The 57671-nt window shown below is 57.8% G+C and carries 48 protein-coding genes, 1 rRNA gene and 1 riboswitch; of the genes, 16 read left to right on the top strand and 33 right to left on the bottom strand.

What is annotated here, in order from left to right:
* The first annotated feature begins 70 nt into the window (after nt 1-70).
* The gene (locus F3J39_RS12990) at nt 71-1696 is read left to right on the top strand and encodes a Na/Pi cotransporter family protein (protein ID WP_166714295.1); all 1626 of its coding nucleotides are present in this window, start codon (nt 71-73) and stop codon (nt 1694-1696) included.
* A 231-nt stretch (nt 1697-1927) separates the two neighbouring features.
* Here the strand turns inward: F3J39_RS12990 and gntU are convergent, their stop codons facing one another.
* The 4 genes from gntU to ggt all read right to left on the bottom strand — a co-directional run bounded on the left by gntU (nt 1928) and on the right by ggt (nt 6856).
* Nucleotides 1928-3268, bottom strand: coding sequence for a gluconate transporter (gntU, locus tag F3J39_RS12985; protein WP_166714294.1), 1341 nt, complete (start codon nt 3266-3268; stop codon nt 1928-1930).
* Nucleotides 3268-3807, bottom strand: coding sequence for a gluconokinase (gene gntK / locus F3J39_RS12980; protein WP_039381948.1), 540 nt, complete (start codon nt 3805-3807; stop codon nt 3268-3270). Before gntK ends, gntU begins: the two co-directional genes overlap by 1 nt.
* A gap of 141 nt (nt 3808-3948) precedes the next feature.
* Nucleotides 3949-4944: a gluconate operon transcriptional repressor GntR gene (gene gntR, locus F3J39_RS12975; RefSeq protein ID WP_166714293.1), complete on the bottom strand. Its 996-nt coding sequence runs from the start codon at nt 4942-4944 to the stop codon at nt 3949-3951.
* A gap of 160 nt (nt 4945-5104) precedes the next feature.
* Nucleotides 5105-6856 carry a gamma-glutamyltransferase gene (gene ggt / locus F3J39_RS12970; protein ID WP_104085620.1) on the bottom strand — a complete coding sequence of 584 codons (1752 nt, stop codon included), beginning with the start codon at nt 6854-6856 and terminating at the stop codon, nt 5105-5107.
* 201 nt (nt 6857-7057) lie between these two features.
* Between ggt and F3J39_RS12965 the strand changes: the two genes are divergently transcribed.
* Nucleotides 7058-7354 carry a DUF2756 domain-containing protein gene (locus tag F3J39_RS12965; RefSeq protein ID WP_039381941.1) on the top strand — a complete coding sequence of 99 codons (297 nt, stop codon included), beginning with the start codon at nt 7058-7060 and terminating at the stop codon, nt 7352-7354.
* Here the strand turns inward: F3J39_RS12965 and ugpQ are convergent.
* The 10 genes from ugpQ to F3J39_RS12915 all read right to left on the bottom strand — a co-directional run bounded on the left by ugpQ (nt 7351) and on the right by F3J39_RS12915 (nt 17446).
* Nucleotides 7351-8094 (bottom strand): glycerophosphodiester phosphodiesterase, encoded by a 744-nt coding sequence (gene ugpQ / locus F3J39_RS12960; RefSeq protein WP_166714292.1) that lies wholly within the window; start codon nt 8092-8094, stop codon nt 7351-7353. The genes F3J39_RS12965 and ugpQ overlap by 4 nt on opposite strands.
* The gene (locus tag F3J39_RS12955) at nt 8091-9164 is read right to left on the bottom strand and encodes a sn-glycerol-3-phosphate import ATP-binding protein UgpC (protein ID WP_039381936.1); all 1074 of its coding nucleotides are present in this window, start codon (nt 9162-9164) and stop codon (nt 8091-8093) included. The genes ugpQ and F3J39_RS12955 overlap by 4 nt, the downstream gene beginning before the upstream one ends.
* On the bottom strand, nt 9165-10007 hold the full coding sequence (gene ugpE / locus F3J39_RS12950) for a sn-glycerol-3-phosphate ABC transporter permease UgpE (protein ID WP_039381934.1): 843 nt from the start codon (nt 10005-10007) through the stop codon (nt 9165-9167).
* On the bottom strand, nt 10004-10894 hold the full coding sequence (ugpA, locus tag F3J39_RS12945) for a sn-glycerol-3-phosphate ABC transporter permease UgpA (protein ID WP_039381930.1): 891 nt from the start codon (nt 10892-10894) through the stop codon (nt 10004-10006). The genes ugpE and ugpA overlap by 4 nt, the downstream gene beginning before the upstream one ends.
* 55 nt (nt 10895-10949) lie before the next feature.
* Nucleotides 10950-12266, bottom strand: a complete 1317-nt coding sequence (ugpB, locus tag F3J39_RS12940) for a sn-glycerol-3-phosphate ABC transporter substrate-binding protein UgpB (protein ID WP_071668456.1) — start codon at nt 12264-12266, stop codon at nt 10950-10952.
* 223 nt (nt 12267-12489) lie between these two features.
* On the bottom strand, nt 12490-13203 hold the full coding sequence (livF, locus tag F3J39_RS12935) for a high-affinity branched-chain amino acid ABC transporter ATP-binding protein LivF (RefSeq protein WP_071668457.1): 714 nt from the start codon (nt 13201-13203) through the stop codon (nt 12490-12492).
* A 1-nt stretch (nt 13204) separates the two neighbouring features.
* A complete protein-coding gene (gene livG / locus F3J39_RS12930; protein ID WP_039381923.1) occupies nt 13205-13972 on the bottom strand; it encodes a high-affinity branched-chain amino acid ABC transporter ATP-binding protein LivG in 768 nt (255 codons plus the stop codon).
* On the bottom strand, nt 13969-15240 hold the full coding sequence (locus tag F3J39_RS12925) for a high-affinity branched-chain amino acid ABC transporter permease LivM (protein WP_094111289.1): 1272 nt from the start codon (nt 15238-15240) through the stop codon (nt 13969-13971). The genes livG and F3J39_RS12925 overlap by 4 nt, the downstream gene beginning before the upstream one ends.
* The gene (gene livH, locus F3J39_RS12920) at nt 15237-16163 is read right to left on the bottom strand and encodes a high-affinity branched-chain amino acid ABC transporter permease LivH (RefSeq protein ID WP_039381919.1); all 927 of its coding nucleotides are present in this window, start codon (nt 16161-16163) and stop codon (nt 15237-15239) included. Before livH ends, F3J39_RS12925 begins: the two co-directional genes overlap by 4 nt.
* A gap of 155 nt (nt 16164-16318) precedes the next feature.
* Nucleotides 16319-17446, bottom strand: a complete 1128-nt coding sequence (locus F3J39_RS12915) for a branched-chain amino acid ABC transporter substrate-binding protein (protein ID WP_104085622.1) — start codon at nt 17444-17446, stop codon at nt 16319-16321.
* A 401-nt stretch (nt 17447-17847) separates the two neighbouring features.
* On the opposite strand from F3J39_RS12915, the gene panM reads away from it, so the two are divergent.
* Nucleotides 17848-18243, top strand: a complete 396-nt coding sequence (gene panM / locus F3J39_RS12910) for an aspartate 1-decarboxylase autocleavage activator PanM (RefSeq protein ID WP_039381914.1) — start codon at nt 17848-17850, stop codon at nt 18241-18243.
* Between the two features lie 71 nt (nt 18244-18314).
* Here the strand turns inward: panM and rpoH are convergent, their stop codons facing one another.
* The 4 genes from rpoH to ftsY form a co-directional block, all read right to left on the bottom strand.
* Nucleotides 18315-19172 carry an RNA polymerase sigma factor RpoH gene (gene rpoH / locus F3J39_RS12905; RefSeq protein WP_039381911.1) on the bottom strand — a complete coding sequence of 286 codons (858 nt, stop codon included), beginning with the start codon at nt 19170-19172 and terminating at the stop codon, nt 18315-18317.
* Nucleotides 19173-19412: 240 nt separating this feature from the next.
* Nucleotides 19413-20408 (bottom strand): permease-like cell division protein FtsX, encoded by a 996-nt coding sequence (gene ftsX / locus F3J39_RS12900; protein WP_104085623.1) that lies wholly within the window; start codon nt 20406-20408, stop codon nt 19413-19415.
* On the bottom strand, nt 20398-21066 hold the full coding sequence (ftsE, locus tag F3J39_RS12895) for a cell division ATP-binding protein FtsE (protein WP_065650521.1): 669 nt from the start codon (nt 21064-21066) through the stop codon (nt 20398-20400). The genes ftsX and ftsE overlap by 11 nt, the downstream gene beginning before the upstream one ends.
* A gap of 5 nt (nt 21067-21071) precedes the next feature.
* Complete coding sequence (gene ftsY, locus F3J39_RS12890) at nt 21072-22724, bottom strand: signal recognition particle-docking protein FtsY (RefSeq protein ID WP_166714291.1); 1653 nt, start codon at nt 22722-22724, stop codon at nt 21072-21074.
* A gap of 228 nt (nt 22725-22952) precedes the next feature.
* Here ftsY and rsmD point away from each other — a divergent pair, with 228 nt between their 5' ends.
* Complete coding sequence (gene rsmD, locus F3J39_RS12885) at nt 22953-23552, top strand: 16S rRNA (guanine(966)-N(2))-methyltransferase (protein WP_108570117.1); 600 nt, start codon at nt 22953-22955, stop codon at nt 23550-23552.
* Nucleotides 23542-23811, top strand: coding sequence for a DUF1145 family protein (locus F3J39_RS12880; protein WP_039331733.1), 270 nt, complete (start codon nt 23542-23544; stop codon nt 23809-23811). Before rsmD ends, F3J39_RS12880 begins: the two co-directional genes overlap by 11 nt.
* A gap of 39 nt (nt 23812-23850) precedes the next feature.
* Here the strand turns inward: F3J39_RS12880 and F3J39_RS12875 are convergent, their stop codons facing one another.
* Nucleotides 23851-24207: a DUF2500 domain-containing protein gene (locus F3J39_RS12875; protein WP_039381903.1), complete on the bottom strand. Its 357-nt coding sequence runs from the start codon at nt 24205-24207 to the stop codon at nt 23851-23853.
* A 159-nt stretch (nt 24208-24366) separates the two neighbouring features.
* Between F3J39_RS12875 and F3J39_RS12870 the strand changes: the two genes are divergently transcribed.
* Together F3J39_RS12870 and F3J39_RS12865 are read left to right on the top strand one after the other, a co-directional pair.
* Nucleotides 24367-24996 carry a lysoplasmalogenase gene (locus F3J39_RS12870; protein WP_039381901.1) on the top strand — a complete coding sequence of 210 codons (630 nt, stop codon included), beginning with the start codon at nt 24367-24369 and terminating at the stop codon, nt 24994-24996.
* A gap of 92 nt (nt 24997-25088) precedes the next feature.
* Complete coding sequence (locus F3J39_RS12865) at nt 25089-27371, top strand: zinc/cadmium/mercury/lead-transporting ATPase (protein WP_166714290.1); 2283 nt, start codon at nt 25089-25091, stop codon at nt 27369-27371.
* On the opposite strand, the gene tusA is transcribed toward F3J39_RS12865, so the two are convergent.
* Complete coding sequence (gene tusA / locus F3J39_RS12860; protein ID WP_039381895.1) at nt 27349-27600, bottom strand: sulfurtransferase TusA; 252 nt, start codon at nt 27598-27600, stop codon at nt 27349-27351. The two genes, F3J39_RS12865 and tusA, sit on opposite strands and share 23 nt — an antisense overlap.
* 249 nt (nt 27601-27849) lie before the next feature.
* Here tusA and F3J39_RS12855 point away from each other — a divergent pair, with 249 nt between their 5' ends.
* Entirely contained in the window at nt 27850-28515 is a 666-nt protein-coding gene (locus tag F3J39_RS12855; RefSeq protein ID WP_039381893.1) for a 7-cyano-7-deazaguanine/7-aminomethyl-7-deazaguanine transporter, read from the top strand.
* A 113-nt stretch (nt 28516-28628) separates the two neighbouring features.
* Nucleotides 28629-29183 carry a DcrB family lipoprotein gene (locus tag F3J39_RS12850; RefSeq protein WP_039381890.1) on the top strand — a complete coding sequence of 185 codons (555 nt, stop codon included), beginning with the start codon at nt 28629-28631 and terminating at the stop codon, nt 29181-29183.
* Nucleotides 29184-29253: 70 nt separating this feature from the next.
* On the opposite strand, the gene glgP is transcribed toward F3J39_RS12850, so the two are convergent.
* The 6 genes from glgP to asd all read right to left on the bottom strand — a co-directional run bounded on the left by glgP (nt 29254) and on the right by asd (nt 40156).
* Nucleotides 29254-31701 (bottom strand): glycogen phosphorylase, encoded by a 2448-nt coding sequence (gene glgP / locus F3J39_RS12845; protein ID WP_039381888.1) that lies wholly within the window; start codon nt 31699-31701, stop codon nt 29254-29256.
* Between the two features lie 22 nt (nt 31702-31723).
* Nucleotides 31724-33157 carry a glycogen synthase GlgA gene (glgA, locus tag F3J39_RS12840; protein WP_039381887.1) on the bottom strand — a complete coding sequence of 478 codons (1434 nt, stop codon included), beginning with the start codon at nt 33155-33157 and terminating at the stop codon, nt 31724-31726.
* Nucleotides 33158-33222: 65 nt separating this feature from the next.
* Nucleotides 33223-34515: a glucose-1-phosphate adenylyltransferase gene (gene glgC, locus F3J39_RS12835; protein WP_094112167.1), complete on the bottom strand. Its 1293-nt coding sequence runs from the start codon at nt 34513-34515 to the stop codon at nt 33223-33225.
* Nucleotides 34516-34525: 10 nt separating this feature from the next.
* Nucleotides 34526-36505 carry a glycogen debranching protein GlgX gene (gene glgX, locus F3J39_RS12830; RefSeq protein WP_039381885.1) on the bottom strand — a complete coding sequence of 660 codons (1980 nt, stop codon included), beginning with the start codon at nt 36503-36505 and terminating at the stop codon, nt 34526-34528.
* Complete coding sequence (glgB, locus tag F3J39_RS12825; protein ID WP_104085629.1) at nt 36505-38691, bottom strand: 1,4-alpha-glucan branching enzyme; 2187 nt, start codon at nt 38689-38691, stop codon at nt 36505-36507. The genes glgX and glgB overlap by 1 nt, the downstream gene beginning before the upstream one ends.
* Before the next feature lie 355 nt (nt 38692-39046).
* Nucleotides 39047-40156, bottom strand: coding sequence for an aspartate-semialdehyde dehydrogenase (gene asd / locus F3J39_RS12820; protein WP_108570113.1), 1110 nt, complete (start codon nt 40154-40156; stop codon nt 39047-39049).
* Between the two features lie 220 nt (nt 40157-40376).
* On the opposite strand from asd, the gene F3J39_RS12815 reads away from it, so the two are divergent.
* Nucleotides 40377-40970 carry a YhgN family NAAT transporter gene (locus F3J39_RS12815; protein ID WP_094112171.1) on the top strand — a complete coding sequence of 198 codons (594 nt, stop codon included), beginning with the start codon at nt 40377-40379 and terminating at the stop codon, nt 40968-40970.
* Between the two features lie 46 nt (nt 40971-41016).
* Here F3J39_RS12815 and panS read toward each other — a convergent pair whose 3' ends face one another.
* Together panS and lysC are read right to left on the bottom strand one after the other, a co-directional pair.
* The gene (gene panS / locus F3J39_RS12810; protein ID WP_039381880.1) at nt 41017-41937 is read right to left on the bottom strand and encodes a ketopantoate/pantoate/pantothenate transporter PanS; all 921 of its coding nucleotides are present in this window, start codon (nt 41935-41937) and stop codon (nt 41017-41019) included.
* A 296-nt stretch (nt 41938-42233) separates the two neighbouring features.
* The gene (gene lysC / locus F3J39_RS12805) at nt 42234-43589 is read right to left on the bottom strand and encodes a lysine-sensitive aspartokinase 3 (RefSeq protein ID WP_094112172.1); all 1356 of its coding nucleotides are present in this window, start codon (nt 43587-43589) and stop codon (nt 42234-42236) included.
* Nucleotides 43590-43701: 112 nt separating this feature from the next.
* Nucleotides 43702-43896, bottom strand: a riboswitch (Lysine riboswitch).
* Between the two features lie 454 nt (nt 43897-44350).
* Here lysC and pgi point away from each other — a divergent pair.
* From pgi to iclR, 6 genes are all read left to right on the top strand, one after another.
* Nucleotides 44351-45997 (top strand): glucose-6-phosphate isomerase, encoded by a 1647-nt coding sequence (gene pgi, locus F3J39_RS12800; RefSeq protein ID WP_065650404.1) that lies wholly within the window; start codon nt 44351-44353, stop codon nt 45995-45997.
* Nucleotides 45998-46504: 507 nt separating this feature from the next.
* Complete coding sequence (gene yjbE / locus F3J39_RS12795) at nt 46505-46750, top strand: exopolysaccharide production protein YjbE (protein ID WP_166714289.1); 246 nt, start codon at nt 46505-46507, stop codon at nt 46748-46750.
* Between the two features lie 75 nt (nt 46751-46825).
* Nucleotides 46826-47473, top strand: coding sequence for a YjbF family lipoprotein (locus tag F3J39_RS12790; RefSeq protein WP_166714288.1), 648 nt, complete (start codon nt 46826-46828; stop codon nt 47471-47473).
* Nucleotides 47470-48207: a capsule biosynthesis GfcC family protein gene (locus F3J39_RS12785; protein WP_039381872.1), complete on the top strand. Its 738-nt coding sequence runs from the start codon at nt 47470-47472 to the stop codon at nt 48205-48207. The genes F3J39_RS12790 and F3J39_RS12785 overlap by 4 nt, the downstream gene beginning before the upstream one ends.
* Nucleotides 48207-50297: a YjbH domain-containing protein gene (locus F3J39_RS12780; RefSeq protein ID WP_104085632.1), complete on the top strand. Its 2091-nt coding sequence runs from the start codon at nt 48207-48209 to the stop codon at nt 50295-50297. Before F3J39_RS12785 ends, F3J39_RS12780 begins: the two co-directional genes overlap by 1 nt.
* Before the next feature lie 192 nt (nt 50298-50489).
* On the top strand, nt 50490-51323 hold the full coding sequence (gene iclR, locus F3J39_RS12775) for a glyoxylate bypass operon transcriptional repressor IclR (protein ID WP_039381868.1): 834 nt from the start codon (nt 50490-50492) through the stop codon (nt 51321-51323).
* On the opposite strand, the gene aceK is transcribed toward iclR, so the two are convergent.
* From aceK to rrf, 5 genes are all read right to left on the bottom strand, one after another.
* The gene (gene aceK, locus F3J39_RS12770) at nt 51320-53056 is read right to left on the bottom strand and encodes a bifunctional isocitrate dehydrogenase kinase/phosphatase (RefSeq protein WP_166714287.1); all 1737 of its coding nucleotides are present in this window, start codon (nt 53054-53056) and stop codon (nt 51320-51322) included. The two genes, iclR and aceK, sit on opposite strands and share 4 nt — an antisense overlap.
* 67 nt (nt 53057-53123) lie before the next feature.
* The gene (gene aceA, locus F3J39_RS12765; RefSeq protein ID WP_104085634.1) at nt 53124-54425 is read right to left on the bottom strand and encodes an isocitrate lyase; all 1302 of its coding nucleotides are present in this window, start codon (nt 54423-54425) and stop codon (nt 53124-53126) included.
* A 16-nt stretch (nt 54426-54441) separates the two neighbouring features.
* Nucleotides 54442-56040: a malate synthase A gene (aceB, locus tag F3J39_RS12760; protein WP_104085635.1), complete on the bottom strand. Its 1599-nt coding sequence runs from the start codon at nt 56038-56040 to the stop codon at nt 54442-54444.
* A 260-nt stretch (nt 56041-56300) separates the two neighbouring features.
* On the bottom strand, nt 56301-57230 hold the full coding sequence (metA, locus tag F3J39_RS12755; protein WP_071668471.1) for a homoserine O-succinyltransferase: 930 nt from the start codon (nt 57228-57230) through the stop codon (nt 56301-56303).
* A 319-nt stretch (nt 57231-57549) separates the two neighbouring features.
* A 5S ribosomal RNA gene (rrf, locus tag F3J39_RS12750) occupies nt 57550-57665 on the bottom strand.
* Nucleotides 57666-57671: the final 6 nt, after the last annotated feature.

Below are 57671 nucleotides of genomic sequence, written 5' to 3'. Positions count from 1 at the left end.
TTCCCCCGCTGCCGTGTTTGCCAGGCAGGCAGCTGGCTGCTTTTTGCCTGGCATACAGGAGCCTGCGACCGTGCTAACTCTGCTTAATCTGCTTTCTGCTGTCGCACTGCTGGTCTGGGGCACCCACATTGTGCGTACCGGCATCATGCGCGTGTACGGCGCCGATCTGCGCCGGGTACTGAGCCGCAGCGTGGAAAAAAAACCGATGGCTTTTCTGGCCGGCATTGGCGTTACCGCTCTGGTACAGAGCAGCAACGCCACTACGCTGCTGGTCACCTCGTTTGTGGCGCAAAACCTGGTCAGCCTGACACCTGCCCTGGTGGTGGTACTGGGGGCTGACGTCGGCACGGCCATTATGGCGCGCGTGCTGACCTTCGATCTCTCCTGGCTCTCCCCGCTGTTTATCTTTTTTGGCGTGGTCTTTTTTCTCAGCCGCAAACAGACGCGCGTCGGACAGATGGGCCGTGCTGCCATTGGTCTCGGGCTGATCCTGCTGGCGCTGCAGCTGATTGTCACCGCAGCACGTCCGATAACGCAGGCTTCGGGCGTGCAGGTGCTCTTCTCCACCCTGACCGGCGATACGCTGCTGGACGCCCTGATTGGCGCCGTTTTTGCCATCATCAGCTACTCGAGCCTGGCGGCGGTGCTGATCACCGCGACCCTGACGGCCGCCGGGGTGATCTCATTTAAGGTGGCGCTCTGTCTGGTCATTGGTGCCAACCTCGGCAGCGGCCTGCTGGCGATGATCAACGCCAGCGGTTCTAATGCGGCTGGCAAGCGGGTGGCGCTCGGCAGCCTGCTGTTCAAGCTTATCGGCAGCATTGCGGTACTGCCGTTTGTTGATTTTATTGCTGAGCTGCTGGATCGGCTGCCGGTGAATGATGAAGAGCTGGTGATCTTTTTCCACGTTTTCTACAACCTGGCACGCTGCCTGATCATGGTGCCGTTTGCGGCACCGATGGCGCGACTCTGCCAGCGTATGATTTCTGACGATGCAGAGCATCAGGCGCATCTCAAGCCCAGACATCTGGATAAAAGCGCGCTGGATACGCCTGCGCTGGCGCTGGTCAATGCCGCGCGTGAGACCCTGCGCATGGGCGACGTGCTGGAGCAGATGCTGGAGTCGTTCAGCCGCGTAGTCCGGGGCGAACTGCGTGAATCGCACCGGGTGCGGCAGCTGGATGATGATGTTGACGTGCTCTATACCGCGATCAAACTCTATCTGGCCCGCATGCCGCGCGAAGATCTGGCAGAGGAGGATGCGCGGCGCTGGGCTGAAATTATTGAGATGGCGCTGAATCTTGAACAGGCGGGTGACATCATTGAGCGCATGAGCGGTGACGTTGCGGATAAATCGTTGCAGGCGCGGCGGGCCTTTTCGGCAGAAGGGCTGGAAGAGCTGAATACACTGCAGGAGCAGGTGCTGAATAACCTGCGCCTGAGCCTCTCGGTATTTCTGTCGCATGATATCGCCAGCGCGAAACGTCTGCGGCGGGCCAAACATCGCTTCCGTATTCTGATCCGCCGTTTCTCTCACTCGCACGTGGAGCGGCTGCATCTGAATAATGTGCAGAGCATTGAGACCAGTTCGCTGCATCTGGGGCTGCTGGGAGATATGAAGCGCCTTAATTCGCTGTTCTGCGCGGTGGCTTACACCGTTCTCGACCAGCCAGATGATGAGCGGGAAGTAGATTAAGGTAAGCACGCAGAGGCGCATTTATACGCCCCTGGTTTAGGGTGTGCACGGTATCAACCGCCACTAACGGCGTTATTTAATCCCGTAGGGGGCGCATTTATGCGCCCCTGGTTTAGGGTGTGCACGGTATCAATCGCCATAAATGATTCGGTGCGGGCATCGGCCAGGGCGTCATTAATGACGCCCCTACGAGGGCGATGTAGGGGGCGCATTTATGCGCCCCTGGGTTATTTACGATAACAAACTAAACGCAATCATGCCGACGATGGCGCCGGTGGTGCCGAGGATGGTCTCCATCAGCGTCCAGGTCTTTAGCGTCTCGCCCTCGGTGGCACCGGTAAAGCGGCCAAACAGCCAGAAGCCAGCATCGTTGACGTGGCTGATAATAATTGAGCCACCGCCGATACAGATTGAGAGTGCCGCGAGCTGCGCGCCGCTGTAGTGCAGCGGTTCGATCACCGGCATCACCAGCCCTACGGTGGTCAGACAGGCCACGGTTGCAGAGCCCTGAATAACCCGGATAGCGCCCGCCAGAATAAAGCAGGCCAGCGCGATCGGCATACCGGCGCCGGTCAGCGCGTGACCCAGCACCGGCCCCACGCCAGAGTCAACCAGCACTTGCTTAAAGACGCCGCCGGCACCGATAACCAGCAGAATAATGCCGGCGGGCTGCAGCGCGCTGCCGCACACCTGCATCACCTTCTCTTTATCCATGCCTTGCCGGTACGCCAGGCCATAGATCGCCACCAGCAGCGCCAGCAGAATCGCGGTAAACGGATGGCCAATAAATTCCAGCCATTCGTAAAGCCGGGTATCCGGCGTGGTAAAGCGCGCACCGATGGTTTTCAGCCCGACCAGCAGCAGCGGAAACAGGATCAGAGAGAGGCTGAAACCAAATGAGGGCAGCCTGCCCTCGTCCATATCCGGCTGATGATCTTCCGGCGGCGCGCTGAAGCTGACGTGGCGGGCGATCAGGCTGCCAAACAGCGGCCCGGCGATCAGCATCCCCGGAATGGCTGCGCAGAGTCCCAGCAGGATCATCCAGCCAAAATCAGCGTGCATTTGTGCCGCCAGCAGCATCGGCGCAGGTCCCGGCAGCAGAAACGCCGCCGCCGCCGCTACGCCGGCAAACAGCGGGATCACCAGCTTCACCAGGTTGTCATGCGTGCGGCGTGCCACCGCAAAGGCGATGCTGATCAGCAGCACCACCGCGACTTCAAAAAACAGCGGCAGCGCGCAGATCAGCCCGGCGATCCCCATCGCATAGTGCGCCCGGCTCTCGCCAAAGGTTTTCAGCATCCGGATAGCGATCTGATCCACCGCACCGGTTTCATGCAGAATTTTGCCGAACATTGCGCCAAGCGCTACGACGATAGCAAGAAAGCCCAGCGTGCCGCCCATGCCTTTCTGCATCGTATCGGCGATCTGATCGAGTGGCATACCGGAGAAAAGTCCGGCGCCAATAGAAACTAACATCAGGGCGACAAAGGCGTGCATCCGCGCTTTCATTACCAGAAACAGCAGCAGCAGGACAGAGCCTGCTGCGGTTAACACCAGCGTTGCGGTACTCATTACTCGCCCTTGTTGATTGCATCCCTGATGGTCGCAACCGTAGCTGCAACAACGTCATCCAGCGAGTGATTGATATCCACCATCAGGACATCTGCCTCATCTGTGCCAGGTTCCTGCAGCGTGGCAAACTGCGTTACCAGCATCTGCGGCTTGAAGAAGTGACCCTTACGGGCTTTGAGGCGGGTTTCAATGGTTTCGAAATCGCCTTTCAGATAGATAAATTTCAGGTTGTGATTGCCCTGGCGCAAAATGTCACGATAGGACTTTTTCAGCGCCGAGCAGACGATAATCGACACCGCCTGAGTGCGCTGCATGGCAAAAGCCGCGTCGTTCAGCGCCTGCAGCCACGGCTGGCGATCGTTGTCATCCAGCGGATGGCCTTCCGCCATTTTCATGATGTTGCTGCGCGGATGAAGGAAATCTCCATCCAGAAAAGCGGTATTCAGTTCGTGTGATACCCGATTAGCAACGACAGACTTTCCGCTGCCGGATACACCCATCAGGATAAAAACGTGATGTGATGAAGATGGCGTGATCATAGTTTTGCGCTCCGGCAGCTTATTCTGCCAATGTTACCGATAACAAATCTGTCATTCATTGTCGGAGTGCGTCCCGATGCTGACAACCCTCGTCAGCCGGAAAAGCGTAAAAGTGTGAAGTGGCTCATACAATCGCCAAAATCAGATGCTGTCACCTTCAGCAATCTCAAAGCCGATATCGAGCGGGCCGCTAAATGAACGTTCGCCACCAATGCGCGCCAGCAGCATGGCAGCCGCCTCGCTCCCCATCCGTTCGCGCGGTGTCAGCACGGTTGCCAGCCGCGGCGTCACGACCTGCGTAATATCGTGACCATGAAAGCCCGCGATCGCCATCTGCTCCGGCACGCGCAGCCCCTGACGCTGGCATTCAAACATGGCGCCTACGGCCAGGTCATCGTTAGTACAGAACAGACTGTCGGTTGCCGGATAGCGCTTTTGCGCCTCGCACAGCAGCTGCGCGCCGGCGCTGAAGGAAGAGGCGTCTTCCATCATCACGCTGTGCGGCGTCAGCCCCGCCTCGCGCATTGCCTGTTCATATCCCTGCTGCTTCTGCAGCGTACGTTCATCGAGCCGCGCCCCCAGGTAGACCGTATGGCGATGCCCTTTCTTCAGGATAGCCTGCGTCATCTGTCGCGCCGCTTCGACATTATCAAATCCCACCGCCATATCCAGACACGGCGTGACGCTGTCCATGATCTCAATGACCGGGATCCCGGCTACCTCCAGCATGCGCAGCGTACCGGTGGTATGGGTGCGTTCGGTTAAGATCACGCCGTCAATATTCCAGCCCAGCAGCGAGCGCAGCTGCCGCTCCTCTTTTTCCGGATTGTAGCCAAAGTGCGCGACCAGCGTCTGATATCCCGCCTCATCGGTCACGGTTTCAATTCCGCGCAGCACGTCAGCAAAGACCTGGTTGGTCAGGGAGGGCAGCAGCACGCCAATGGCGCGGCTGGTGGCGTTTGAGAGCATATCGGGTGCACGATTAGGGATATAGCCCAGCTCATCCAGCGCGACGGCAATTTTGTCACGCAGCGCGGCGGAGACCCGCTCCGGGTCGCGCAGATAGCGACTGACGGTCATTTTGGTGATGCCGACGCGATCGGCGACGTCCTGTAATACCGGTCTTTTCTTCTTCATCGTATGCACCTGAGGCCAGAGATAGGCTGAGTTTATCACTATTTTTACCGCTTCCGTGTCTGGTGCCCGCCCGCATGCCGGATGGGTCGATCGGCGATAAAAAAAGCCAGCACGCAGGCTGGCTAAACAATACCGGAAGCAGTATCGGACTTACCGGCGATTAATAACCGGCGCTGAGATCGTCAACCGAACGCGGATCGGAGGCGCCGTAGCGCATGCCATCAGGACCGATCATGATGCTCTGCGTGCTGCCCATTGCCGGCAGCACCTTCACGTGCTGGCCTTTCGCTTCCAGCAGGCGCAGCGTATCGGGACTGAAGCCTTTCTCCACGCGCAGCTGATCGGGCAGCCACTGATGATGAAAACGCGGCGCGTTAGTCGCTTCCGCCACGTTCATCCCGAAATCGATGCTGTTAACCACCATCTGCAGCACGGTCGTGATGATCCGGCTGCCGCCCGGGCTGCCGGTGACCAGCCAGGTTTTCCCCTCTTTGGCCACAATCGTCGGTGACATGGAGGAGAGCGGACGCTTCGCCGGCTGAATCGCATTCGCCTCGCCGCCGACCAGACCGTAAACGTTTGGCGTACCCGGCTTCGCGGAGAAATCATCCATTTCGTTGTTCATCAGGATGCCGCTGTTGCCTGCCACGATCCCGCTGCCAAAGTAGGTGTTCAGGGTATAGGTTACCGCCACAGCGTTGCCCGCTTTATCCACCACCGAGAAGTGGGTGGTCTGATTGCTCTCGTACGGTGCCAGCTTACCCGGTTTGATCTCTGACGACGGCCGCGCTTTGCTGACATCGATCTGCTGCGCCAGGGTCCTGGCATAGGCTTTGCTGGTCAGCGCCTGCTGCGGCACTTTAACGAAATCGGGATCGCCAAGATACTCTGAGCGATCGGCGTAAGCGTACTTCTCCGCTTCTGCCATGACCTGCATGGCGTCTGCGCTGCCAAAGCCCCACTTCGCCAGATCGAAGTTCTCCAGGATATTCAGGATCTGCACAATGTGGATCCCGCCCGATGAGGGTGGCGGCATAGAGAACACTTCATAGCCGCGGTAGGTGCCGCTGACCGGTTTACGCTCTACGGCACGGTAAGCGGCGAGATCCGCTTTGCCAATCAGCCCGCCGTGCTGTGCCATCTCGCTGGCGATCTCATCAGCAATGCGGCCGGTATAAAACGCATCGGCTCCCTGCTGCGCAATCAGCTGCAGGCTGCGCGCCAGGTTCTTCTGCACCAGCCGATCGCCTTTCTGGTAAGGTCTGCCATCCGCTTTGTAAAAAATTGCCCGGCTGGTGGCGTGATTGATCAGGTTCTCTTTGCCATAGGTGGCGAGATCGTCCGCCAGCGCATCGTTGACGATAATGCCGTCACGCGCCAGCTTTATAGCCGGGGCCAGCAGCGTGCGCAGCGGCAGCGTGCCATACTTCTTTGCCGCCAGCGCAAATCCCGCAACCGTACCCGGCGTACCAGACGCCAGGTGAGAAGTAAGTGATAACTTACTATCCGCATTACCCTGCTTATCAAGGAACATATCGCGCGAGGCGCGCGCCGGCGCCATTTCACGAAAGTCGATAGCAGCAGTCCGCCCGGACGCCGTGCGCAGCAGCATAAAGCCGCCACCGCCGAGATTACCCGCCTGCGGATGAGTAACGGCCAGCGCAAAGCCCACGGCGATCGCCGCATCCACCGCATTGCCGCCCTGCCTGAGAATATCCACGCCCACCTGCGTTGCCATCGCATCCACCGAAGCGACCATGCCGTGCTGCGCCTTTACCGGATGAAAGGTGTCGCTGTCAACGCCATAGGAGATCGGCGGCGCGCTTGCGGGCGCCGCAGCAGCCCCCTGCACCACGGTAAAACTCATTAACATCGCCCAGCTCAACTGGCGCAACCTGCCTGCTGTCCTCATCCTGCCACCATCCTTTTCAGTTGTTTACATTTGTTATTTATCGATGCAAGTGTTTGCTAAAGCAGTAAAAACATAACACTTAACGCAAATTGCACGCACGCCCGATTTCAGGCTTTGTGATATCGCATAAACTTATGATTAAGAGGCAGACGACCTGCGGGCCGCCTGTTTACACAGCAGGTCAGACGATCGGAGGGAATAATGAAAACATGGCTTATTGCGCTGGCAGCCCTGCTGCCGCTGAGCGGTATGGCAAATACGCTGAATAACAATAATGTGAATCAGCCCGGCTATAACCCAAGCCAGCAGCGTATGCAGACCCAGATGCAGACCCAGCAGCAGCAGCAGCAGCGCCTGCTGCACCAGGATCAGCAGCGGCAGACGCAAAATATGCAGCGGCAGCTGCAGGAAAAACGCGACAGCACCCGACAGCAGGTACTGCAGTCGCAGCCGGGTCAGAATACGCAGCAGAACGGCACCATGCCGAATAACAACTAACTGAAATCGGGACCAATGATGTCAATGCGATCGGTGCAGATGGCATCCACACCCCAGCTCAGCAGCTCGCGGGCACGCGCGGGCTGGTTAACCGTATAGGCCAGGATATGCAACCCGGCTGCCTTCAGCAGCGCGGTGCGCTCCGCGTCGAGCAGCCGGTAATTCAGGTGAATCGACACGCACTTCAGCTGGCTGGTCAGCGTCTGCCATGCGTCATCCCACTCATCCAGCAGCAGACCGCGCGGCAGCTCTGGCGCAGCCTGCTGTGCTGCTGCCAGCGCTTCAGGTGAGAATGAGGAGAGCAGCGGAGGTGTCTGTCCCTGCCAGAGCTGACGGGCGGCGAGCGCCACGGCAGCGCCCGTCTCCGCGTCGGTGCCGGTGGTGGGTTTAATTTCGATGTTCGCCATCATTCGGTGCTGACGACAGCGCGCCGCCACGTCCGTCAGCAGCGCCAGCGGCTCGCCCGTAAACGCCCCGCTGAACCAGTCGCCGGCATCGAGCTGTGCCAGCTGCGCCCACGTCTGTTCGCCCGCCACGCCCCAGCCGCTGCTGGTGCGATCGAGCGTGTCATCGTGCAGCAGAAAGATCTGTTTATCCTGCGAGAGTTTGGCATCAAACTCAATCATGGTATGGCCATAACGCGCGCCGGTATCAATTGCCGCCAGCGTGTTTTCCGGCGCGAGTTTACCGCCGCCGCGATGGGCCACAATTTTCGGGTAGGGCCAGTTGTTGTTACTCATTCCAGACGTTTTCCATGAACAGCATCGAAGAAGTGTAACGCATCCGGCGGCAGATGCAGCCACAGCGTGCTGCCCGCCTGCGGACGTTCGCTGTGCGGCAGCCGTACCACCAGCCGCGCCTGACCAAGATGGCCGTGTGCCAGGTTATCCGCGCCGAGGATCTCCAGCGTATCGACCACCAGCGGCACGCCGCCTGCTTCACGCGAAGAGAGATGAATATGCTCAGGACGGATGCCGAGCGTCAGCGGCCTGTTAGCCCACTGCGGCCGTCTCTCGCCCAGCGGCAGGCTGTTCAGCGCATCCAGCGTAAAGTGCAGGCCATCGCGGCTGATCTCTCCTGGCAGCAGGTTCATCGCCGGGGAGCCGATAAAGGCGGCAACAAACTGGCTGGCCGGACGCTCATAAACCTCTACCGGCGTGCCAACCTGCTCCACAATCCCTTTGTTCATCACCATCACCCGCTCCGCCAGCGTCATCGCCTCAACCTGATCGTGCGTGACGTAAAGGCTGGTGGTTTTCAGACGGCGGTGCAGCTGCTGCAGTTCAAGACGCATCTGCACGCGCAGGCGCGCATCAAGGTTGGAGAGGGGTTCATCGAACAGGAAGACAGCCGGTTCACGCACGATAGCGCGTCCCATCGCCACACGCTGCCGCTGCCCGCCCGAGAGTTCACGCGGTCGCCGGTTCAGCAGGTGGTCAAGCTCCAGACTACGCGCGGTCTCCAGCACGCGCTGGGCGATCTGCGCTTTGCCCATGCCGCGGATTTTCAGGCCATAGCCCATGTTTTCGCCTACCGTCATATGCGGGTAGAGCGCGTAGTTCTGAAACACCATCGCGATGCCGCGATCTTTCGGCTCCATCTCCGTGACCCGCTGCTCAGCAATAAAAATGTCGCCGGAGCTGACGCGCTCGAGTCCGGCCACCATGCGCAGCAGCGTCGACTTGCCGCAGCCGGAGGGCCCCACCATCACCATAAACTCGCCCTCGTTGATGGTGATGGTTAGCGGCTGGATCACCGCATTTTTGCCGTCATACGATTTCGTCACGCTCTGTAAGGTTACGCCTGCCATCTATTTCTCATTCTCCACCAGGCCACGCACAAACGCGCGCTGCATTACAAGAACCACCACAACCGGTGGGATCAGGGTTAATAACATCGCCGCCATCACTTCATTCCACTGCGTCGGGCCGCCGCTGGTGTTGATCATGCTTTTTACCCCCGCCACGGCGGTGCTCAGACTGGCATCATTGATAATCAGCAGCGGCCAGAGATACTGATTCCAGCCGTAGATAAAGGTGATCACAAACAGCGCGGCAAGATTGGTTTTTGACAGCGGCAGAACAATGTCCCAAAAGAAGCGCATCGGCCCGGCACCGTCAATGCGCGCGGCTTCAATCAGCTCGTCCGGCAGCGACAGGAAGAACTGGCGGAACAGAAAGGTGGCCGTTGCCGACGCCATCAGCGGCAGCGTCAGCCCGCTGTAGCTGTCGAGCAGATTAAGGGTGGCGATCACCTCAACCGTCGGGAAGATACGCACTTCAACCGGCAGCATCAGCGTAATGAAAATCAGCCAGAAAAAGAGCGTGCGCAGCGGAAAGCGAAACCAGACCAGCGCAAAAGCTGAGAGCATAGAGACGCTGATTTTGCCGATCGTAATCGCCAGCGCCATGATAAAGCTGTTCAGCAACATCATGCCAAACGCGGCGCTGCCGTTAACGCCCTGCGTCCAGATACGCGAAACGTTCTCCCACAGATGCGTGCCGGGCACCAGCGTCATCGGGACCTGATAAACCGCGGTGTTATCCAGCGTGGCGGCGACAAAGGCGACATAGAGCGGAAACAGAATGGTCAGCACGCCCAGAATCAGCAGCGTGTGGCTGAAAATATCCAGCCCGCGTCGGTTCTCAATCATTGATATTGCACCTTACGCTCAACAAAGCGGAACTGCAGAATAGTGAGACCAATCACCAGCAGCATCAGCACGACTGACTGCGCGGCAGATGAGGAGAGATCGAGACCGGTAAATCCTTCCCGATAAATTTTGTAGATAAGCGTGGTGGTGGACTGTACCGGCCCGCCACCGGTGGCGGCATCAATGACCGGGAAGGTATCAAAGAAGGCGTAGACCAGGTTGACCACCAGCAGAAAGAAGCTCACCGGCGTAATCAGCGGCAGAGAAAGATGAAAAAAGCGCCGTACCGGCCCGGCCCCGTCGATAGCGGCCGCCTCAGTCAGCGACTTCGGAATCGACTGCAGCGCCGCGAAGAAAAACAGAAAGTTGTAGCTCATCTGCTGCCAGATAGAGGCGAGCACGATCAGAAACATCGCCTGACCGCTGTTCTGCGCATAGTTCCAGTTATAGCCCATCTGATTAAGCAGATGGCTGAGCAGCCCAAGCCCTGGATTAAAGAGGAACATCCACAGCACTGCGGCGACCACCGGTGCCACCGCGTACGGCAGCAGCAGCAGGGTCTGATAGAGCTTCTGCAGACGCACAACATAGTCAACCAGCGCGGCCAGCAGGAGCGAGAACAGCATCCCCAGCACCGTGACCAGCAGGCTGAACACTATCGTGGTCCAGAAGGAGTCGAGATAGTAGGGATCGCTGAACAGACGGCTGAAGTTCTCCAGCCCGACAAAGGTGCTGGAGATGCCAAACGGATCGATGCTCTGCAGCGAATACCAGAGGGCCTCTCCGGCAGGCCAGAGAAAGAAGATGGCGGTGATAATCAGCTGCGGTGCCATCAGCAAATAGGGCAGCAGCCGGGCACGAAAGACCGGACGAGACGATGAGGGCATAGCGAACTCACGCTGAAAGCGGGAGCGACCCAGCGTCGCTCCCGGTGGATCGGATTTATTTCACCTGCTGTTCAAAGCGGCGCAGCAGTGCATTACCGCGCTTAACCGCGTTATCCAGCGCTGCCTGCGGCGTCTGCTTGCCGGTCCAGACGCCTTCCAGCTCTTCATCTACCACCGTGCGGATTTGCGGCATATTGCCGAGACGCATCCCTTTGGTGTATGGCAGCGGATCTTTGTTGAGCATCTGCCGGGTAGCGATATCCGCGCCCGGGTTCTTCTCATAGAAACCCTGCTTTCTGGTCAGCTCGTAGGCGGCGGTAGTGATCGGCAGGTAGCCGGTTTTCTGATGCCATTCGGCGGCAATCTCCGGCTGCGCGAGGAACTTCATAAACTCCGCCGCCCCTTTATAGGTGGCCGCATCTTTGCCTTTCATCACCCACAGGCTGGCGCCACCGATGATGGCGTTCTGCGGTGCTTCAGGCACGGTCTCGTCATACGGCATCATGCCTACGCCGAAGTTAAATTTGGCGTAGTGCTTGATATCCGCCAGCGAGCCGGAAGAGGCGGTCGTGATCCCGCAGTCGCCGTTATAAAACTTGGCGGTCGGCTCATCCTTGCGTCCAAAGTAGGTAAAATCACCTTTTTTGTTCATCTCTTCGAGCATCTGGATATGCCGCACCTGCACCGGCTTGTTGAACTCCAGCACCGCATCCGTGCCGTCGAAGCCATTGTTTTTACTGGCTACCGGCAGCGCATGCCACGCGCTGAAGTTTTCAATCTGGATCCAGCCCTGCCAGCCGCTGGCATAGCCGCAGCTCATGCCGGCTTTACGCAGCGCAGCGGCGTCTTTTGCCAGCTCCTGCCAGGTTTTCGGCGGCTGCTCCGGATCCAGCCCCGCTTTTTTAAAGGCATCTTTGTTGTAGTAGAGCACCGGCGTTGAGCTGTTAAACGGCTGAGAGATCAGCTGACCGCTGCTGTCGCTGTAGTAACCCGCCACGGCTGGCACAAACTGCTTCGCATCCATCTGCACGCCAGCCTGGCTGAACACGTCGTGCACCGGCACAATCGCTTTCGAGGCCATCATGGTTGCCGTACCGACTTCATAGACCTGCAGCAGCGCAGGCGCTTTACCGGTGCGTACCGCTGCGATCCCCGCCGCCAGGCTCTGCTCGTAGTTACCTTTGTAAGTGGGCACAATTTTGTAATCGGGATGCGCCTGGTTAAAACGCTGTGCCAGAGAGTCAACTTCTTTGCCTAACTCCCCTTCCATTGAGTGCCAGAAAGGGATTTCGGTCGCAGCCAGCGCGTTACCGCTGAGCGCCAGACCAAGCAACACACTCATCAGACGGGGACGAAGCGTTAAAGCGGTCATAAAGTTTTCCTGTGCTGTTAGGTACGCGCAATATCACGCATTTTTTGTTCGCGGAGTAACATGACACGGGAAGATGATAGAAAAATAACCGAAATATGACAGAGATATGACACACAGAAACGCGCCAGCCGGGCGGTAAAACGTGAACGTTGTGCACATTTTTCAGCAAAAAAGCGGCAGGCAGGAAAAAGGCGGCCCGGCAGGATACCGGGCCGCAGGCCGATCAGGCACCGAGATAGGCGCTGCGCACCGCTTCGTTAGAGAGCAGCGCCTCACCGCTGTCCTCCAGCACCACGTGACCGTTCTCCAGCACGTAACCGCGATCGGCAAGCTTCAGCGCCTGATTGGCGTTTTGCTCAACCAGAAAGATGGTCATCCCCTCTTTACGCAGCTGCTCAATAGTGTCAAAAATCTGCTGGATGATGATAGGCGCCAGCCCGAGCGAGGGTTCATCCAGCAGCAGCAGACGCGGCTGGCTCATCAGCGCACGACCAATCGCCAGCATCTGCTGTTCACCGCCGGACATGGTACCGGCACGCTGCACTTTGCGTTCTGCCAGCCGGGGAAAGAGCTGGTAAACCCGCTCAATACGCGTCTGATACTCATGCCGGCTGGCAAAGAAACCGCCCATCGCCAGATTCTCCTCCACCGTCATGCGGGAAAACACCCGACGCCCTTCCGGCACGATCGCGATCGCCTCCCGCATGATTTTTGCCGTCTGCCAGTCGGTAATGGTTTTTCCGTCAAACACAATGGTGCCGCTGGTGGCGCGTGGCTCGCCGCACAGCGTACCCAGCAGCGTGGTTTTACCGGCGCCGTTGGCACCAATCAGCGTGACGATCTCCCCCTGACTGATATGCAGATTAATATTGTGCAGCGCCTGGATCGGACCGTAGTGGGCGCTTACACCCTGCAGCGTTAACATCGGGTTTGCCATCTTACGCCTCACCTAAATAAGCCCGGATCACGTCCGGGTTGTTGCGGATCTGTTCCGGTGTACCGTTCGCCAGCGGCGTTCCCTGATTGACCACGTAGATGCGGTCGGAAATGCCCATCACCAGCTTCATATCGTGTTCAATCAGCAGTACTGATACCTTGTGCTCGCTGCGCAGCTCGGCGATCAGCGCATCCAGCTCATGCGTTTCACGCGGGTTAAGGCCCGCGGCCGGTTCGTCCAGCATCAGGATCTCCGGGCGCGTGACCATGCAGCGGGCAATTTCCAGCCGGCGCTGCTGGCCGTAAGCCAGATTACCCGCCTGGCGGTTTGCCAGCTCCAGCAGGCCGATACGCTCCAGCCAGATGGCTGCGCGATCGAGCGCCTCGCTCTCACCGCGGCGAAACGCCGGGGTTTTTAACAGGCCGGAAAAGACGCCGCTTTTCAGATGCTGATGCTGCGCCACCAGCAGATTTTCAATCACTGTCATCTCACGGAACAGCCGCACGTGCTGAAACGTGCGCACAATGCCCATGCGCGCGATTTTCTGTCCCGGCAGGCCCTGCAGCGGCCGATCGCGCAATTTAATGGTGCCGCCGGTCGGCTTATAGAAGCCGGTCAGGCAGTTAAACACGGTGGTTTTACCGGCACCGTTGGGTCCGATAAGTGAAACAATCTCCTGCGGATGCAGCGCCAGTGCCACATTGTTGACGGCCAGCAGGCCGCCAAAACGCATCATCAGGCCTTCAACGGCTAATAAAGGCTGACTCATGCCTGCTCTCCCTGTTTGCTCTTTTTCAGTTTCAGATGCGGACGCTTCATCGGTAGCAACCCCTGCGGACGCCAGATCATCATCAGCACCATCAGGCCGCCCAGCACCAGCATGCTGTACTCATTAAGATCGCGCATCAGTTCACGCGATACCACCAGCAGGATCGCCGCGAGGATCACCGCCAGCTGAGACCCCATCCCGCCCAGTACCACGATAGCCAGCACAAAAGCGGATTCAACAAACGTAAACGACTCCGGGCTGACAAAGCCCTGGCGCGCTGCAAACAGCGTCCCGGCAAAACCGGCAAATACGGCGCTGATGGTAAAGGCGGTCAGCTTGATGCGCGTCGGGCTCAGCCCCAGCGAGCGGCAGGCGATCTCATCTTCGCGCAGCGCTTCCCATGCGCGCCCCAGCGGCATACGCAGCAGGCGATTGATCACAAATAGCGTCAGTACCACCAGCAGCAGCGCGACCAGATAGAGGAAAATCACGCGGTGATTGGGGTTGTAGGCAAGCCCGGTCAGCTCGTGGAACGTCGTCCAGCCCCCTTCGCTGACGCGGCGGCCAAACTCAATGCCAAACAGGCCGGGTTTGGGGATTTGCGCGATACCGTTCGGCCCGCCGGTAATCGACGTACTGTTCAGCAGCAGAATACGCACGATTTCACCGAAACCGAGCGTGACAATCGCCAGATAGTCGCCGCGCAGGCGCAGCACCGGAAATCCCAGCATCAGGCCAAAGGCGCCCGCCACGATGCCCGCCAGCGGCAGGCTCTCCCAGAAGCCAAAACCGTAGTAGTGGTTCAGCAGCGCAAAGGTATAGGCGCCAATGGCATAAAAACCGCCGTAGCCCAGCACCAGCAGTCCGGAGAGGCCAACCACCACGTTAAGCCCCAGTCCCAGCATGACGTAGATCAGCGTCAGCGTAGCAATGTCGATGCTGCCGCGTGAGGCAAACAGCGGCCACGCAACGGCAGCGACGATCAGCAGCGCCATCAGCAGTTTCTGCTTCGCGGTAGATCCATCAAACGCCGGCAGCACAAAAGCTTTACCGCTGCGGCGAAACCGGCCTGAAAACAGCGGACGCAGCAGCTGAAAGATAAAGACCACCGCGCAGCCGGCGAAGATCCAGTTCCAGCGAACCTCGCCCGCGCTGACCACAATCAGCCGGGTGCCATCCAGGTCGAGACGCATGCCCATAAAGAAGCTGGCCAGTACCAGCAGCATTGCCGCGGAAAGCACGGCGTTAAGCAGCCCGAGACGCTTCATACTTTCTCTACCTCCGGGCGGCCCAGGATACCGGTTGGCATCACCAGCAATACCACGATCAGCAGCGCAAAGGAGACCACATCTTTATATTCCGTCGAGAGGTAAGCTGACGTCAGCGCTTCCGCAATGCCGAGTACCAGTCCGCCAATCATGGCGCCCGGAATACTGCCGATACCGCCCAGCACCGCTGCAGTAAATGCTTTCATGCCGGCCATAAAGCCGATAAACGGGTTGATTGAGCCGTAGAACTGCCCCAGCAGCACGCCAGCAACCGCTGCCATAGCCGCACCAATCACAAAGGTCAGCGAAATGACGCGGTCGGTATTGATGCCCAGCAGGCTCGCCATTTTCAGATCTTCTGCGCAGGCGCGGCAGGCGCGGCCCATACGCGAATAGCGGATAAACAGCGTCAGCGCCAGCATTGCCAGAAACGTCACTACCCAGATCACCAGCTGCATGGTGGTGAGCGTGGCGGCGAAGCCGTTGCTTTCACCCAATGTCCACTGGCCGGTGATCAGACTGGGCAGCGCCAGATCGCGCGAGCCCTGGGTCAGGCTGACGTAGTTTTGCAGGAAAATAGACATCCCGATGGCGGAGATAAGCGCAATCAGCCGCTTGGAAGCGCGCACCGGCTTATAGGCAACGCGTTCAATACTCCAGCCGTAAGCGCTGGAGATGATCACTGCCATGATAAAACCGGCGGCGATCATCAGCCACGAGGTATCAATGCCCATCATCATCAGGGCGGCAATGACAATAAAAGAGACATAGCTGCCGATCATGTAAACCTCGCCGTGGGCGAAGTTGATCATGCCGATAATGCCATACACCATGGTGTAGCCAATCGCGATCAGCGCATAGGTGCTCCCGAGGGTGACCCCGTTGAACATCTGCTGAATAAAATAGAGAAACTGCTCGGACATAATGAGGACCTGCAAGTGGATCAGAGATTCCCTCTCTGGGGTAAGAAAGGGTCAGGGCAGCAAACCGCTCGCGGCGCGTCTGCCAGCTCCCTGCCCCCGCCCGCGCACGGGAGGGGGAGATAGTTACGCTATGCGGTAGAACCGGTTAACAGCGCTTATTTCACTGCGGTTGATGAGCCATCTTTGTGCCATTTAAACACGCCGAACTCGAACCCTTTCAGATCGCCTTTCTGATCCCAGCTCAGGTTGCCCATCACGGTTGGCACCGGTGCGCCCTCTTTCAGGTTTTTTGCAATCGCATCGGGCTCATCGCTTTTGCTGCGCTCAATGCCCGCCACCAGCGACTGGATTGCGGCATAGGTGGTCCAGACAAACGGGCCGGTCGGATCTTTGCGGTTTGAAGCGCTGTTGCCCTTAATGGCATCAACGATCGCTTTGTTCTCCGGCAGCTGGTCATAACGCTTTGGCAGCGTGACGTACAGCCCTTCTGACGCATCGCCAGCAATATTGGAGAGTGAGGCGTTACCCACGCCCTCTGGTCCCATAAAGCCCGCTTTCAGGCCGGCAGTTTTTGCCTGGCGCAGGATCTGCCCCAGCTCCGGGTAGTAGCCGCCGTAGTAAACAAAATCGACGTTCTCTTTCTTCAGGCGGGCAATCAGCGTGGAGAAATCTTTATCGCCGGCGGTGATGCCCTCAAACAGCACCACGTTGCCACCTTTGGCCTTCAGGGTTTTCTGCACGGACTCCGCCAGACCCTGGCCGTACTGCTGCTTGTCATGCACAACGGCAATACGCTTCGGCTTGATCTGCTCCAGAATATAGGTCGCTGCCGTCGGCCCCTGATCGGAGTCGAGACCGGTAGTGCGCATAACGTCAGCATAGCCACGCGCCGTCAGTTCAGGGGCGGTGGCGGCCGGCGTGATCATCAGAATGCCTTCATCGTTATAGATGTCAGATGCAGGCTGCGTAGAAGAGGAGCAGAGATGGCCGATAACATATTTAATGCCGTCGTTAACCACTTTGTTCGCCACCGCAACCGCCTGTTTCGGGTCGCACGCGTCGTCATACTCCACGCCAACCAGCTTGTCGCCGTTTACGCCGCCTTTGGCATTAATATCTTTGATCGCCTGCGCTGCACCCGTGAACTGCATATCACCATATTGCGCGACCGGGCCGGTTGCTGCACCCACGATAGCGATTTTAATATCGGCAGCCAGCGCGGCATGGCTCAGTGCCAGTGCAACGCAGCCCGCCAGTAACGCGCGTCCTTTACTCATCTTCATGCGTACTTCCCCATCTGTTATGTCGTGTCTGTTGTGATTGGTTTTATTTCAGCCAGTGAAAGAGGAAACTGATTCAGATAGAAGGAGTTAGCGCTCTTATCTGGCTTTTTTTGTTAAAACAGCTTTATTTTCAGGTTATTAAACAGGAATTTTCTGCTGTAAATCAACTGACATATTCAGTAATGAGCGGCCTGAACAGCATAATACTCTGGAGGTTATGGCCGTAATTTGTGCACCAGGGTAGCGTGTTATGCTGGCTTATTCGGCAATCGTTGCGGGCTTACTCCACAATCCTGGCAAAGTGTCTGCCATTTGACCTGTTTTTATCGCAAAAAAGTGACAGCGCTCTGACTGTATAAATTCGCTACACTATGCCCTTTCTGCCAGTACAGGTACGGGTTATGAAACTCACTATTCAGCGTATCGTTTCACTTACGCCGCAGGATCGCATCGACCTCGCTAAAATCTGGCCACAGCAGGATATTGCGCAGCTGGAAAAGACATTGAGTGATACGCAGCGGCTCTATGCCGCGCGGTTTAACGATCGGCTGCTGGGCGCGCTGCAGCTGGAAATCCGCGGTACCCACGGCAAAATCACGCACTTTGAAGTCCGTGAGGCTACGCGCCGGCGCGGCGTCGGGCGTTACTTACTGGAGGAGACTCTGGCGCAGAATGGTTCGCAGGATCACTGGTGGATTGCGGATGATGGCTATGCTGACCAGGGGATCCGGGCGGCGTTTATGCAGGCGTGTGGCTTCCGCGCGCAGGCAGATGGCTGGGTAAAAGTGGCAGAGTAGCGTTACGCGGCCGGATGGCGGACATAAAAAAGGGCAACCCTGAGGTTGCCCTTATTACCGTCTGCGAACTGTCAGGCTTCAATCGCCATGCGCAGCTTTTTCATCGCATTCTTTTCCAGCTGACGCACGCGCTCCGCTGAAACGCCATAGCGGTCGGCCAGCTCCTGCAGCGTGGTTTTATTGTCATCATCCAGCCAGCGGGCACGGATGATATGCTGACTGCGTTCATCCAGGCTGAGCATCGCATCACTCAGCTTATCCGCTGCGTGGGCGTCCCAGTTATCCTCTTCGATACCGTCAGCGAAGTCTGATGTTTTATCCTGCAGGTAGAGTACGGGAGCCATTGGCTTGCCGTCGCCCGCCTCATCGTCAGAGGACATATCAAAGGTCATGTCCTGTGCCGCCATACGCGACTCCATCTCCAGCACATCTTTCGTGCTGACGCCGAGTTCACGCGCCACCATGTCAACTTCATCCTGATTAAACCAGCCCAGACGCTGCTTGGTTTTACGCAGGTTAAAGAACAGCTTACGCTGCGCTTTGGTAGTAGCGACTTTGACAATGCGCCAGTTGCGCAGCACGTACTCGTGGATCTCTGCTTTGATCCAGTGCACTGCAAATGAGACCAGGCGCACGCCCACTTCCGGATTAAAACGGCGCACCGCTTTCATCAGGCCGATGTTGCCTTCCTGAATCAGATCCGCCTGTGGCAGACCATAACCTGCATAGTTACGTGCGATGTGAACAACAAAGCGCAGGTGTGACAGGATCAGCGTTTTCGCTGCATCCAGATCGCCCTGGTAATGCAGCCGCTCAGCCAGTGCTTTTTCCTCTTCTGCCGTCAATACCGGCCAGTTGTTGGCAGCCCGAACGTAAGATTCCAGGTTACCCAGAGGAGCAATCGCTAAAGTTTGCATTTCTTTGGTCATTCAAACCCTCACAAATTCAATGGAGTTGCTGCGCGTGTCCTTACGCAGACGCTACAGTATGTCAACGTCAGGCGAAAACCAACAGCAATCTGTGCTAATTAGACGCCAGGGTTATCCACAAGTTCAATTATAGCAGTGAATATTTTACACACAGGTGACAGCGGGGAAAATCGGAGCATTCCTCTGCGCCTGCATCGCTGGCGGCAGAGGAAGAGTATATCAAAAAATCGTTGCCATGGGTTACTGCGGCGTAAATCGGCGTAAATGTTGTACAGTGGCAAGCCAGGCAGCAATCCAGCCAATAATGGCGGCAATCAGCAGCAGCAGCAGGCCTTCGTCCCACGCAAAACCTTCCAGCGTAAAGGCGGTGCCAAACACCGACGCGACCTGCGCCACCACCGACTGCAGTCGCAGCACCAGCACTTCAGACAGCACCAGCGACAGCAGCGCACCGGCAAAACCGAGCAGCGCACCGCCATAGAGGAACGGCCGCAGGATAAAGCCATCCGTTGCGCCAATCAGCTTCTGGACGTTGATGGTGTCACGCCGGGCAAAGATGCTGAGCCGGACGCTGTTACCAATCACCAGGAACACTGCCACAATCATCAGCAGACCGATCATAGAGGCCACCTGCCCGACCAGACCGGTCAGCGCCGCCAGACGGGCAAACCAGCTGTCATCCATCCGTACTTCATCCACGCCCTGCACTTTTGCCACCCGATCGCGCAGGCTTGCCATAGTGTCTGAGTTCTGGAAATTAAGCTTCGGCGTGATGATGGCCACCGCCGGCAGCGGATTCTGCTCCAGCAGATCCATCGCGCCGCCAAAACCAGACCAGTTGCGAAACTCACTCTGCGCCTCGTCGCGCGTCAGGTAGTTCACACTGTCGACGCCTTCCAGCTGCTTAAGCTGTGCGGTGACGTTTTCTGCCGCACTGTCGTCCAGCGTCTTGTCGAGATAGACCGTCAGCTGCGGCGCCGGATACCACTGGGTGGCCGCCTGGCTGACGTTTTTCCACACCATGTAACAGACGCTCGGCAGCGTCAGTGAAATCGCGATAACCATAACGGTAAGCAGCGTTGCCAGCGGCTGGCGCCACATATCAGACAGGGTGCCGCGCAGGGCGTAGCGCCACTGCTCCTGCCAGCCACCTTTTAGCGCTTTGCGCTTTGACGGCGTTTTAGGCTGCTTTGCCGCTCTGGCCGCCGCCGGGCGCTTGTTGCGTTTATTGACCATCGTGGCCTCCGTGCAGACGTCCCTGATTCAGCGTCATCACGCGGTAGTTACGCCGCGCGATCAGCCCCAGATCGTGGGTTGCCATCAGTACCGTTACCCCGACCCGGTTGAACTCTTCAAACAGGCGCAGGATATCTTCTGACAGCGCATTATCGAGGTTACCGGTGGGTTCATCTGCCAGCAGTACGGCGGGTTTATTAACCACCGCGCGCGCAATACCCACGCGCTGCTGTTCACCGCCGGAGAGCTGAATCGGGTAACTTTTCGCTTTGTCGAGCAGGCCGACTTTATCCAGGGCCGCTGAAACACGACGGCGGATATCTTCGCCGCTGGCGCCGGAAATAATCAGCGGGATAGCCACATTGTCATAGACAGAGCGATCCATCAGCAGATGGTGATCCTGGAAAATCATGCCAATCTGGCGCCGCAGAAACGGCACTTCGCTGTGACGCAGGCGGGAGATATCGTGCCCGCTGAACCAGATCTGTCCGGCGCTCGGACGCTCAATGCCGCAAATCAGCTTCAGCAGGGTACTTTTACCCGCGCCGGAGTGTCCGGTCAGGAAGGACATCTCGCCGGGACGCAGATGAAAATCAACGCCCTGCAGCGCCTGGCGCCCTCCAAGATAAGCCTTACTGACTTCTTCAAAGCGAATCATGCCAATCATTCCTCTCGGGCAAACAGTGCCTCAATAAAGTCTTCGGCCTTAAATGGCCGTAAATCTTCGATGCCTTCTCCGACACCGATATAGCGAATAGGAATGCCGAACTGATCGGCAATGGAGAAGATAACGCCCCCCTTCGCCGTGCCGTCCAGCTTGGTCAGGGCGATACCGGTCAGCCCTACCGCTTCATTAAACAGTTTTGCCTGACTCACCGCATTCTGTCCGGTGCTGGCATCTAACGTCAGCATCACTTCATGCGGCGCATCCTCATCCAGCTTCTTCATCACGCGGGTGATTTTTTTCAGCTCTTCCATCAGGTGCGATTTGTTCTGCAGGCGACCAGCGGTATCCGCAATTAACACATCCACATTGCGCGACTTCGCCGCCTGAATAGCATCGAAAATCACCGAGGCGGAATCCGCACCGGTATGCTGTGCCACAACCGGAATATGATTGCGCTCTCCCCACACCTGCAGCTGCTCGACCGCAGCGGCACGGAAGGTATCGCCGGCAGCCAGCATCACCGATTTGCCTTCCGCCTGATACTGGCGCGCTAGTTTACCGATAGTGGTGGTTTTGCCGACGCCGTTTACGCCGACCATCAGGATCACAAACGGCGTTTTGCCACTGACATCCAGCGGCGCATCGACTTTATCGAGAATGCCGGCCATTTCCGCCTTCAGCAGACCATAGAGCGCTTCAGCATCGCGCAGCTGTTTGCGGCTCGCCTGCTGAGTCAGGCTGGTGATAATCCGGCGAGTAGTTTCCACGCCCACATCCGCAATCAGCAGCTGCTCTTCCAGCTCGTCAAACAGGTCGTCATCAATCTTTTTACCGCGAAACAGGCTGATAAAACCTGAGCCAAGGTTGGTGCGCGTTTTAACCAGGCTGCGCTTGAGGCGCGCAAAAAAGCCCTCTTTAGTCGGGCGCTCCTGCTCCTGCGCCACAATAGGCGCGGCCGCCAGCGGAAGATCGCTTACGGTGTCTGCAGAGTCTGCAGCGGCGTCTTCAGCGTAGGTTTCCGCCAGCGCCAGTGCCTCCAGCTCTTCATCGCTGAGCGGCGCATCCTCATCTGCCAGAGGTTCCGCTTCCGCCAGCTGGCTTTCATCGCCGGGCAGAACCGGTTCCGGCGCGACGGCGGCTGTCAGCGGTGGCTCCCCGGCAGTGGCAGCCGGTATCTCTTCCGGCAGCGGCGCCAGTTCAGGTTCTTCTTGCGGCAGGGTCTCTTCAGCAACCGGCAGCGGCGCCCGTTCAGGCTCCTCTTCCGGCAGGATCTCTTCATTAACCGGCAGCGGCGCCAGCTCAGGCTCCTCTTCCGGCAGGATCTCTTCATTGACCGGCAGCGGCGCCAGTTCAGACTCCTCTTCCGGCAGGATCTCCTCCGGCTGCGCGGTGATGATGGCCTCTTCAGGTGGCAGCGCATGCCGGGCTGCCTGATCTGCTGCCGCCTGCTCTTTCGCCAGTTGCTCCGTCAGCGCAACGGTTTCTGCTGCCTGCGCTTCGGCACGCTCTGACGCACTCTCTTCAGCGGCAGCGGGCTGAGCCTCCTCTGCAGGCTGCTCTTTTACCTGCTCTTCAGCCGGGGCGGGTGCCTGCTCTTCCTTGCCTAATCCCAGCCAGGAAAAAAAGCCGCGTTTTTTCTCTTTTGCCATTGTGTAACTACACTCCTCGATGGCTTATTCCCGGTAGCACGCTGTCCCCAGGGGATATAAATTCAGTTTTTTAGCTTTCTGCGGCGTAAAATCAGCGAATTACGCACGCTTGTATCGTTCAATAGTCTAACACTTTCCGGCCACCGCACCACAGCACCCTTTTTTACGTTTCTTCTGCCTGTCGCGCCCGTTAAACTACGCAACAAATTATGACGAGTTGTGAGCAAAATGAGTAAATCACCCCGCAGCGGCGGCGGCGCTGGCCAGATCCGCATCATTGGCGGCCAGTGGCGCGGCCGTAAACTTCCGGTGCCGGATAGCGCAGGCCTGCGCCCCACGACCGATCGCGTACGCGAAACCCTGTTTAACTGGCTGGCGCCCGATCTTCCGCAGGCGCGCTGCCTCGACTGCTTCGCCGGCAGCGGCGCGCTGGGTCTCGAAGCGCTGTCGCGCTATGCGGGTTCAGTCACGCTGCTGGAGCTGGAGCGCAGCGTAGCGCAGCAGCTGTCGCGCAATGTCGACACGCTGCGCGCCACGCAGGCGACGGTGGTGCAGACCAGCGCGCTGCAGTGGCTGGCGCAGCCTGGCGAAGCTTTTGATATCGTATTTGTCGATCCGCCCTTTCGCAAAGGGTTGCTGGCGGAGACGCTGGCGCTGCTGGAGCGCAATCAGTGGCTGAGCGCAGACGCGCTGATTTACGTGGAAAGTGAAGTGGAACAGGGGGCGCCTGACGTGCCCGCCAGCTGGCTGCTTTACCGGGAGAAGATCGCCGGTCAGGTCGCCTATCGACTCTATCAACGCCAACAGGAGGCGCATGATGTGGCTTAATCTGGGACGGTTACTGATGATTTGCGTCTGGGCTTTTCTGCTGCTTAATCTGGTGCACCCTTTCCCCACACCGCTGCGCTATTTTGTGCATGTCGCCCTGTTTTTCATGGTGATTATGCATGGACTGCAGCTGGTGCTGCTGCGCGCCACCCAGCCCAAAGAGGCGCCGAAGCTGAGCGGCGCCACGCAGGCTAAGATTTTCTTTTTCGGGGTATTTGAGCTGCTCGCCTGGCAGAAAAAGCACTATCCGAAGATGTGATCCGGCGCTAACCGGGGCACCTTTGCCGGCGCTCCGGTTTCAGCGCGCGGGGGTAAAGCTGACAAAACGGCTGCCCTGCATCTTCAGCTCGCCTTTTACGCCCTTATCCATCTGGTGATAATCGCTGGCGCTGACCGCGGTTTTAATGTCGCTCGCCCCGTTCAGCGGATGAAACCAGGCTTCATATTTCATCTCTTCACCGGCAATCTCTTCGCGCTGACGCGAACGACGATTCGGTGCCGGATATTCACGCTTGGTTTTTACCTGCACGGTCAGCGATCGTACCGGGGAGGCGTCGTTAACCGCAGCTTCCCGCCGCTGCTTGATAAACTGCCGGGTCGCCAGAATGGCGATAATCGCCAGGACGATAAAAAAGATTAGCGGTGGTTTGCTCATGTTTTTGCTCGCACTTCACTTCATTTGATCATTAAAAAAGAAGCTAAAGCATACAACCAGAGTTGCCCGATTGTCACATTTGCCAGCGGTAACTTAAACTCAAAGAGAGTCTGGGATATTTCAACAGTGTGGACATCTGGTCTACAAAAGGGAGAAAAAATGCTTTGGTCTTTCCTTGCAGTACTTTTTTCCGGCTGGCTTTATGTGGATGCCTCCTATCGCGGTCCGCAGTGGCAACGCTGGCTGTTTAAACCTGTTACCCTGCTGCTGCTGGTTGCCTGGGCCTGGCAGGCACCGGCTGTGAATACCACTGACTATCTGATCCTTGCCGGACTGATTGCCACGCTGGCAGGCGATGCGCTGATGCTGCTGCCCCGACAGCAAATGCTTTATGCGCTGGGCGCGTTTTTCCTTTCGCATCTGCTCTACACCATCAGTTTTACCGCCCATATGACCATGAGCTTCTACTGGCCTATTCCGCTGACGTTTCTGATTATCGGCGTTGCGGTCATTGCGCTGCTCTGGACGCGGCTGGAGGAGCTGCGCTGGCCCATCTGTACCCTGATTGGCATGACGCTGGTGATGAACTGGATGGCGGCTGAAAACTACTTTTTCCGTCCGACCGACTACAGTTTCTCGCTGCTGATTGGTGCGGGCCTGCTGCTGCTGGCCAATATTATCTGGTTTATTTCACACTATCGCCGCCGCTTCAGCGCTGACAGCGCCATTGTCGCCGCCTGCTATTTTGCCGGTCATTTTATGATCGTGCGTTCACTCTGGCTCTCCTGATAATCCGGCCATTCCGGGCTTGACTCTGGAGCTGACTCCAGAGTGTAGCCTTCAGTAACGGGCAGCTGCCCGTTACTGATACCGGAGGCTCCATGCATCAACAGATTTCCCCCTGCGGCTGTGACCGGCCGGGCAGCAAACTGCGGCCACACGCTGCCGTGCGCCCCCTGCCCGCGGCCCGCTTCACCCGTCTGACCACGCCCGTCACAACCGGCACCGCCTGCTGTGCCGGAAGCGCGGCGTCAGCTGACGCGGATGAAAACAGAGACTTTGCTAACGGGCTGCCTGCACTGCGCTGGCGAATTACCGGGATGGACTGCCCGGGCTGCGCGCGCACTATCGAAACCGCCGTGCAAAAGTTGCCGCAGGTCACGCAGGCGCGCGTGATTTTTGCCAGTGAAAAGCTGGAAGTCTGCGCTCCCGCTGCCATGCAGGCCGCTATAGAACAGGCGGTAAAACAGGCGGGCTTCAGGCTGCACGCCGCTGATGCCCCCGCTCCCCCGCCAGCGACTTCATGCTGGCGCGATCGCGCCGCGCTGCTGCTGCTGGCACTGCTGATGCTGACGAGCTGGCTGATAAGTCAGCAGTCACCGATCTGGGGCGATCGCCTGTTTGTTGCGACCGCGCTGGCCGGTCTCCTGCCGGTCGCGCACAGCGCCTGGCAGCGGATCCGCAGCGGCTCGCCTTTCTCAATCGAAACGCTGATGACGGCGGCGGCAGCCGGCGCGCTGGTAACGGGCGCTCATGCCGAAGCTGCGATGGTGCTGCTGCTGTTTTTAATCGGTGAGCGGCTTGAGGCCTGGGCCGCAGCGCAGGCGCGACGCGGTGTGACCGCTCTGATGGCGCTGCGTCCGGAGCGTGCGACACGGCTGCAGGGCGCGCAGCGCGTTGCGATCCCGCTGGCGGCGCTGCAGCCGGGCGACATTATTGAAGTTGCCGCCGGCGGCCGCCTGCCGGTTGATGGCGAGCTGCTGCAGTTCAGCGCCAGCTTTGATGAAAGCGCATTAACCGGTGAGTCCCTGCCGGTGAGCCATCAGCCCGGCGATCGGCTGATGGCGGGCGCCACCAGCGTTGATCGGCTGGTGCAGATAAAAGTGACCTCTCTGCCGGGAGAGAGCGCTATCGATCGTATCCTGCAGCTCATTGATGAAGCGGAGAGCCATCGCGCACCGGCAGAACGCTTTATCGATCGCTTTAGCCGCATCTATACGCCGGCCATTATGCTGCTGGCGCTACTGGTGATGGTGGTCCCGCCGCTCTCTGGCCTGGGAGAGTGGCAGCCGTGGATCTATAAAGGGCTGACGCTGCTGCTGATTGGCTGCCCCTGCGCGCTGGTGATCTCAACGCCGGCGGCGGTGACTTCAGCGCTGGCCTCTGCCGCGCGTCAGGGCGTGCTGCTTAAAGGCGGCGCCGCGCTGGAGCAGCTGAGCCGCGTGCAGGTTATCGCCTTCGACAAAACCGGCACGCTGACCCTGGGTAAACCGCAGGTTACGGCGATCCACGCTTTCGGTCAGACTGACGAAGCGGCGCTGCTGCGCCTCGCGGCGGCGGCAGAGCGCGGGTCCGGGCACCCGCTGGCGCAGGCGATTATCGCAGAAGCCGCGAAACGGCAGCTGACTCTGCCGGATGCGCAACAGCAGCAGGCGCTGGCGGGCAGCGGTATTCGCGCGAGCATCGACGGCGTCCCTTATCAGCTGCTGACACCGCGTGCCGCGCCGGGATTGAGCGATCAGCAGCGGCAGCGTGTGATGGAGTACGAGCGCGAGGGCAACACGGTGGTGATCCTGCTGCAGGCAGATCGGCCGCTGGGGCTGCTGGCGCTGCAGGATCGGCTGCGTGAAGAGGCTGCGGCGGCTATCGATCAACTCAGAGCCGCGGGGATCGCCAGCGTCATGCTGACCGGTGATAACCCGCGTGCGGCCGCCGCCATAGCGGCAGAACTTAATATTGAATATCGGGCGGGTTTGCTGCCGGCAGACAAAGTCAGTGCCGTACGCGCGCTGAGCCAGCAGCAGCCGCTGGCTATGGTAGGTGACGGCATTAATGATGCGCCAGCGATGAAAGCGGCGGCTATCGGGATTGCTATGGGCAGCGGCACCGACGTGGCGCTGGAAACGGCCGACGCTGCGCTGACGCAGAACCGCCTGACCCTTCTGCCGCAGACCGTCGCGCTGGCGCGGCGCGCCCGCGCCATCGTGCTGCAGAATATTACGCTGGCGCTGGGGCTGAAGGCGCTGTTTCTGCTCACGACGCTGCTCGGCTTAACCGGCTTGTGGCTGGCAGTGCTGGCCGATTCGGGCGCTACGGCGCTGGTGACCGCAAACGCTCTGCGTCTGCTGCGCCAGCCCCCCGTCAGGCCTCCGCGCCTTTCCTGATCAGATACTGGTACGGCAGCGCTTCGGTCTGCTGTGCCAGTAAATCGTGATCCATAAAGCGGCAGAAGCCGGGGATATCGCGCGTAGTCGCCGGATCGTCGGCAATAATCAGCAGCGTTTCACCCGCCTGCATCGTGCGTACCGTCTTGCGTACCATCATCACGGGTTCAGGGCAGCGCAGGCCCAGCGCGTCCAGCGTGTGGTCGGGTGCGGAGAAAGGATCGCTCATGATTCTCTTATCGGTCAGTAAACAGGGATGCTCATTCTAGCTCGCCATTTCCGCAGCGCAAGGCGACAACGATTGCGTTAAAATTAACCGTTGCATAAATTGCGCAACGGGTTAAGATGCCGTCCGATTTTTCAATACCGTTGCTTAGTCCCCAAAATCGTTAGTCTTTTGGCACGCGCAGCCAGCGCAGCAAAAATGCGAACGATGAAGGGATGGGTTCCCTCACCCCATTGTTAAAAAAGGCTCAATATGATCGCTTTTTCTGCGCGTCAGCGCATGCACGCCCTTTTCTGGCTGTCGCTGTTTCATCTGCTGGTGATCACCTCCAGCAATTATCTGGTTCAGCTGCCGGTCGCTATTTTCGGTTTTCATACCACCTGGGGTGCGTTTAGCTTTCCCTTTATTTTTCTCGCAACCGACCTGACCGTGCGTATTTTTGGCGCCCCGCTCGCGCGACGCATTATTCTCGCGGTGATGATCCCGGCGCTATTTATCTCGTACGCTATCTCCTGCCTCTTTTATCAGGGGGCATGGCAGGGCTGGGCGTCGCTGCAACAGGTCAATCTGTTTGTCGCCCGTATCGCCTGCGCCAGCTTTATGGCCTATGCGCTGGGTCAAATCCTTGACGTTCACGTCTTTAACCGTCTGCGCCAGCTGCCGCAGTGGTGGATAGCGCCAGCCTGCGCCATGTTTCTCGGCAACGTCAGCGATACGCTGGCCTTTTTCTTTATCGCTTTTTATAAGAGCCAGGATCCCTTCATGGCAGCGCACTGGGTCGAGATTGCCTTGGTGGACTACAGCTTCAAAGTGCTGATCTGCCTGATCTTCTTCCTGCCCGCCTACGGCCTGCTGCTGAATGCCGCCCTGAAGCGCATGGCGGAACGGCATCAGGCCCGCCAGATCAATTTCGGCTAATGTGCCATAGACGAAATGGCGCGGTGCGCTAAGATTTCCTGACACATCGGCGGTTGCTTTTGACCGCCGATTCCGTTTGTATAAGCCAGACTGCAATTGTAAAAGGGAACAGAATGCGCAACGTAGTGAAGTATGCAGGTATCGGCCTGCTGGTGCTGGGCCTGGCGGCGTGCGATCAGAAAAAAGAGGATGCTGCTGACAACAGCGGTACCAGCGTCAGCCAGTCCGCTCAGACGGTGAATCTGATGGAAGGGAAACTGAGCTTTACGCTGCCTGCGGGCATGTCTGATAAGAGCGGTAAACTCGGCTCTGAATCCACCAATATGCACGTCTACGCTAATGAAACCGGCCAGCGCGCCATTATCGTGATTGCCGGCGACCCGACCAGTGACTCACTTGAGACGCTCTCAAAACGTCTGGAGCAGCAGCAGCGCAATCGCGATCCGCAGCTGCAGGTGGTGTCGAATAAAGCGGTAACGCTGAAAGACCAGCCGGCACAGCAGCTGGATACGGTGATTTCCGCTAACAACCAGACATCGTGGTCAACGGTGGTGCTGGCAAAAGTCGATAACCAGCTGCTGACGCTGCAGATCACCCTGCCGGCAGAGAATCAGCAGCAGGCGCAGAGCGATGCAGACAGCATTGTGAAGAGCATTACGCTGAAGTAAGCCGTTACCCGATGCGCATTAATGCGCATCGGGCCATATTTTGCAGGGTCGCCATTCATGGCGACCTTTTTTATAACCGCACCGGCGAAATATGCCAGATCTCATCCGCATACTCCTGAATGGTGCGATCTGACGAGAAGTAGCCCATACCGGCGATATTCAGCGCTGCACGCCGCTGCCACTCATCCGGCTGCCGGTAAAGCTTATCCACTTTATCCTGCGTATCCACATAGCTGCGGTAATCCGCCAGCAGCTGATAGTGGTCACCAAAGTTAACCAGCGCATCAAACAGGTTGCGATACCGTCCAGGCTCCTGCGGACTGAACACGCCGGTGGCAATCTGCGTCAGCACTTGGTGCAGCTCAGCATCTTCCTCAAAGTATTTGCGCGGGTTGTAGCCCTCTTTGCGCAGCTGCTCAACCTGCGGCGTGGTGTTGCCGAAGATAAAGATGTTCTCTGCGCCCACGTGCTCGCGCATCTCCACGTTTGCGCCATCCAGCGTGCCGATGGTCAGCGCGCCGTTTAGCGCAAACTTCATGTTACTGGTGCCGGAGGCCTCAGTACCCGCCGTGGAGATCTGCTCGGAAAGATCGGCCGCCGGAATGATGATCTGCGCGAGGCTGACGCCGTAGTTAGGAATAAACACCACTTTCAGCTTGTTCTTTACCTGCGGATCGTTGTTGATCACGTCAGCCACATCGTTGATCAGATGGATAATGTGTTTTGCCACGTAGTAGGCCGAGGCGGCTTTACCGGCAAAAATATTTACGCGCGGCACCCAGCTGGCATCGGGATCGGCTTTGATCCGGTTATAGCGGGTGATCACATGCAGCACGTTAAGCAGCTGCCGTTTGTACTCGTGAATACGCTTGATCTGTACATCGAACAGCGCGTGCGGATTGAGCACGATATCCATATTCTTGGCGACCCATGCCGCCAGCCGCTGCTTGTTGGCAAATTTGGCATCGGCAACCTGGCGAATAAACGCCGGGTAGTCGATATGCGGCTGCAGCTCGCTGAGCTGTGACAGATCGGTGCGCCAGGTGCGGCCAATGGTTTCATCCAGCACGCCGGAGAGCGCCGGATTCGCCAGCGCCAGCCAGCGACGCGGCGTCACGCCGTTGGTCTTGTTGCAGAAACGTCCCGGAAAGAGCCGGGCAAAGTCGGCAAACAGCGACTGCACCATCAAATTGGAGTGCAGCTCAGAGACGCCGTTTACTTTGTGACTCACCACCACCGCCAGCCACGCCATACGGATGCGGCGGCCATCATTCTCATCGATAATCGAGATGCGCGACATCAGATCCCAGTCGTCGGGATAGTGCTCCTGAATCGTCTTCAGGAAGTAATCGTTGATCTCGAAAATAATACTCAGGTGACGCGGCAAAATTTTGCCGATCATATCTACCGGCCAGGTCTCCAGCGCCTCGCTCATCAGCGTATGGTTGGTATAGGAGAAGATCTGACAGGTGACTTCAAACGCGTCATCCCAGCTGAATTTATACTCATCAATCAGCAGCCGCATCAGCTCCGGGATCGCCAGAACCGGATGCGTGTCGTTCAAATGGATAGCGACTTTGTCAGCAAGGTTGTCCCAGGTTTCATGCATTTTCCAGTGGCGATGCAGAATATCCTGCACCGTAGAGGAGACAAGAAAGTACTCCTGACGCAGCCGCAGCTCGCGTCCTGAGTAGGTTGAATCATCCGGATAGAGAACCCGCGAAACGTTCTCGGAATGATTTTTGTCCTCGACGGCCGCAAAGTAGTCGCCCTGGTTAAACTTGCCGAGATTGATCTCATTGCTCGCCTGCGCCCCCCACAGCCGCAGGGTATTGGTGGCATCGGTGTCAAAACCGGGAATGATTTGATCGTACGCCATCGCGACAATCTCTTCTGTTTCAATCCAGCGAACGCGCGCGCCCTCATGCTGCAGACGACCGCCGAAACGCACTTTATAGCGGGTATTATGGCGCTGAAATTCCCACGGATTGCCATACTCCAGCCAGTAGTCCGGCGACTCACGCTGCTGGCCATCGACAATGTTCTGCCGGAACATACCGTAGTCATAGCGGATGCCGTAACCGCGTCCCGGCAGGCCTAACGTTGCCAGCGAATCTAAAAAGCAGGCGGCCAGACGACCAAGGCCGCCGTTGCCGAGTCCGGGATCGTTCTCCTCTTCCATCAGTTCGCTGAGATTGAGTCCCATCTCATCCAGCGCCTGATTGAGATCGTCATAAATGCCCATCGCCAGCAGCGCATTGCCCAGCGTGCGGCCCATCAGGAACTCCATCGATAGGTAGTAAACCTGACGCACATCCTGCGACAGCTGCGCACGGCTGGAACGCAGCCAGCGCTCCACCATACGGTCGCGCACCGCGAGCAGCGAGGCGTTCAGCCACTCGTGTTTATTCGCGATTGAAGGATCTTTGCCAATCGTAAACATCAGCTTATAGGCGATTGAGTGCTTCAGCGCTTCAACCGTCAGCGTGGGTGAGGCGTAGGTGAAAGGTGCATTCATATCCGGACTCCCAATCTCTCAATTACAGCATACGTTGATAAAGATCGCGGTAGGCCTGCGCAGCCACCTGCCAGCTGAAATCCATCGCCATGGCCTGGCGCTGAACATAGCGCCACAGTGAAGGCCGTGACCAGAGTACAAAGGCGCGACGAATAGCCCGCAGCAGTGACCAGGCATTGCTGTCTTCAAAACTGAAGCCGCTGGCAACACCATCCGCCAGGTTCTCCAGAGAGCTATCCTGTACGGTATCGGCCAGGCCACCGGTACGACGCACCAGCGGCAGCGTGCCATATTTCAGGCCATAGAGCTGCGTCAGCCCGCAGGGTTCAAAGCGGCTGGGAACCATAATCACATCGGCACCGCCAACAATGCGGTGTGAGAACGCTTCGTGATAGCCAATCTGCACGCCTACGCTGCCGGGGTGTTCCGCCGCGGCCGCAAGGAAACCCTGCTGCAGTTCGGCGTCGCCCTGACCCAGCAGCACCAGCTGCCCGCCCTGCGCCAGCAGACCCGGCAGCGCTTCCAGCACCAGATCGAGCCCTTTCTGTTTTGTCAGCCGGCTGATGACGCAGAAAATCGGCACTTTATCGTCGACCTTCAGTCCCATGGCGATCTGCAGCTGACGTTTGTTTTCCGCTTTGCTTTCCAGGGTTTCGCGGTCATAACGGGCGGTCAGCAGCAGGTCATGAGCCGGATCCCAGATGCCCGGATCCACACCGTTGAGAATACCGCTCAGACGACCTTCACGCAGACGCTGCTCCAGCAGCGCTTCCATGCCATAACCAAACTCCGGTCGGGTGATCTCCAGCGCGTAGGTCGGACTGACCGCCGTGATGTGATCGGCAAAGAACAGACCAGCCTTGAGGTAAGAGATCTGGCCGTAAAACTCCAGGCCATGCATGCCAAAATATTCGCGCGGGATCTGAATCTCATCCAGATGCCGGGCGTTAAACAGCCCCTGATAGGCAAGGTTGTGTACGGTAAAGACCGTTTTAGCCGGATTGCCGCGCGCGGCGATATAGGCGCAGGTCAGACCGGCATGCCAGTCATGCGCGTGCACAATCTGCGGACGCCACAGGCCATCTACTCCGCTGGCCAGCTCGGCACCCATCCAGCCCAGCAGTGCGAAACGCAGATAGTTGTCTACGTATGCGAACTGCGACGTGTCGTGGTAGGGGCTGCCGGGACGGTCATACAGTCCTGGCGCATCAATCAGATAAATACCGACACCGTTGTACTGCCCGAACAGCAGGCGCACGGGCCCGGCAAAAGTTTGCAGCTCCGCCACCACGTCAGTATCAGGAATTCCTTTACGCAGATCCGGAAACGCCGGGATCAGTACCCGCGTATCCGTACCATCGGCTATTTGCGCCTGCGGTAATGCGCCGACGACATCAGCCAGCCCGCCCGTTTTCAGCAGCGGAAAAAGCTCTGAACAGACATGTAAAACCTGCATCCTGAACCCCTATTATGTTATCGCGCGCGTTCCACGCGGCGGTTTTTTTGTATGCTTGTCGCCACTCACTGACCCGCGGTGGCCAGCCTGGCCAGCATGGCGCGCGTCACCAGTACGATGCCCTCTTCCGATCGGTAAAAACGCCGGCTGTCTTCATCCGGATTCTCTCCAATCACCATGCCCTCCGGGATTGCGCAGGCACGGTCAATTACACAGCGGCGAAGCCGGCACGAACGGCCTACCACAACATCCGGTAGCAGCACCGCTGAATCAATATTGCAAAATGAGTTTACGCGCACGCGCGGAAACAGCACTGAATTCACGACTACGGAGCCGGAAATAATACAGCCGCCCGATACCAGCGAGTTCATGGTCATGCCATGACTGCCGGAGCGATCCTGCACAAATTTAGCCGGCGGCAGTGGCTCCATATGGGTCCGGATGGGCCATTCATGGTCATACATATCCAGCTCTGGCGTCACGGATGCCAGATCAAGATTCGCACGCCAGTAGGCCTCCAGCGTACCTACATCACGCCAGTAGGGTTCTGCATTCTCATCGTTCTGCACGCAGGAGAGCGTGAATGAATGTGCATACGCCTCACCGCTCGCCACAATTTTTGGCAGCAGATCTTTGCCAAAGTCGTGGCTGGAGTTCTCTACCAGCAAATCTTCTTCCAGTAACTGATAAAGATAGTCGGCATTGAAAACATAGATACCCATACTTGCCAGCGCCTTATCTGCGTCGCCAGGCATAGCGGGAGGAGTCGCGGGTTTTTCAACAAAATCGACCACGTTGTTGTCAGCATCTACCGCCATCACGCCAAAGGCGGTCGCTTCCGCCAGCGGAACCGGCAGACAGGCGATAGTGCACTTCGCCCCGCGTTCAGCGTGGTCGAGCAGCATACGCGAGTAGTCCATTTTGTAGATGTGATCGCCAGCAAGGATCACGATGTACTGTGCGTTATAGCGCCGGATAATATCGAGGTTCTGCGTCACCGCATCGGCAGTGCCGCGATACCAGTACTCCGTCGCGGCGCGCTGCTGAGCGGGCAGCAAATCGACAAACTCATTCATCTCTTCGTTAAACAGTGACCATCCGCGCTGAATATGCTGCGTCAGCGTATGCGACTGATACTGGGTAATAACGCCAATGCGCCGGATGCCTGAGTTAATGCAGTTGGAAAGGGCAAAGTCGATGATACGAAACTTGCCGCCAAAGTGAACGGCAGGCTTCGCGCGTTTTGCGGTCAGATCTTTCAGACGCGTGCCGCGTCCGCCAGCAAGGATCAGGGCAACTGTCTGGGTAGGGAGCTGGCGCGCCAGCATCAGAGGATCGTTTCTGTCTAACTTCACCATGTCTGACTCCTTATGATTGCTTTAGGAACACACACACGCCGCGTGCGGGCCCGTGCCAGACAGTTGTCAAAATGGGATTATCTTCCCCGGCGAAAGGAGGTATGGCATGCCATTCTCCGTCTGGTAAGGCTAGGTCACTGATTGCATCTGTTGCATTTATTGTTATCAGCCAGCGATCCGACAGCAGGATTTGCATCTGATGCGCACCCCGCTCCCACTCTTCTGGTTCCAGTGGTTTGCCGCTGGCATTGAACCACTGCACCTGACCATCACCTTCCTGCCACCAGCAGTCTGCCGTCAGCGCCGGAATGCGCTGGCGCAGCTGGATCAGCGCCGCAGTAAAGTCGACCAGTCCTTCATCATCCTGCTGCCAGTTGAGCCACGTCAGCAGGTTATTCTGACAGTAGGCGTTGTTGTTGCCATACTGGCTCTGGCCGCGCTCATCGCCCGCCAGCAGCATCGGCGTGCCCTGTGCCAGCAGCAGCGTGGTCAGCAGCGCATGCGCGCTGTGCCGCCGCCGCTGCAGGACATCCGGATTCGCTTTCAGCCCTTCATGCCCGTGGTTATGACTGAAGTTGTCACTGCTGCCGTCGCGGTTATCCTCGCCGTTAGCCTGATTATGTTTATGGTTATAGCTCACCAGGTCGCGCAGCGTGAAGCCATCATGCGCGGTAATAAAATTAATGCTGGCGTGCGGCCGGCGCCCTGCCTGCTGAAACAGATCGGCTGAGGCGGCAAACCGACGCGCCAGCTCGCCGTTGTTCAGTTCGCCATGCAGCCAGTAGCGGCGTGCGGCGTCGCGAAAATGGTCGTTCCATTCGGCAAAGCCTGGCGGAAACCGGCCCACCTGATAGCCGTTTTCGCCGATATCCCACGGCTCAGCAATCAGCTTGACCTGCGACAGAACCGGACAGGCGCGAATCGCCGCCAGCAGCGGTGCTTCAGCGCAAAAGTCCGGCGTACGCCCCAGCACGCTGGCGAGATCAAAGCGAAAGCCATCAACGTGACAGTGCTGTACCCAGTATCGCAGCGCTTCCAGCGCCCACGCCACCACCTGCGGATCGCTGAGATTTAGCGTGTTGCCGCAGCCGGTCCAGTTCTGGTAATTCCCCTGCTCATCAAGCCAGTAGTAGCTGGCGTTATCCACCCCGCGCAGCGACAGCGTCGGGCCAATCTCTTCCAGCTCTGCGGAGTGGTTAAAGACCACGTCCAGGATCACTTCAATACCTGCTGCGTGCAGCGTTTTCACCGCCTGCTGAAACTCCTGCAGCGCTGTGACGCCCGCTTCCCCTGACGCATAATCCGGGTGTACCGCCCAGAGCGCGTAGGGGTTGTAGCCCCAGTAGTTTTGCAGCCCTGTCCGCTGCAGCCGCGGCTCGCTGGCAAACGCCGCCACCGGCAGCAGCTCCAGCGCGGTAATGCCGAGGTCGCGCAGGTACTTCACCATAGCAGGGTGGCCGAGCGCCGCATACGTCCCGCGCAGCGTTTCAGGAATTTCCGGATGCAGCTGCGTCAGACCGCGCACGTGCGCTTCGTAAATGACCGTTTTGCCCCAGGGCGTACGCGGTGGCCGATCGTCTTCCCAGTCAAAGTCTTCAGCGATAACCAGCGATTTGGGCATGCAGCCGGCGCTGTCCTGACTGTCAGGCTGCGCGATGCCGCCATACAGCGCGGCGTCATCCGCAACGCTGCCGGTAACGGCTTTGGCGCAGGGGTCCACCAGCAGTTTAGCCGGATTAAAACGGTGTCCCCGCTGCGGATCCCACGGACCATAAACGCGATAGCCGTAGCGCTGACCCGGCTTCAGCCCGGCAATATAGCCGTGCCAGATATCGCCGCTGCGGGCGGGCAGCGTCAGACGCTGCTCCTCTCCTTCACAGCTGAACAGGCAGAGCTCCACCTTCTCTGCGTGACGCGAGAAGAGCGTGAAGTTGACGCCGCGTCCATCATAGCGGGCCCCGTGCGGCGCAGGCTGGCCCGCTTCGATCATCAGTCCGCCTCCCGCACCAGCCAGATGGTCGACAGCGGTGGCAGGGTCAGACTCAGCGACTGCGCGCGGCCGTGGCTGGCAATCTCGTCGGTGCGGGCGATGCTGTGGTTACGCACGTCGCTGCCGTGATAGTCGTGCTGATCGGTATTCAGCACTTCGCGCCAGCTGCCCGCCTGATTGACGCCAAAACGGTAATCCTGGCGCGTGACCGGCGTAAAGTTGCTGGCAACAATGATCTCATTGCCTTCGCGGTCGCGGCGTACAAAGACAAACACCGAGTTATCGTGGTCATCCACTACCAGCCACTCAAAGCCCTGCGGATCAAAGTCGAGCTGATAAAGTGGCGCATAGTGGCGATAGGTGTGGTTGAGATCGCGTACCAGACGCTGCACGCCGTGATGCCAGTTGTCATCGCCTTCCAGCAGGTGCCAGTCGAGGCTGACGTCATGGTTCCACTCGCGCCCCTGAGCAAACTCATTGCCCATAAACTGCAGCTTTTTACCCGGAAACGCCCACATCCAGCCGTAGTAGGCGCGCAGGTTAGCGAACTTCTGCCAGGCGTCACCCGGCATGCGATCGAGAATAGAGCGCTTGCCGTGCACCACTTCGTCATGGGAGAGCGGCAGCACGAAGTTTTCGCTGTAGTTGTAGGCCATGCCAAATGTCATCAGATTGTGATGATAGCGGCGATGTACCGGGTCGAGCTTCATGTAGTCGAGGGTGTCGTGCATCCAGCCCAGGTTCCACTTAAACCAGAAGCCCAGCCCTTCATTTTCGCTCGGGCGCGTGACGCCAGGGAAGTCGGTTGACTCTTCCGCCACGGTGATGCTGCCAGGTACCGCCGTGCCCAGCGTCTGGTTGGTATGACGCAGAAATGCAATCGCTTCCAGATTTTCGCGCCCGCCCAGATGATTCGGGATCCACTCGCCCGCTTTACGGCTGTAGTCGCGGTAGATCATTGAAGCCACCGCATCCACGCGCAGGCCGTCAATGCCAAACCGCTCCAGCCAGTAAAGCGCGTTACCGGAGAGATAGTTGCTGACTTCACGCCGGCCAAAGTTATAGATCAGCGTATTCCAGTCCTGATGATACCCTTCGCGCGGATCGCTGTGCTCATAGAGTTCAGTGCCGTCAAATTTCGCCAGACCGAAGTCGTCGTCAGGAAAATGGCCCGGTACCCAGTCCAGCAGTACGTTGATACCCGCCTCATGTGCCGCTGCAATAAACTGACGGAACTCATCGCGCGTGCCGAAGCGCCGCGTCGGCGCATACATGCCCAGCGGCTGATAACCCCAGCTGCCGTCAAACGGATGCTCATTAATCGGCAGCAGCTCGATATGGGTAAAGCCCATCTCTTTGACATAGGGGATAAGCTGCTCAGCCAGCTCTTTGTAGCTCAGCCAGAAGTTGTTATCGGTGTGGCGTCGCCATGAGCCGAGGTGCACCTCATAAATAGAGATAGGCTGATCAAAACCGTTCGCCGCTTTGCGCGCTGGCTGCATCTCAACCTTCGGCGGCAGGCCGCAGATCATCGATGCCGTCTGCGGGCGCATCTGCGCTTCAAACGCAAACGGGTCAGCTTTGATACGCATCTGCCCGTGTAAATCGACAATCTCATATTTATAGAGCTGTCCGTTTACCGCACCCGGCACAAACAGCTCCCAGATACCGAGTTCGCGCCGGAAGCGCATCGGATGACGGCGGCCGTCCCAGAAGTTGAAGTCGCCCACCACAGAGACGCGCCGGGCATTCGGCGCCCATACGGCAAAGCGGATGCCGCTGACGCCATCAATGGTCGCGCCGTGCGCACCCAGGGTTTCATACGGACGCTGGTGCGTACCTTCAGCCAGCAGCCAGGCGTCCATATCGGCCAGCAGCGGGCCAAAACGGTAGGCGTCATCAATCAGATTCTGCTGACCATGCCAGTTCACCGCCAGCTGATAGCGAAACATGTTCTTGCGGCGCGGAATCACTCCGCTGAAAAAGCCGCGTGAATCCAGACACTTCAGCTGACCACATTTGCGGCCGGTTTTGGTTTCAATCACCCAGACTTCAGACGCATCCGGCAGCAGCGCGCGGACTTCAAGGCCCTGAACGGTCTGGTGCATTCCCAGGACAGAAAAGGGGTCGGCGTAATCCCCGGCAAAAAGCGCATTGATCGCATCGCGATCGGGAAACTCTGACATGACTTTCTTCCTATGATTTTGTGCAGGCGACCGCAGGGGCAGCTGTGCCGCTGTAAGTGCGCTGCTTTTCATTGAGTCATACGTACGCTGGCAAGAGAGGCCACCCTCCATGGGAAAATTCGTTGCCAGGTACCACTACTAATTCGCTTACAAAGTACAACCTGTTAACAATCGGTACTTCTCAGTTAAATCATAGCTTGGGGTTGGCAGAAGCCAGGGAGGAACGTGAAAAATTGTTATCGGAAAAACAAAAAAGGGAAGCCGATCACTCGCTGGCGGCAATTTGCCTTAGGTTTTGCCCGTCAGCTGATTAAAAAAAAGCCGGGAAACCCCGGCCTGTCTGATGTCGCTGCGCTTAGTCGATAAGCAGACGCAGCATGCGACGCAGCGGTTCTGCGGCACCCCACAGCAGCTGATCGCCAACGGTGAAAGCGGAAAGATACTCCGGTCCCATGTTGAGTTTGCGCAGGCGGCCAACCGGCGTGGTCAGGCGACCGGTAACCGCAGCGGGCGTCAGCTCGCGCATCGTGATCTCGCGATCGTTTGGCACCACTTTTACCCATTCGTTATGCGCTGCAAGCAGCTGCTCAATCTCTGCCAGCGGCAGATCTTTTTTCAGCTTCAGCGTAAACGCCTGGCTGTGGCAGCGCAGCGCGCCGACGCGCACGCAGAGGCCGTCAACCGGAATGATGTTGCCGGTATTGAGGATCTTGTTGGTCTCCGCCTGCCCTTTCCACTCTTCGCGGCTCTGGCCATTGTCGAGCTGCTTGTCGATCCAGGGAATCAGGCTGCCCGCCAGTGGCACACCAAAGTTATCCGTCGGCAGCGTGCCGGAACGGGTAAAATCAGTCACGCTGCGCTCAATCTCCAGAATAGCGGAAGCGGGATCCTGCAGCGCCGGAGCAACATGGTCATGCAGCATACCCATCTGCGTCAGCAGTTCGCGCATATGACGCGCGCCGCCGCCGGACGCCGCCTGGTAAGTCGCCACCGAGGCCCACTCTACCAGATCGTTTGCAAACAGGCCGCCCAGCGACATCAGCATCAGGCTGACGGTGCAGTTGCCACCGACAAAGGTTTTGATGCCGTTGTTCAGGCCGTCGCGAATCACCTGATTGTTGACCGGATCGAGAATAATGATGGCGTCATCTTTCATGCGCAGCGTAGAAGCTGCATCAATCCAGTAGCCCTGCCAGCCGCTCTCGCGCAGCTTTGGATAGACTTCACTGGTATAGTCGCCGCCCTGGCAGGTAATAATGATGTCGAGCGCTTTCAGCGCGTCAATATCAAACGCATCCTGCAGCGCGCCGGTTGACTTACCGCCAAACGCGGGCGCAGCCTGACCCAGCTGCGACGTAGAGAAGAACACCGGATTGATCACGTCAAAATCGCGTTCTTCGCTCATTCGTGACATCAGCACAGAGCCGACCATGCCACGCCAACCAATAAAACCTACATTCTTCATTTTCTGTCCGTCTCAGGAGCTCGGGCCGAGGCCTGTATAGTGCATGTATCAGACCCGGCGCTAAAGATGCGCGAGCCTGCGTAATATTCAGGTTTACCTGCGACCTTCAACTCTACAAAATGCTGCACTTCTGGCAAGTGAATTAATTCGATTACACCTGTTTTTTCAGCAACAGAGCTAATAATAGTGAACACCAACAGAAAGGAGTGGTTTACCGCCCATGACTGAAATGATATCTGCGACCGTGCTGCTGCTGCTGATCATGGATCCTCTCGGCAACCTGCCTATTTTTATGTCGGTGCTGAAACATCTGGAACCCAGACGCCGTCGCGTGGTGCTGATGCGCGAAATGCTGATTGCGCTCGGTCTGATGCTGCTGTTTCTGTTTGCCGGTGAACGCATTCTGATGTTCCTGAACCTGCGCACCGAAACGGTCTCTATTTCCGGCGGCATTATTCTGTTCCTGATCGCGATTCGCATGATTTTTCCCTCCGGCGACACCGGCAGCAGCGGCCTGCCGGCTGGCGAGGAGCCGTTTCTCGTGCCGCTGGCCATCCCGCTGGTCGCCGGCCCCTCACTGCTGGCCACGCTGATGCTGCTGTCGCACCAGTACCCGCATCAGATGAGCCATCTGGTCGGCGCGCTGCTGATCGCCTGGGGTGCTACGGTTATCATTCTGCTGCTGTCGGGAGTGTTTCTGCGCCTGCTGGGCGACAAAGGCGTTAACGCGCTGGAGCGGCTGATGGGACTGATCCTGATTATGCTGGCGACGCAGATGTTTCTGGATGGGATCCGGGCGTATCTGAAGTTATAACCGCATGCTATGGCTGCGGGCGACTGGCATCGCCCGCATCAACCATTCAGGATTTTTTCTTTATGGGTTTGCCAGACCAGTAGCCTGCCAGCAGTGAGCCGGAGAGGTTGTGCCAGACCGAGAAGAGTGCACCCGGCAGGGCAGCAAGCGGTGAGAAATAGAGTTTGCCGAGCGTAGCCGCCAGCCCCGAATTCTGCATCCCCACCTCCAGCGCCAGCGTGCGGCAGGTCGACTCATCAAAGCCAAACAGCTTGCCGCCCCAGTAGCCGCCGAGCAGACCAATGGCGTTATGCAGGATCACCGCCAGAATAACCATCAGGCCCACCGATCCGATAAAGCTCTGGCTACCCGCCACCACCGCGCTGATAATCAGCAAAATGCAGAGCATGGAAAACGCCGGCAGCCAGGGTTCAACGCGGCGCACCACGCTGTTCATGGTGTGATGAATAATCAGCCCGAGTGAAATCGGGATCACCACAATTTTCACGATGCTCAGCAGCATCCCCACCACGTCGACCTGAATATGCGTATCAACGTAAAAACGGGTCAGCAGCGGAGTGGCAAATACGCCCACCAGCGCAGAGACGGAAGAGATCGTCACCGAGAGCGCCACATCGCCCTTCGCCAGGTAAATCATTACGTTTGACGCGGTTCCGCTGGCGACGCTGCCGACCAGAATCATGCCGGCAGCCAGATCGGGCGGCATCTGAAACAGCTTTGCCAGCGCCCATGCGGCCAGCGGCATCACCAGATAGTGCAGAAAGGTGCCGGCAATCACCGGAGCCGGACGCACCAGCACGCGTTTAAAATCGTCAATATTTAGCGTAACGCCCATGCCAAACATGATCAGCATCAGCAGATAAGAGACCCACGGACCGATACCGGTAAAGGTGGATGGCGAGTAATAGGCGGCGACTGAGAGCAGTACAGCCCAGAGTGGAAACAGGCGGGTGAGACTGGCGAGCATGAAACACTTCCTTTTTCAGAGACCTTTGTCCGCTACAAAAACGAGCCGGAGAGGTTTTAGATAATGTGCCACAGGTGAAAGATCGCACGGGGAACGACCGCTGCAATCGGAAGGGATCATAACATTTCGTTATCGCCGACGACGGTGCCGGCGGCAATTGCCTATCAGCTGCTGCGTATTGCGCCCTGAAGCGGGAAATAACACTGCGCTTTGCGGCAAACGCCAGCAGATATGGCGGGGTTAGCCGGAAAAAAAGCCGGACAGCGTCCGGCTAATCAGCATCATAAAGGGGGTTATCAGGCACCAAACAGGTTGTGATGCAGCGCGCGCACCACTGCTTCCGCATCTGGCGTCGGCACCAGGAAACAGAGGTTGTAGCTGCTGGCACCGTAGCAAATCATGCGCAGATTAAACGGCTCCAGCGCACCAAAGACCTCTTTGCCCACGCCGCAGGCTTTCGACAGGTTGTTACCGATAATAGCGACCAGCGCCAGATTCTCTTCAACTTCCACGCGGCACAGCGAAGAGAGCTCGGTAAGCAGCGCCTGCGTCAGCAGGCTATCCACGCTGCTGGTGGAGCCGGTGTTATCCAGCGTCAGCGCCACGCTGACTTCAGAGGTGGTGACCAGATCCACAGAAACATTATGGCGCGCCAGAATCGCAAACACCTCAGCCAGAAAACCGTGCGCGTGCAGCATGTTCAGGCTGTGCAGCGTCAGCAGCGTCTGCTTGCGACGCAGTGCCAGCGCGCGGAAAAGCGGCGGATTACGCGTTTCATTGCAGACGCGCGTGCCGCCGGCGGCCGGATCTTTACTGGAGCCAACAAACACCGGGATATCGCTGCGTACCGCCGGCAGCAACGTGGCGGGATGGAGCACTTTCGCGCCAAAAATTGCCATTTCTGCCGCCTCTTCGAAGGTGATCTCTTCGATACGGCGCGCAGCCGGCACCACGCGCGGATCGGTAGTATAGATACCTGCCACGTCGGTCCAGATATCGATGCGCTCAGCCTGCAGCGCCTCGCCCAGCAGCGCAGCAGTATAATCGCTGCCGCCGCGGCCCAGCGTGGTGGTGCGCCCTTTGCTCTCGCTGCCGATAAAGCCCTGGGTAACCACCAGCGCCTCCGCAATGCGCGGCTGCAGCTGCGCCGCTGCCAGCGTCTGCAGCTCAGCCACCTGCGGCTCGGCCCGGCCAAAACGATCGCTGGTGCGCATCACTTTGCGAACGTCAAACCACTCGGCATTGACACCGCGCTCGCGCAGGATCTCGACAAACAGCAGCGTTGACATCAGTTCGCCGTGGCTAACCAGCTCATCGGTAAGAGCCAGAGAATTGGCCAGCGCCGTGGTATCTGACAGCATGGTGATGTTTTCCAGCACGCGGTCAATTTCTTCACGGATTACATCCGGCGCAGCAAGGCGATCGATAATGGCGTACTGGATACGGCGAATTTCATCCAGCATCTGGGTACGCTCTGCCTGATCCTGGCCCTCGGCCAGCGCGACCAGCAGATTCGTCACGCCAGCAGACGCAGAGAGAACGACCAGACGGGTGTGGGCATCGGACAGCACAACGTCTGCGCTGCGGTTCATGGCATCGAAATCGGCAACGCTGGTGCCACCAAATTTTGCCACAATCAACGGTTGAGACATGTAACAAACCTCGTGTCAGGTTATCTTCCGCCGGGAATTCGGTTCAGAAGACAGGGATAACAGCCTTGGCACAAGAGAAGAGCGGAATTGGACAGACAAGATCAGGAGATGAGTCACCAAAAGCACTTCACCTTGCGAAACGTCCGACTGCGGACGCTTCTGGTGACAACCCAGAGGATTCAGCCCCTGCAGCCGACAGCACAACACTCCGCGTGTTATGCCATCTCGGCGTCGCACCCCCTGATGTGTTTTCGCCGGATACGGATCCTCAAACACACTGCCTGGGCGACGCGCCTCTTCTGGCTTGCACCCGGAGGTGCAAGTCGCGGGCATAAATTATCGACAAATTGTGCTGCTGTCCAGCCTTGTGGCACCCGGAGAAATGATTTTTTAACGCGTGCAGCCCCGCTGTAAATACGCGCCGCGCCCGATGCGGGATCCCTGATACAAAAGCGCCCGCTTACGCGGCTTTTTACTGACGCGCCGCAGAATTTATCTTTTCCGCATGCGGCATACTGGCGCCTGGATTTCACTGAAACCGTGCGGCCAGGGTCACAAAATTTTTCCTTTCGCCTGCAACTATGGTCATACTGAAATGCGTTTGCGCGATGCCTGTTCGACTGTACCCGACGCGGTTATGCCCCTGATAAACAGGCGCACACCGGGGTATCAGCAGCGCGCCGTAAGAGAAACTAAGCATGCCGGGCCAGCGGAACGCGCCCGGATGAAATGACGGTTCTTATATCAACAAGAGTGTTGCCATGAAAAATATCAATCCGACACAAACCGCAGCGTGGCAAGCGCTGCAGCAGCATTTTGAACAGATGAAATCAGTGCAGATCGCCGATCTTTTTCAGCAGGATGCCGATCGTTTTGCGAAATTCTCCGCTACTTTCGATGACCAGATGCTGGTGGATTTCTCAAAAAACCGTATCACTGAGGAAACCCTCACAAAATTACAGGCGCTGGCTAAAGAGACTGACCTGGCGGGCGCCATTAAATCGATGTTCTCCGGCGAGAAGATCAACCGTACGGAAGAGCGCGCCGTGCTGCACGTGGCGCTGCGCAACCGCAGCAATACGCCGATTCTGGTTGATGGCAAAGATGTGATGCCGGAAGTCAACGCCGTGCTGGACAAGATGAAAGGCTTCTCTGAGCGTATCATCAGCGGCGAATGGAAGGGATACACCGGTAAGCCTATTACCGATGTGGTCAACATCGGCATTGGCGGCTCCGATCTCGGTCCGTTTATGGTGACTGAGGCGCTGCGCCCTTATAAAAACCATCTGAATATGCACTTTGTCTCCAACGTTGACGGCACGCATATTGCTGAGACGCTGAAAGATCTGAACCCGGAAACCACGCTGTTCCTGGTGGCCTCAAAAACCTTCACCACGCAGGAAACCATGACCAATGCGCACAGCGCACGCGACTGGTTCCTGAAAACGGCGGGCGATCAGCAGCACGTGGCAAAACATTTTGCCGCGCTCTCTACTAACGGCAAAGCGGTCAGCGAGTTTGGTATTGATACCAGCAACATGTTTGAGTTCTGGGACTGGGTTGGCGGGCGCTACTCGCTCTGGTCGGCCATCGGCCTCTCTATTATTCTCTCCATCGGCTTTGACAACTTCACGCAGCTGCTCAGCGGCGCACACGCGATGGATCAGCATTTTGCCACCGCTCCGGCGGAGCAGAACCTGCCGGTGCTGCTGGCGCTGATCGGTATCTGGTACAACAACTTTTTTGGTGCCGAAACCGAAGCGATCCTGCCTTACGACCAGTATATGCATCGCTTTGCTGCCTATTTCCAGCAGGGCAACATGGAATCGAACGGCAAGTATGTCGATCGTGAAGGCAATCCGGTCGACTATCAGACCGGCCCGATTATCTGGGGCGAGCCTGGCACCAATGGTCAGCATGCGTTTTATCAGCTGATCCATCAGGGAACCAAGCTGGTGCCGTGCGACTTTATTGCACCGGCCATTACCCATAACGCGCTGGCCGATCACCACCAGAAGCTGCTGTCGAACTTTTTTGCTCAGACCGAGGCGCTGGCGTTTGGTAAGTCACGCGATACGGTAGAGAAAGAGTTTACGGATGCCGGCAAATCGGCGGAGTCCGTGGCGCACGTTGTGCCGTTTAAAGTGTTTGAAGGTAACCGTCCGACTAACTCCATTCTGCTGCGCGAAATTACCCCTTACAGCCTGGGTGCGCTGATTGCGCTGTATGAACATAAGATTTTCACGCAGGGTGCCATTCTGAATATTTACACGTTCGATCAGTGGGGCGTGGAACTGGGCAAACAGCTGGCAAATCGTATTTTGCCTGAGCTGGAAAATGACGCAGATATTGCCAGTCACGACAGCTCGACCAATGGATTGATCAATCGCTACAAATCCTGGCGTTAATTTGCATCAGGATCATCAGGGCGGCCGCTGGCCGCCTTTTTTTATTCCGCTTATTTGCCGGTTTTAATACGGCCATTCATTGCTGATGAAATATCCCTTCGGCTGGCTACAGAAAATCTGATGTTGCGCTAAGCCTCTGCAAAAATCACAGATTTTACCGGATCTGATTGCGTGCAACAGGCGCTCAGCCCCCCTGAATCCACGCGGATTTAAATTTACAACCCATCAGGAAAATCCGATAATTCCTATTCCGTGCCAAATTTTACTAAAAAAGTGTAAAATCCTGCCGTATATAATGTCGTCATATTTACGCTTCAGGCAGTAGCAAACGGGCCACGGAAAAAAGCTATTCACGCCGGTTTTTTCTGACTGCAATACCACAGCAGCCGGATACGGGCGCGCTTTTTAGCCTGCTACAGGCTGATATTTTATTGCTCTGACGTAAATGCGCCTGAAACCAGGATAGCTCCTTCATTCATTTTTTTTCTAAATGCAGGAAACGCTGTTATGAAAAAACTCGTGGCTGCCGGTGCAGCCTTGTTATATCTCGCGGTCGCTTCTGCCGCCCACGCCGTACCGGAAGAGACCGGCGCAGCAGCCGGCGCACAGGCGGGCGCGATCTCCTCTGGCGCATCGACCGCGGTGGGGATTGGCGCGCTCGGCGCGCTGGTAGGTCTCGGCCTTGCCGCTGCTGGCGGCGGTGATGGCGCAAATACCGGTACAACAACAACCACAACGGGCACGACCCGCTGATAATACGCTTTGACTCCTGACCACACCGCCGTGTGGTTATTTTTTGCTTTTGTTTTTTAGACAGGGATACACACAGTGCGCCAACTCTCTTTGCTGCTGCTTTGTCTGTTGCTGCAGGCCTGCACACAGACGCAAAAAGGTCTTGAGCAGACCGTCATGCTTGCCGTCAATGGTCCCGACGACGTCACGGTCAGTGCCGAACAGATTCAGAAACTCCCTTACGCCAGTATGTACGCCCGCATCGACAATGGCGCACGTATCTTTGTGGTACTCGGCTACCTTGAAGCGGGTCAGCAAAAGTGGGTGACTCAGGACAAAGCCATGCTGGTGATGCAGCATGGCCGCATGGTGAAAACGCTGGGACTGCGCGACAACCTGCAGGCGGTCAGCAACCTCGCCGGGGATCCGCTGGCTGATGCGCTGCATCTGCAGAACGGTGCCAGCTGGACACGCGTCGTGCAGTGGCGTGAACAGGATCGGGTACGCGCCGCAACGGCGGTCTCGCAGTTTGAGCGCGGCACCGATGAAGTGCTGACGCTGGCGGGAGAAGCGATACCGTGCCGCGTCTGGCAGGAAAATGTGTCGATGGCGAGCCTGAACCGCACCTGGCAGAACACGTTCTGGATCGACAACCGCGACGGCACGGTGCTGCAGACGCAGCAGATGCTTGCCGCTGACCAGTTTCCTGTTGTAACCACCCTTCTGAAGCCGGCTAAATCATGAAAAAAATAATTACTCTGCTGGCTGCACTGGCTCTGCCTGCGGCAGGCAACGCGCTGGCCGCAGGCCAGATTACCGTGCACGCTGCGACAGGCGATAGCAGCATGCAGATTGATGACGTTCAGCGTCTGAGCCAGCTGCTGACGCATCCCGGCCTCAATACCTGGTGGCCCGGCACCGTCATAGCAGAGCGCGGTGCTACCGCTGCCGTACAGCAACAGCGCCACCAGCTGCTGACCGATCTGCGCGCCTGGCAGGGCAGCAGCGATGCCGCACTCGGCGCAACCATCGGTGCAGTGATCCGGCAGCTCAACGCGCTGCCGGTTACCGGCCGGCAGTTTACCTCGCTGGATATCGACTGGCTGCGGCTGCATCCGGAAGCGGATCGTGCGCTGCAGGGCAGTTATGACCTCTATACCCTGCCGGAACCGCACCAGGTACTGATTATGGGCGCCCTCGCCCGGCCTGGCGCAGAGAGCTGGCAGCCCGGACGCAGCGTACGCGACTATCTCGCCGCACACGAACGCCTGACCGGCGGCGATCGCAGCGTGGCCACCGTTATTGCGCCATCTGGCGAGGTCCGTCAGGTTCCGGTCGCCTACTGGAATCAGCGTCATGCTGAAGTTGAACCCGGCAGCATTATCTGGCTCGGCTTTACCTCATGGAGCCTGCCGTGGGGCCAGGCAGATTTAAATACGCGTCTGATTTCTGTTCTGACTCACCGGATCCCGCAATAATGAAAAAACAACTACTGCTCAGCCTGCTGGCTGCATCTGTCTCTGCCGCCTGCCAGGTGCAGGCTGAAACCTGGCCGCAGCCGGTGGGTCCTTCACAATCCGATTTTGGCGGCGTCGGCCTGCTGCAGACGCCTACCGCCCGCATGGCGAAAGAGGGTGAATTCAGCCTTAACGCGCGGGATAACGATCAGTATCGCTACTACTCCGCCTCGCTTCAGCTTCTGTCGTGGCTGGAAACCACCGTACGCTATACCGATGTGCGGACCCGTCGCTACAGCGGCGTGGAAGATTTCAGCGGCAACCAGAGTTATAAAGATAAAGCGTTCGATCTGAAACTGCGCCTCTGGCAGGAGAGCTACTGGCTGCCGGAGGTGGCGGTGGGTTCACGCGACCTCGGCGGCACCGGGCTGTTTGACAGCGAATATCTGGTGGCGTCTAAAGCCTGGGGGCCATTCGATTTTACGCTGGGCCTTGGCTGGGGCTATCTCGGCAACAGCGGCACCGTGAAAAACCCGTTTTGCTCTTACAGCGACAGCTATTGCAGCCGCACCGGTGGCGGCACGGCCGGTTCAGTCAATGGCTCACAGCTGTTTCATGGCCCTGCTGCCCTGTTTGGCGGCGTGGAGTATCAGACGCCGTGGCAGCCGCTGCGCCTTAAGCTGGAGTATGAGGGCAACGATTATCAGGATGACTTTGCCGGACGGCTGGAGCAGCGCAGCAAAGTCAACGCCGGTGCGATTTATCGCCTTACTGACTGGGCAGATATCAATGCCAGCTATGAGCGCGGCAACACCTTTATGTTTGGCGTCACCATTCGCACCAACTTCAACGATCTGCGCCAGACGCATATCGATACGCCGAAGCCTGCTTACGACCCGCATCCGCAGGGCGATCTGCTGGATTCTGCCGTGGTCGCCAGCCAGCTCAGCGCACTGAAGTATGACGCCGGATTCAATGGCCCGCGCATTCAGACCAAAGGCGCTACCCTTTACGTCAGCGGTGAGCAGATCAAATATCGCGATACGCGCGAAGGCGTTGATCGCGCCAATCGTATTATGATGAATCACCTGCCGGCCGGCATTGACACGATTGCCGTCACGGAGTCGCGCTTTAATATGCCGCAGGTGACGACGCGCACGCAGGTTGCCAGCCTGCATAATACGCTCAGCGGCTATCCGCTGGGGCATGAGCAGCCGCTGCAGCAGTCGCGCGTTAATCCGGTCGATCCGGGCGCAACCGAGCAGGGCCTGTTTATGCGTAAAGATCGCCTGAATTACAGCCTGTCACCGGTGCTCAACCAGTCAGTTGGCGGGCCGGAAAGCTTCTATATGTATCAGGTTGGCGCGATGGCAAACGCGGATTACTGGCTGACCGATCACCTGCTGGTGGGCGGCAGCCTGTTTGGCAATATCGTGAACAACTATGACCGCTTCAATTATAACGGCGCGCCCTCTGACTCCACGCTGCCGCGCGTGCGTACCCATATCCGCGACTATGTGAAAAACAATGTCTACGTAAACGATCTGCAGGCCAACTATATGCATTACCTCGGTAATAACCTGTATGGTCAGGTTTATGGCGGCTATCTGGAGACCATGTATGGCGGCGCCGGTGCTGAAGTGCTCTACCGCCCGGTAGACAGCAACTGGGCGGTGGGCGTTGATGCCAACTATGTCAAACAACGCGACTGGGACAACATGATGCAGTTCCGCGACTACAAAGCGCCAACCGGTCATCTGACCGCCTACTGGCGCCCGTGGTTTATGCAGGATGTGCTGGTGAAAGCGAGCGTGGGGCAATACCTGGCGAAGGATAAAGGCGCCACGCTGGATATCTCCAAACGCTACGACAGCGGTGTCACCGTGGGCTTCTACGCCACCAAAACCAACGTTTCATCTGAAGCGTATGGCGAAGGCGACTTTACCAAAGGCTTCTATATTTCGGTTCCGATGGATCTGTTTACCGTCACGCCAACGCGCGGCCGTGCACAGGTGAACTGGGTGCCGCTGACGCGTGATGGTGGCCAGATGCTGAGTCGTAAATATCAGCTTTACGATCTGACCGCCGATCGCGACGCGCGGTTTAATTAAGATCGGGCGCGGGGTAACACCCGCGCACTCTATCTGTGCTGATGCTCTCCACCCCTCTTTCCCCTGGCATCAGTCAGACTCCGCACGCTTTCTTTCCTCATTGCTCACAGATCCGACCAGCACAACTGCATTTGCCTCCATAATGGTTAAAACGAAAATGGTTTCCACGTACAACGCTGAAATGGAGCAACTATGGCTACCCCGGTACCGGCTAAACGCGGAAAAAAACCTCGCGTTACCTCCCCTGCGGCTACGCCGCCGGCTGGCGGTCAGGTTCAGTCGCTGACGCGCGGCCTGCGTCTGCTGGAGCTAATTGCCGACGCGCACGGCAGCGTGGCGCTGACCGAGCTGGCGCAGCAGGCGGGCCTGCCAAATTCAACCACGCATCGTCTGCTCTCCACGATGCAGCAGCAGGGCTTTGTGCATCAGGTGGGCGATCTGGGCTACTGGACGATTGGCGCCCACGCCTTTGTGGTGGGCAGCAGTTTTCTGCAGAGCCGCAATCTGCTGGCCATTGTGCATCCGGTGTTACGGCGACTGATGGAGGAAGCTGGCGAGACGGTGAATCTGGCGGTGCTGGACCTGAGTGATTATCAGGCGGTGATTGTTGATCAGGTGCAGTGCACGCAGCTGATGCGTATGTCAGCCCCGATTGGCGGCAAGCTGCCGATGCACGCTTCCGGCGCCGGGAAAGCTTTTCTGGCCCATCTGAATGACGATCAGGTAACTGCACTGCTGCATCAGAAAGGCCTGCACGGCTATACGCCTAAAACGCTGATGTCGCCGCATACGCTGAAAGAGAATCTGGCGCTGATCCGCAAAATGGGCTTCTCGCATGATGATGAGGAGCATGCGCTGGGGCTGCGCTGCGTAGCGGCACCTATTTATGACGAGCACGGCGACGCGTTTGCTGCGATCTCTATTTCAGGCCCGCTGGCCCGTATGACGGACGATCGTATTACCGAGCTGGGTGCGCTGGTGATCCGCGCCGCCCGAACGGTCACGCAGGCGTACGCCGGGCGTTAAACTGCTACTGTGGCGTAGCGCACGCTGAAGCGCCGGGCGTTACGCCACGCCATCGCCTCTTCAACATGGCCATTGCGGATCTGCGCCTGCAGCGATCGCCACCAGCCGGGGTCAAACAGCTGCGGATGCAGCGTCTGCAGCAGCCTGCCGGTCGCGGGTTCGCTGCAGAGCGCGTAACGGAACGTCTCCGGAAATATGTCATCGGGCCCGACGCTGTACCAGGGCTCTGCCTGCAGCTCCTGCTCTTCATAACGCGCGGGCGGAACGTCACGGAATATCAGCTCAGTCATCAGGCGGATTTCATCGTAGTCATAAAACACCACGCGCCCGTGGCGCGTCATACCGAAATTTTTAAACAGCATATCGCCGGGAAAAATGTTAGCCGCCGCCAGCTGACAGATGGCATTGCCATACTCCTCCAGCGCATGCCGACGCTGCGCCTCGCTGGCGTGCTGCAGCCAGAGGTTAAGCGGCTCCATGCGACGCTCCAGCCAGAGATGACGAATGATAACGTTCTCATCGCGCAGCGTGATCTTTTCCGGTATATCGCGCATGAACTCCGCCATCAGCGCGTCCGGGATCCGCGCGCGCGGCAGGGCAAAATAGCGAAACTCCTGCGTATCCGCCATGCGTCCGACGCGATCGTGCTCTTTGACCAGCCGGTAGCAGTCGTGCACCTGCGCTTCCGTTACCTCCTTTTGCGGCGCGAAACGGTCTTTAATGACCTTGAATACCCGATCGTAGCCCGGCAGAGTAAACACCAGCATCACCATGCCGCGCACGCCAGGCGCAGGCGCAAATGCGTCATCATGGTGTGCCAGATAGTGCAGATATTCGCGGTAGCTCTCGGTTTTACCGTGTTTCTGGCAGCCAATGGCGATATAGCGCTCGGCGAGGGTTTTGCCTGGCAGCAGCGGCTGCAGCCACGCCACCAGCGCCGCAGGCACCGGGGCGTAAACCATGAAGCTGGCGCGGGCGAAGCCAAATACGATGCTCGCCTCATCGCGATCCGTCAGGCAGGTATCGATCCACAGCTGCCCATCGCTGTCGCGCTGGATCGGCAGCAGACAGGGCAGGATCTCACCGCTGCGGAACTGCAGCCGCGCGACAATCCACGCGGTTTTGTTACGATAGAAAAGTTCGCTGGCGACCTCCAGCACGGCACCGGCCAGCTGCGCCGCGCTGAACTGCTCCTTCAGATGCCGCTCAATCCAGCGGATATCGCGTGCCCGATCCTGCCACGTCAGCCGCAGGGGAAGATCGGACAGCAGCTGCCGCAGCGCACTCTGCCAGTCCGGCCGGGGAGCATAGCGACGCGACAGTGGACGCTGCGCTTCCGGTTGTTGCAAACCCGGCTGCGAGGAGTGAATAAACAGCCGCTCCGGAAACAGATGGCTGTGCCCCTGCAGCCGGCAGTAAACGGAGTTAAAAAAGCTCTCTGCAATTTCATGGCGCGGATAGCCCGGCAGCAGCATCTCATAGTGCGCCTTTACCCGCAGCCAGAAGGCGGTATCCCACTCCGCCTGCCCGTTCAGCACGCGCAACTGACTGACTACCAGGGTGACATGATGATCATACAGATGTATGCGCTCCTTCATGGCGCGCTGCGCCGCCGGCCAGTCCGCCTGCTCAAACCGCTGCTGCGCACCGGCGGTGATATCGAGAAAACGACCGTACTGCGCGTCAAAGCCCTGCAGAATGGTATGGGCAATAAGGGATTCTCCGGGTGACATCAGTTATCTCCGGTACGCGGTGGCCACGAGCCGCTGCACAGCAGCGGCGCCTCTCTTGCCGATCCGATCAGAACTGCGCGGTTTCCGTTGAGCCGGTCAGGGCCGTCACAGAAGATGCGCCGCCCTGAATCACCGTGGTGATGCGATCAAAGTAACCGGTGCCCACTTCCTGCTGATGCGATGAAAAGGTGTAGCCTTTGTCGCGCGCCGCAAATTCCGGCTGCTGCACTTTTTCAACGTAGTGGCGCATCCCCTCGCCCTGCGCGTACGCGTGCGCCAGGTCAAACATGCTGAACCACATGCTGTGGATCCCGGCCAGCGTAATAAACTGAAAGCGATAGCCCATGTCGCTCAGCGCCTGCTGAAAGCGTGCGATGGTGCGATCGTCGAGGTTTTTCTTCCAGTTAAATGAGGGTGAGCAGTTATAAGCCAGCAGTTTGCCGGGATAGCGCGCGTGTATCGCGTCAGCAAAGCGCTGCGCCAGCGCCAGATCGGGCGTGGAGGTTTCACACCATAAAACATCGGCATAGGGCGCATAGGCAAGACCGCGGCTGATCGCCTGCTCGATCCCGGCACGGGTGCGATAAAACCCCTCCGGCGTACGTTCACCGGTGATAAACGCGCTGTCGTTCGGATCGCAGTCAGAAGTAATTAAGTCAGCGGCATCCGCATCGGTGCGCGCAATCAGCACGGTTGGCACATTCATGACATCAGCCGCAAGGCGTGCAGCTACCAGTTTCTGAATCGCGTCCTGCGTTGGCACCAGCACCTTACCGCCCATATGGCCGCATTTTTTTACCGCCGCCAGCTGATCTTCAAAATGCACGGCGCCAGCCCCGGCCACAATCATCGATTTCATCAGCTCAAAAGCGTTCAGTACGCCGCCAAAGCCCGCCTCCGCATCGGCCACTATCGGCAGAAAATAGTCGACATACGCGTCATCTTCCGGCGACAGGCCGCTGGCCCACTGGATCTGATCGGCGCGCTGAAAGCTCTGATTAATCCGCTGCACCACCTCCGGTACAGAGTTAACCGGATAGAGCGACTGATCGGGGTACATCTGCCCGGCGAGGTTCGCATCCGCCGCCACCTGCCAGCCAGAGAGATAAATAGCTTCGATACCGGCTTTCGCCTGCTGCAGCGCCTGACCGCCGGTTAATGCGCCGAGACTGTTGATATAACCTTTTGCCGCACCGCCGTTAAGCAGCGACCAGAGCCTGACGGCGCCCCGCTCTGCCAGCGTGCAGGCGGGCGTTACCGAGCCGCGCAGGCTGATGACCTCTTCTGCCCGATAGGGACGCGTGATACCGTTCCAGCGCGCATCCTGCCAGCTCATTTCCAGCTGTGTGATCTGTTGTGTCCGATTCATAGCACTCTCTCCGGGGTCAGGGCAGCAGGCGATAGCCTGGCAGCGTCAGAAATGGAACCAGCTCGTTATCCGTGGTGATTTGCGCCATCAGCGCGGCTGCATCTTCAAAGCGTCCCTGCTGAAAACGTACGTCGCCGTAGCGCTGACGCAGCGCGGCCAGCTCTTCGTCAAGAAACTGCTCAAACAGGGCAGCAGTGACCAGCTGGCCATCACTCAGGATCTGTTTGTGACGGATCCACTGCCAGATAGAGGCGCGGGCGATTTCAGCCGTTGCCGCATCTTCCATCAGTCCCTCAATCGGCACGCAGCCGTTACCGCTAATCCACGCTTCCAGATACTGCAGCGCAACGCGGATGTTTGCGCGCATGCCCGCTTCGGTACGTAAACCGCGGCAGGGACGCAGCAGCCGCTCAGCCGTTACCGGCGAATCGGTATTACGCGTCACGTGCAGCTGATTGGCGCGATCGCCCAGCTGGCGATCAAACACCTTCATGGCAATATCTGCCAGACCAGGATGCGCAACCCATGTCCCGTCATGGCCGTTACCCGCTTCGCGCGCTTTATCTTCCTCAACTTTCTCTTTTACCCACGCATTGCGCGTCTCTTCCTGCGCCGGGATGAGTGCAGACATGCCGCCCATTGCCAGTACGCCGCGCCGGTGGCAGGTTTTAATCAGCAGCCGGGAGTACGTATCCAGAAATGGCTGATCCATGGTGATCTGCTGTCGATCGGGCAGAATGCGATCGCCGTGCTGCCCCAGCGTTTTGATGTAGCTGAAGATGTAATCCCAGCGGCCGCAGTTAAGCGCTACGGCGTGGTCGCGCAGCTCCCACAGGATTTCATCCATCTGAAACACCGCGGGCAGCGTTTCAATCAGTACCGTGGCTTTGATCGTGCCACGCGGCAGATCAAAACGATCTTCGCTGAAGCGGAAGATCTCACGCCACCACGCTACCTCACTGGCGTGCTCGGTTTTAGGCAGATAAAACCACGGTGCATGCCCTTTTTCCTGCAGCGCCCGCACGTTATGGAATACAAAGAGAGCAAAATCAAACAGGCCAGCCGGAATCGCTTTGTCGCGCCACTCCACATGCTTTTCAGCCAGATGTAATCCGCGTACCCGGCACATCAGCAGTGCAGGATCGGAACGCAGCTGGTAGATCCGGCCATCATCGCGGGTAAAACGCAGCGTACCGGCGACCGCTTCACGCAGCACCTGCTGCCCGTCCATCAGCTTGCTCCAGCACGGAGCCAGCGAATCCTCGAAATCCGCCATAAAAACCTTAACGTTGGCGTTCAGCGCGTTAATGGTCATTTTGCGATCGGGTGGCCCGGTAATTTCGACCCGGCGATCGCACAGCAGCTCAGGCAGCGGGCGCACCTGCCATTCATTTTCACGAATGGAAGTGGTTTCCGCATTAAAGTCAGGCAGCGCTCCGCGATCGTAGTCCCGCTGGCGCTGCTGCCGCGCTTTAAGCAGTCGATCGCGTTCCGGGGCAAAGCGCACGACCAGCGCCTGCAGAAAATCAATAGCCGCCGGCGTCAGCAGTTGCTGCTCCGCGTCTGAGAAGGGCTGAGTGAAGGTCAGCGTAGAGTGAATAATCGTGTCTGTCATGCTGGCTCTCTCCTGAAGCGATCCTGGTTTACTGCCGGGATCAGAATACTGGATGTTTTGTAACCGACAGGATCAGAGCATATGCATTTTAGTTTTTATTTCAAAAACTATTTCCATTTTATGAAAAGATAATCATTAACTCTCTGTATATACTGTTATTTAAAGTATCAAAATAAAGGCAATGGTTTCTGCTTTGGAAAAGACATAAAAAAACCGCGATGGCTCGAAGGCGATCGCGGTGGAGAGAAGCTAAAAAGAGATCAGTCGAGAGTCGGATTCATGTGGCGCAGGTCAAACGGCGTGATCTGGTAAACATAGTAGTTCAGCCAGTTAGAGAACAGCAGGTTGCCGTGGCTGCGCCAGGTCGCACGTGGCGGCAGGGCCGGATTGTTCTGCGGGAAATAGTTAAACGGCACTTCCGGCTGCAGACCCGCATCATTATCCCGGTGAAATTCACCTGCAAGGGTCAGCGCGTCATATTCCGGGTGCCCGGTTACAAAGGCCAGCCGCTTGTCTTTACTCGCCATCAGATAGGCGCCGGTTGCCTCAGATTCAGCAAACAGTTCGAGATCGGTGTAGTCGCGTATAAGCTGGCTGGGAAAATCCGCATAGCGCGAATGCGGCGCCAGAAAATTGTCATCAAAGCCGCGCGTCAGCAAAGCGTGCGGATGCAGGATCTGATGTTCATAGACGCCTGACAGTTTGTTTTGCCGCGTCTGCTTGGGAATACCATACAGAATGTTCAGCGCAGCCTGTACCGCCCAGCAGACAAACAGCGTAGAGGTGACATGCTCGTTTGCCCAGTGCAGCACGCGCTGGATCTGCGGCCAGTAGGCGACGTCGTTAAAGTCAACCAGACCCAGCGGCGCACCTGTCACAATCAGGCCATCGAAGTTATCGTGCTGTATCTCTTCGAAATTGCAGTAAAAGTTATTCAGATGTTCGCTGGGGGTATTGCGCGATTCGCGGCTGTCTATCCGCAATAGCTGCACATCAATTTGCAGCGGTGAGTTAGAGAGCAGACGTAAAAACTGATTTTCAGTCTCGATCTTTTTTGGCATCAGGTTAAGGATCAGTACTTTTAACGGGCGGATCTCCTGAACACGGGCGCGCGATGAGGTCATCACAAACACATTTTCATCACGTAAGAAATTCACTGCCGGTAATTCGTCGGGCACCCTGATTGGCATAACCTGCTCACCTCTTGCTGATAACCATATAAACGTTTAGACATCCAGATGCCCGAGATTAGCCTGGCATACGCGGAATGTCGAGACTTCATGCTATTTATGAAAATGTTTCAGCTTAATGTGGCATAACCGACAGCGACAGAGAAGAAAGGAAATTGCGCCGGCACTAAAAGCGAGACGGTAAGATCTTTTTTGAGGTAAAAAAAGTACCCATAGCATGCTGATGCTTCAGCAATACCCGTGAGCGAACGTAAAAGTTATTTTTTGCAGACGTAAAAAAGCCCTGAACGCGTGTTCAGGGCTCTCTTACTTGATGGATGCCTGGCAGTTCCCTACTCTCGCATGGGGAGACCCCACACTACCATCGGCGCTACGGCGTTTCACTTCTGAGTTCGGCATGGGGTCAGGTGGGACCGCCGCGCTGTGGCCGCCAGGCAAATT

The organism is Pantoea sp. Acro-807 (assembly GCF_011752675.1).
GTDB lineage: Bacteria > Pseudomonadota > Gammaproteobacteria > Enterobacterales > Enterobacteriaceae > Pantoea > Pantoea eucrina.
Note: the sequence above shows the minus strand (reverse complement) of the source record. Positions and strands in the feature narration are given on the sequence as shown.

Bases quoted from the DNA above. Each gene is read 5' to 3' on its own strand.
- gntU (WP_166714294.1), bottom strand. From the start codon at position 3,268: ATGAGTACCGCAACGCTGGTGTTAACCGCAGCAGGCTCTGTCCTGCTG.
- gntK (WP_039381948.1), bottom strand. From the start codon at position 3,807: ATGATCACGCCATCTTCATCACATCACGTTTTTATCCTGATGGGTGTA.
- gntR (WP_166714293.1), bottom strand. From the start codon at position 4,944: ATGAAGAAGAAAAGACCGGTATTACAGGACGTCGCCGATCGCGTCGGC.
- ggt (WP_104085620.1), bottom strand. From the start codon at position 6,856: ATGAGGACAGCAGGCAGGTTGCGCCAGTTGAGCTGGGCGATGTTAATG.
- F3J39_RS12965 (WP_039381941.1), top strand. From the start codon at position 7,058: ATGAAAACATGGCTTATTGCGCTGGCAGCCCTGCTGCCGCTGAGCGGT.
- ugpQ (WP_166714292.1), bottom strand. From the start codon at position 8,094: ATGAGTAACAACAACTGGCCCTACCCGAAAATTGTGGCCCATCGCGGC.
- F3J39_RS12955 (WP_039381936.1), bottom strand. From the start codon at position 9,164: ATGGCAGGCGTAACCTTACAGAGCGTGACGAAATCGTATGACGGCAAA.
- ugpE (WP_039381934.1), bottom strand. From the start codon at position 10,007: ATGATTGAGAACCGACGCGGGCTGGATATTTTCAGCCACACGCTGCTG.
- ugpA (WP_039381930.1), bottom strand. From the start codon at position 10,894: ATGCCCTCATCGTCTCGTCCGGTCTTTCGTGCCCGGCTGCTGCCCTAT.
- ugpB (WP_071668456.1), bottom strand. From the start codon at position 12,266: ATGACCGCTTTAACGCTTCGTCCCCGTCTGATGAGTGTGTTGCTTGGT.
- livF (WP_071668457.1), bottom strand. From the start codon at position 13,203: ATGGCAAACCCGATGTTAACGCTGCAGGGTGTAAGCGCCCACTACGGT.
- livG (WP_039381923.1), bottom strand. From the start codon at position 13,972: ATGAGTCAGCCTTTATTAGCCGTTGAAGGCCTGATGATGCGTTTTGGC.
- F3J39_RS12925 (WP_094111289.1), bottom strand. From the start codon at position 15,240: ATGAAGCGTCTCGGGCTGCTTAACGCCGTGCTTTCCGCGGCAATGCTG.
- livH (WP_039381919.1), bottom strand. From the start codon at position 16,163: ATGTCCGAGCAGTTTCTCTATTTTATTCAGCAGATGTTCAACGGGGTC.
- F3J39_RS12915 (WP_104085622.1), bottom strand. From the start codon at position 17,446: ATGAAGATGAGTAAAGGACGCGCGTTACTGGCGGGCTGCGTTGCACTG.
- panM (WP_039381914.1), top strand. From the start codon at position 17,848: ATGAAACTCACTATTCAGCGTATCGTTTCACTTACGCCGCAGGATCGC.
- rpoH (WP_039381911.1), bottom strand. From the start codon at position 19,172: ATGACCAAAGAAATGCAAACTTTAGCGATTGCTCCTCTGGGTAACCTG.
- ftsX (WP_104085623.1), bottom strand. From the start codon at position 20,408: ATGGTCAATAAACGCAACAAGCGCCCGGCGGCGGCCAGAGCGGCAAAG.
- ftsE (WP_065650521.1), bottom strand. From the start codon at position 21,066: ATGATTCGCTTTGAAGAAGTCAGTAAGGCTTATCTTGGAGGGCGCCAG.
- ftsY (WP_166714291.1), bottom strand. From the start codon at position 22,724: ATGGCAAAAGAGAAAAAACGCGGCTTTTTTTCCTGGCTGGGATTAGGC.
- rsmD (WP_108570117.1), top strand. From the start codon at position 22,953: ATGAGTAAATCACCCCGCAGCGGCGGCGGCGCTGGCCAGATCCGCATC.
- F3J39_RS12880 (WP_039331733.1), top strand. From the start codon at position 23,542: ATGTGGCTTAATCTGGGACGGTTACTGATGATTTGCGTCTGGGCTTTT.
- F3J39_RS12875 (WP_039381903.1), bottom strand. From the start codon at position 24,207: ATGAGCAAACCACCGCTAATCTTTTTTATCGTCCTGGCGATTATCGCC.
- F3J39_RS12870 (WP_039381901.1), top strand. From the start codon at position 24,367: ATGCTTTGGTCTTTCCTTGCAGTACTTTTTTCCGGCTGGCTTTATGTG.
- F3J39_RS12865 (WP_166714290.1), top strand. From the start codon at position 25,089: ATGCATCAACAGATTTCCCCCTGCGGCTGTGACCGGCCGGGCAGCAAA.
- tusA (WP_039381895.1), bottom strand. From the start codon at position 27,600: ATGAGCGATCCTTTCTCCGCACCCGACCACACGCTGGACGCGCTGGGC.
- F3J39_RS12855 (WP_039381893.1), top strand. From the start codon at position 27,850: ATGATCGCTTTTTCTGCGCGTCAGCGCATGCACGCCCTTTTCTGGCTG.
- F3J39_RS12850 (WP_039381890.1), top strand. From the start codon at position 28,629: ATGCGCAACGTAGTGAAGTATGCAGGTATCGGCCTGCTGGTGCTGGGC.
- glgP (WP_039381888.1), bottom strand. From the start codon at position 31,701: ATGAATGCACCTTTCACCTACGCCTCACCCACGCTGACGGTTGAAGCG.
- glgA (WP_039381887.1), bottom strand. From the start codon at position 33,157: ATGCAGGTTTTACATGTCTGTTCAGAGCTTTTTCCGCTGCTGAAAACG.
- glgC (WP_094112167.1), bottom strand. From the start codon at position 34,515: ATGGTGAAGTTAGACAGAAACGATCCTCTGATGCTGGCGCGCCAGCTC.
- glgX (WP_039381885.1), bottom strand. From the start codon at position 36,505: ATGATCGAAGCGGGCCAGCCTGCGCCGCACGGGGCCCGCTATGATGGA.
- glgB (WP_104085629.1), bottom strand. From the start codon at position 38,691: ATGTCAGAGTTTCCCGATCGCGATGCGATCAATGCGCTTTTTGCCGGG.
- asd (WP_108570113.1), bottom strand. From the start codon at position 40,156: ATGAAGAATGTAGGTTTTATTGGTTGGCGTGGCATGGTCGGCTCTGTG.
- F3J39_RS12815 (WP_094112171.1), top strand. From the start codon at position 40,377: ATGACTGAAATGATATCTGCGACCGTGCTGCTGCTGCTGATCATGGAT.
- panS (WP_039381880.1), bottom strand. From the start codon at position 41,937: ATGCTCGCCAGTCTCACCCGCCTGTTTCCACTCTGGGCTGTACTGCTC.
- lysC (WP_094112172.1), bottom strand. From the start codon at position 43,589: ATGTCTCAACCGTTGATTGTGGCAAAATTTGGTGGCACCAGCGTTGCC.
- pgi (WP_065650404.1), top strand. From the start codon at position 44,351: ATGAAAAATATCAATCCGACACAAACCGCAGCGTGGCAAGCGCTGCAG.
- yjbE (WP_166714289.1), top strand. From the start codon at position 46,505: ATGAAAAAACTCGTGGCTGCCGGTGCAGCCTTGTTATATCTCGCGGTC.
- F3J39_RS12785 (WP_039381872.1), top strand. From the start codon at position 47,470: ATGAAAAAAATAATTACTCTGCTGGCTGCACTGGCTCTGCCTGCGGCA.
- F3J39_RS12780 (WP_104085632.1), top strand. From the start codon at position 48,207: ATGAAAAAACAACTACTGCTCAGCCTGCTGGCTGCATCTGTCTCTGCC.
- iclR (WP_039381868.1), top strand. From the start codon at position 50,490: ATGGCTACCCCGGTACCGGCTAAACGCGGAAAAAAACCTCGCGTTACC.
- aceK (WP_166714287.1), bottom strand. From the start codon at position 53,056: ATGTCACCCGGAGAATCCCTTATTGCCCATACCATTCTGCAGGGCTTT.
- aceA (WP_104085634.1), bottom strand. From the start codon at position 54,425: ATGAATCGGACACAACAGATCACACAGCTGGAAATGAGCTGGCAGGAT.
- aceB (WP_104085635.1), bottom strand. From the start codon at position 56,040: ATGACAGACACGATTATTCACTCTACGCTGACCTTCACTCAGCCCTTC.
- metA (WP_071668471.1), bottom strand. From the start codon at position 57,230: ATGCCAATCAGGGTGCCCGACGAATTACCGGCAGTGAATTTCTTACGT.